This is a genomic window from Geobacillus sp. Manikaran-105 (genome assembly GCF_002809955.1).
Lineage (GTDB): Bacteria > Bacillota > Bacilli > Bacillales > Anoxybacillaceae > Geobacillus > Geobacillus thermophilus.
Genome location: NZ_PIJG01000003.1, coordinates 1 through 57671, shown reverse-complemented (window position 1 = coordinate 57671; position 57671 = coordinate 1). Strand labels below are relative to the sequence as shown.

General features: G+C 50.9%; 54 protein-coding genes and 2 pseudogenes (1 of these 56 running past the window's edge). 10 read left to right on the top strand and 46 right to left on the bottom strand.

Translation table 11 applies throughout. The annotated features are described in order from the left end of the window. The 30 genes from CV945_RS01735 to CV945_RS01595 form a co-directional block, all read right to left on the bottom strand. On the bottom strand, nt 1-650 hold the start of the coding sequence (locus tag CV945_RS01735; protein ID WP_100659015.1) for a CoA-acylating methylmalonate-semialdehyde dehydrogenase. 814 nt of this gene lie to the left of the window's left edge; only the first 650 of its 1464 coding nucleotides appear in the window; its start codon is at nt 648-650; its stop codon lies off the left edge, out of view. 201 nt (nt 651-851) lie between these two features. Further along, nucleotides 852-2039, bottom strand: coding sequence for an iron-containing alcohol dehydrogenase (locus CV945_RS01730; protein ID WP_100659014.1), 1188 nt, complete (start codon nt 2037-2039; stop codon nt 852-854). A 279-nt stretch (nt 2040-2318) separates the two neighbouring features. After that, the gene (locus CV945_RS01725; RefSeq protein WP_369806432.1) at nt 2319-4031 is read right to left on the bottom strand and encodes a sigma 54-interacting transcriptional regulator; all 1713 of its coding nucleotides are present in this window, start codon (nt 4029-4031) and stop codon (nt 2319-2321) included. A gap of 298 nt (nt 4032-4329) precedes the next feature. Continuing rightward, nucleotides 4330-4452 (bottom strand): hypothetical protein, encoded by a 123-nt coding sequence (locus tag CV945_RS17740; protein ID WP_255407699.1) that lies wholly within the window; start codon nt 4450-4452, stop codon nt 4330-4332. Nucleotides 4453-4523: 71 nt separating this feature from the next. Next, nucleotides 4524-5525 (bottom strand): C-terminal binding protein, encoded by a 1002-nt coding sequence (locus CV945_RS01720; RefSeq protein WP_100659012.1) that lies wholly within the window; start codon nt 5523-5525, stop codon nt 4524-4526. A gap of 61 nt (nt 5526-5586) precedes the next feature. After that, a complete protein-coding gene (gene dgoD, locus CV945_RS01715; protein ID WP_100659011.1) occupies nt 5587-6735 on the bottom strand; it encodes a galactonate dehydratase in 1149 nt (382 codons plus the stop codon). A gap of 4 nt (nt 6736-6739) precedes the next feature. Beyond that, a complete protein-coding gene (locus CV945_RS01710) occupies nt 6740-7396 on the bottom strand; it encodes a bifunctional 4-hydroxy-2-oxoglutarate aldolase/2-dehydro-3-deoxy-phosphogluconate aldolase (RefSeq protein WP_100659010.1) in 657 nt (218 codons plus the stop codon). An 11-nt stretch (nt 7397-7407) separates the two neighbouring features. Next, nucleotides 7408-8364, bottom strand: coding sequence for a sugar kinase (locus CV945_RS01705; protein WP_100659009.1), 957 nt, complete (start codon nt 8362-8364; stop codon nt 7408-7410). Between the two features lie 50 nt (nt 8365-8414). Further along, complete coding sequence (locus CV945_RS01700; protein WP_100659008.1) at nt 8415-9581, bottom strand: UxaA family hydrolase; 1167 nt, start codon at nt 9579-9581, stop codon at nt 8415-8417. Next, on the bottom strand, nt 9553-9873 hold the full coding sequence (locus CV945_RS01695) for a UxaA family hydrolase (protein ID WP_063192768.1): 321 nt from the start codon (nt 9871-9873) through the stop codon (nt 9553-9555). The genes CV945_RS01700 and CV945_RS01695 overlap by 29 nt, the downstream gene beginning before the upstream one ends. A gap of 48 nt (nt 9874-9921) precedes the next feature. Beyond that, on the bottom strand, nt 9922-10878 hold the full coding sequence (locus tag CV945_RS01690) for a U32 family peptidase (protein WP_013145105.1): 957 nt from the start codon (nt 10876-10878) through the stop codon (nt 9922-9924). 49 nt (nt 10879-10927) lie between these two features. Further along, on the bottom strand, nt 10928-11842 hold the full coding sequence (locus CV945_RS01685) for a dihydrodipicolinate synthase family protein (protein ID WP_100659007.1): 915 nt from the start codon (nt 11840-11842) through the stop codon (nt 10928-10930). 14 nt (nt 11843-11856) lie between these two features. Then, nucleotides 11857-12477, bottom strand: a complete 621-nt coding sequence (locus CV945_RS01680) for an urease accessory protein (RefSeq protein ID WP_100659006.1) — start codon at nt 12475-12477, stop codon at nt 11857-11859. Between the two features lie 3 nt (nt 12478-12480). Next, nucleotides 12481-13716, bottom strand: a complete 1236-nt coding sequence (gene larC, locus CV945_RS01675) for a nickel pincer cofactor biosynthesis protein LarC (RefSeq protein ID WP_100659005.1) — start codon at nt 13714-13716, stop codon at nt 12481-12483. Next, nucleotides 13713-14522: a nickel pincer cofactor biosynthesis protein LarB gene (larB, locus tag CV945_RS01670; RefSeq protein ID WP_100659004.1), complete on the bottom strand. Its 810-nt coding sequence runs from the start codon at nt 14520-14522 to the stop codon at nt 13713-13715. Before larB ends, larC begins: the two co-directional genes overlap by 4 nt. Beyond that, nucleotides 14519-15343, bottom strand: coding sequence for an ATP-dependent sacrificial sulfur transferase LarE (larE, locus tag CV945_RS01665; RefSeq protein ID WP_011231451.1), 825 nt, complete (start codon nt 15341-15343; stop codon nt 14519-14521). Before larE ends, larB begins: the two co-directional genes overlap by 4 nt. Before the next feature lie 106 nt (nt 15344-15449). Beyond that, nucleotides 15450-16916 (bottom strand): alpha-ketoglutaric semialdehyde dehydrogenase GucD, encoded by a 1467-nt coding sequence (gene gucD / locus CV945_RS01660; protein ID WP_100659003.1) that lies wholly within the window; start codon nt 16914-16916, stop codon nt 15450-15452. Nucleotides 16917-16936: 20 nt separating this feature from the next. Next, nucleotides 16937-17833 carry a fumarylacetoacetate hydrolase family protein gene (locus CV945_RS01655; protein WP_100659002.1) on the bottom strand — a complete coding sequence of 299 codons (897 nt, stop codon included), beginning with the start codon at nt 17831-17833 and terminating at the stop codon, nt 16937-16939. Nucleotides 17834-17903: 70 nt separating this feature from the next. Beyond that, the gene (locus tag CV945_RS01650) at nt 17904-18680 is read right to left on the bottom strand and encodes an IclR family transcriptional regulator (RefSeq protein ID WP_100659001.1); all 777 of its coding nucleotides are present in this window, start codon (nt 18678-18680) and stop codon (nt 17904-17906) included. A 110-nt stretch (nt 18681-18790) separates the two neighbouring features. After that, nucleotides 18791-20992, bottom strand: a complete 2202-nt coding sequence (locus CV945_RS01645) for a dihydroxy-acid dehydratase domain-containing protein (protein ID WP_100659000.1) — start codon at nt 20990-20992, stop codon at nt 18791-18793. Nucleotides 20993-21004: 12 nt separating this feature from the next. After that, a complete protein-coding gene (locus tag CV945_RS01640; protein ID WP_100658999.1) occupies nt 21005-22270 on the bottom strand; it encodes a nickel pincer cofactor-dependent isomerase, group 22 in 1266 nt (421 codons plus the stop codon). Nucleotides 22271-22515: 245 nt separating this feature from the next. Next, nucleotides 22516-23580 carry a TRAP transporter substrate-binding protein gene (locus CV945_RS01635; RefSeq protein WP_100658998.1) on the bottom strand — a complete coding sequence of 355 codons (1065 nt, stop codon included), beginning with the start codon at nt 23578-23580 and terminating at the stop codon, nt 22516-22518. 39 nt (nt 23581-23619) lie between these two features. Next, nucleotides 23620-24903 carry a TRAP transporter large permease subunit gene (locus tag CV945_RS01630; RefSeq protein ID WP_100658997.1) on the bottom strand — a complete coding sequence of 428 codons (1284 nt, stop codon included), beginning with the start codon at nt 24901-24903 and terminating at the stop codon, nt 23620-23622. Next, on the bottom strand, nt 24904-25449 hold the full coding sequence (locus CV945_RS01625) for a TRAP transporter small permease (RefSeq protein WP_100659031.1): 546 nt from the start codon (nt 25447-25449) through the stop codon (nt 24904-24906). A gap of 80 nt (nt 25450-25529) precedes the next feature. Then, nucleotides 25530-26558, bottom strand: a complete 1029-nt coding sequence (locus CV945_RS01620; RefSeq protein WP_100658996.1) for a TRAP transporter substrate-binding protein — start codon at nt 26556-26558, stop codon at nt 25530-25532. A 470-nt stretch (nt 26559-27028) separates the two neighbouring features. Continuing rightward, complete coding sequence (locus CV945_RS01615; RefSeq protein ID WP_100658995.1) at nt 27029-27976, bottom strand: aldo/keto reductase family protein; 948 nt, start codon at nt 27974-27976, stop codon at nt 27029-27031. Nucleotides 27977-28301: 325 nt separating this feature from the next. Next, nucleotides 28302-29369 carry a MupG family TIM beta-alpha barrel fold protein gene (locus CV945_RS01610; RefSeq protein WP_063329668.1) on the bottom strand — a complete coding sequence of 356 codons (1068 nt, stop codon included), beginning with the start codon at nt 29367-29369 and terminating at the stop codon, nt 28302-28304. Between the two features lie 12 nt (nt 29370-29381). After that, entirely contained in the window at nt 29382-30746 is a 1365-nt protein-coding gene (locus CV945_RS01605; protein ID WP_050367369.1) for a PTS transporter subunit EIIC, read from the bottom strand. Nucleotides 30747-30769: 23 nt separating this feature from the next. Then, nucleotides 30770-31657, bottom strand: coding sequence for an N-acetylmuramic acid 6-phosphate etherase (murQ, locus tag CV945_RS01600; RefSeq protein ID WP_033009755.1), 888 nt, complete (start codon nt 31655-31657; stop codon nt 30770-30772). Between the two features lie 137 nt (nt 31658-31794). Beyond that, the gene (locus CV945_RS01595; RefSeq protein WP_100658994.1) at nt 31795-32652 is read right to left on the bottom strand and encodes a MurR/RpiR family transcriptional regulator; all 858 of its coding nucleotides are present in this window, start codon (nt 32650-32652) and stop codon (nt 31795-31797) included. A 157-nt stretch (nt 32653-32809) separates the two neighbouring features. On the opposite strand from CV945_RS01595, the gene CV945_RS01590 reads away from it, so the two are divergent. After that, a complete protein-coding gene (locus CV945_RS01590) occupies nt 32810-33337 on the top strand; it encodes a YceI family protein (RefSeq protein ID WP_015375055.1) in 528 nt (175 codons plus the stop codon). A gap of 97 nt (nt 33338-33434) precedes the next feature. Here CV945_RS01590 and CV945_RS01585 read toward each other — a convergent pair whose 3' ends face one another. The 5 genes from CV945_RS01585 to shc all read right to left on the bottom strand — a co-directional run bounded on the left by CV945_RS01585 (nt 33435) and on the right by shc (nt 38567). Further along, nucleotides 33435-34211 (bottom strand): 3-hydroxybutyrate dehydrogenase, encoded by a 777-nt coding sequence (locus tag CV945_RS01585; RefSeq protein ID WP_100658993.1) that lies wholly within the window; start codon nt 34209-34211, stop codon nt 33435-33437. Continuing rightward, nucleotides 34208-34513 carry a 4a-hydroxytetrahydrobiopterin dehydratase gene (locus CV945_RS01580; RefSeq protein ID WP_014196047.1) on the bottom strand — a complete coding sequence of 102 codons (306 nt, stop codon included), beginning with the start codon at nt 34511-34513 and terminating at the stop codon, nt 34208-34210. The genes CV945_RS01585 and CV945_RS01580 overlap by 4 nt, the downstream gene beginning before the upstream one ends. 2 nt (nt 34514-34515) lie before the next feature. After that, nucleotides 34516-35103, bottom strand: coding sequence for a Uma2 family endonuclease (locus tag CV945_RS01575; RefSeq protein WP_100658992.1), 588 nt, complete (start codon nt 35101-35103; stop codon nt 34516-34518). A 126-nt stretch (nt 35104-35229) separates the two neighbouring features. Continuing rightward, nucleotides 35230-36480 (bottom strand): esterase/lipase family protein, encoded by a 1251-nt coding sequence (locus CV945_RS01570; RefSeq protein ID WP_100658991.1) that lies wholly within the window; start codon nt 36478-36480, stop codon nt 35230-35232. A gap of 230 nt (nt 36481-36710) precedes the next feature. After that, a complete protein-coding gene (gene shc, locus CV945_RS01565) occupies nt 36711-38567 on the bottom strand; it encodes a squalene--hopene cyclase (RefSeq protein ID WP_060788778.1) in 1857 nt (618 codons plus the stop codon). An 85-nt stretch (nt 38568-38652) separates the two neighbouring features. On the opposite strand from shc, the gene CV945_RS01560 reads away from it, so the two are divergent. From CV945_RS01560 to CV945_RS01550, 3 genes are all read left to right on the top strand, one after another. Then, nucleotides 38653-39804, top strand: a complete 1152-nt coding sequence (locus CV945_RS01560) for a DUF2515 domain-containing protein (RefSeq protein ID WP_060788779.1) — start codon at nt 38653-38655, stop codon at nt 39802-39804. After that, nucleotides 39794-40186, top strand: coding sequence for a CBO0543 family protein (locus CV945_RS01555; protein ID WP_015375075.1), 393 nt, complete (start codon nt 39794-39796; stop codon nt 40184-40186). Before CV945_RS01560 ends, CV945_RS01555 begins: the two co-directional genes overlap by 11 nt. A 90-nt stretch (nt 40187-40276) precedes the next feature. After that, entirely contained in the window at nt 40277-41098 is an 822-nt protein-coding gene (locus tag CV945_RS01550) for a rhamnogalacturonan acetylesterase (RefSeq protein ID WP_082825793.1), read from the top strand. Nucleotides 41099-41237: 139 nt separating this feature from the next. Here the strand turns inward: CV945_RS01550 and CV945_RS01545 are convergent, their stop codons facing one another. The 3 genes from CV945_RS01545 to CV945_RS01530 form a co-directional block, all read right to left on the bottom strand. Further along, the gene (locus CV945_RS01545; protein WP_095859484.1) at nt 41238-42215 is read right to left on the bottom strand and encodes a bile acid:sodium symporter family protein; all 978 of its coding nucleotides are present in this window, start codon (nt 42213-42215) and stop codon (nt 41238-41240) included. 309 nt (nt 42216-42524) lie between these two features. Further along, nucleotides 42525-43499, bottom strand: coding sequence for an MBL fold metallo-hydrolase (locus CV945_RS01535; protein ID WP_100658990.1), 975 nt, complete (start codon nt 43497-43499; stop codon nt 42525-42527). Between the two features lie 222 nt (nt 43500-43721). Beyond that, a complete protein-coding gene (locus tag CV945_RS01530) occupies nt 43722-44024 on the bottom strand; it encodes a hypothetical protein (protein ID WP_100658989.1) in 303 nt (100 codons plus the stop codon). A gap of 198 nt (nt 44025-44222) precedes the next feature. Here CV945_RS01530 and CV945_RS01525 point away from each other — a divergent pair, with 198 nt between their 5' ends. Together CV945_RS01525 and CV945_RS01520 are read left to right on the top strand one after the other, a co-directional pair. Continuing rightward, nucleotides 44223-45536 carry a processed acidic surface protein gene (locus tag CV945_RS01525; RefSeq protein WP_100658988.1) on the top strand — a complete coding sequence of 438 codons (1314 nt, stop codon included), beginning with the start codon at nt 44223-44225 and terminating at the stop codon, nt 45534-45536. Then, a complete protein-coding gene (locus CV945_RS01520; protein WP_033009519.1) occupies nt 45537-46130 on the top strand; it encodes a class D sortase in 594 nt (197 codons plus the stop codon). A gap of 45 nt (nt 46131-46175) precedes the next feature. Here CV945_RS01520 and CV945_RS01515 read toward each other — a convergent pair whose 3' ends face one another. Then, nucleotides 46176-47333 (bottom strand): CapA family protein, encoded by a 1158-nt coding sequence (locus CV945_RS01515; protein WP_100658987.1) that lies wholly within the window; start codon nt 47331-47333, stop codon nt 46176-46178. A gap of 235 nt (nt 47334-47568) precedes the next feature. Between CV945_RS01515 and CV945_RS01510 the strand changes: the two genes are divergently transcribed. After that, on the top strand, nt 47569-48021 hold the full coding sequence (locus CV945_RS01510; RefSeq protein WP_100658986.1) for a hypothetical protein: 453 nt from the start codon (nt 47569-47571) through the stop codon (nt 48019-48021). Between the two features lie 619 nt (nt 48022-48640). Here CV945_RS01510 and CV945_RS01500 read toward each other — a convergent pair. The 5 genes from CV945_RS01500 to CV945_RS01480 form a co-directional block, all read right to left on the bottom strand. Then, complete coding sequence (locus CV945_RS01500; protein WP_100658985.1) at nt 48641-49960, bottom strand: ABC transporter substrate-binding protein; 1320 nt, start codon at nt 49958-49960, stop codon at nt 48641-48643. Nucleotides 49961-49977: 17 nt separating this feature from the next. After that, on the bottom strand, nt 49978-50790 hold the full coding sequence (locus CV945_RS01495) for a carbohydrate ABC transporter permease (RefSeq protein ID WP_020756023.1): 813 nt from the start codon (nt 50788-50790) through the stop codon (nt 49978-49980). Further along, the gene (locus tag CV945_RS01490; protein WP_100658984.1) at nt 50787-51731 is read right to left on the bottom strand and encodes a carbohydrate ABC transporter permease; all 945 of its coding nucleotides are present in this window, start codon (nt 51729-51731) and stop codon (nt 50787-50789) included. The genes CV945_RS01495 and CV945_RS01490 overlap by 4 nt, the downstream gene beginning before the upstream one ends. Then, nucleotides 51728-52831 (bottom strand): ABC transporter ATP-binding protein, encoded by a 1104-nt coding sequence (locus CV945_RS01485; RefSeq protein WP_100658983.1) that lies wholly within the window; start codon nt 52829-52831, stop codon nt 51728-51730. The genes CV945_RS01490 and CV945_RS01485 overlap by 4 nt, the downstream gene beginning before the upstream one ends. A gap of 195 nt (nt 52832-53026) precedes the next feature. Beyond that, nucleotides 53027-54517 (bottom strand): peptide MFS transporter, encoded by a 1491-nt coding sequence (locus tag CV945_RS01480; RefSeq protein ID WP_021322411.1) that lies wholly within the window; start codon nt 54515-54517, stop codon nt 53027-53029. 417 nt (nt 54518-54934) lie between these two features. Here CV945_RS01480 and CV945_RS01470 point away from each other — a divergent pair, with 417 nt between their 5' ends. The 3 genes from CV945_RS01470 (at nt 54935) to CV945_RS17425 (ending at nt 56444) form a co-directional block, all read left to right on the top strand. Further along, nucleotides 54935-55456, top strand: a complete 522-nt coding sequence (locus CV945_RS01470; protein WP_100658981.1) for a gamma carbonic anhydrase family protein — start codon at nt 54935-54937, stop codon at nt 55454-55456. A gap of 219 nt (nt 55457-55675) precedes the next feature. After that, on the top strand, nt 55676-56077 hold the full coding sequence (locus CV945_RS17430) for a hypothetical protein (RefSeq protein WP_232721954.1): 402 nt from the start codon (nt 55676-55678) through the stop codon (nt 56075-56077). Continuing rightward, entirely contained in the window at nt 56025-56444 is a 420-nt protein-coding gene (locus tag CV945_RS17425) for a transposase (protein ID WP_227412594.1), read from the top strand. The genes CV945_RS17430 and CV945_RS17425 overlap by 53 nt, the downstream gene beginning before the upstream one ends. Nucleotides 56445-56642: 198 nt before the next feature. Here the strand turns inward: CV945_RS17425 and CV945_RS01460 are convergent. Continuing rightward, nucleotides 56643-57269: pseudogene (locus CV945_RS01460) on the bottom strand (Glu/Leu/Phe/Val dehydrogenase dimerization domain-containing protein); the annotation flags it as partial. A gap of 186 nt (nt 57270-57455) precedes the next feature. Then, nucleotides 57456-57578 (bottom strand): annotated as a pseudogene (locus CV945_RS17420) (NAD(P)H-dependent flavin oxidoreductase); the annotation flags it as partial. Between the last annotated feature and the right edge of the window lie 93 nt (nt 57579-57671).

Below are 57671 nucleotides of genomic sequence, written 5' to 3'. Positions count from 1 at the left end.
CCGTTGACCACCTCGTGCGCTCCGTGGACGATATTGAGCACCCCTGCCGGCAGGCCGGCTTCGGTGAACAGCTCTGCCAAACGGTTGGCGAGCATCGGCGTCCGCTCGGACGGCTTCAGCACGAACGTATTGCCGCAGGCGATGGCAAGCGGAAACATCCAGCACGGCACCATCATCGGGAAGTTAAACGGCGTAATGCCGGCAACAACGCCAAGCGGGTAGCGGTACATGCCCGATTCGATGCCGGTCGCGATATCCGGCAGCTGTTGGCCCATCATAAGCGTCGGAATTCCCGCCGCAAATTCGACGCACTCAATACCGCGCTGCACTTCGCCGTATGCGTCTTCGTACACTTTGCCGTTTTCCAATGTCACAAGGCGGGCAAGCTCCTCCCAATGCTCGACAAGAAGCTGCTGATAGCGGAACAAAATGCGGGCGCGGCGCGGAACGGGCACTTTGCGCCATTCGCGGAACGCTTCTTTCGCAGCCGCCACCGCCGCATCAAGCTCCTCGCGCGAAGAGAGCGGCACTTTCGCCAGCACTTCTCCTGTCGCCGGGTTCGGCACGATTTCTTCTTTTCCGGATGTTGATGCGACCCATTGGCCGCCGATAAAATTTTTCAATGTTTTCGTTTCGGTCACGGAACTCATGGATGAAACCACCTTTCTAGTCGATCTTTCAAAAGATTGGTTCATGAACGCACACAAGGGCTATGGATGATCGACGAGCGCTTCCTTTCGCGGAAACGGCCGGCGGGCTGAACGCTTCCAAAAAGCGGCATTCTTTGCTGTCCGTTTGCTGCTGGTCGCTGTCATGCGTCCTGCAATCGCCATCCCAGCCGTCGGACTCATTTACGAACTTACGGTTTTGGTGTCGTACTGATAGTCATAACAATAATGGTACAAGGCGACGATTTCCTCATGGGTCGGCACTTTCGGATTGTTGCTTGGACTGCCGCTCGCGAGCGCATCGGCCGCCATTTTATCAACCGCTTTGTCAAACGCCGCTTTGTCGATGCCCCACGTTTTCATATTCGGAATGCGCAAATCGCGGCAAAGCTGTTTCACTTCTTCAACAAGCGCCTCAGCTGCTTCCGTATCGGAAACGTCTTTGAGCGGCGGCTTGATGATTCGGGCGATCACCGCCAATCGTTCGATAGCGCTGTCTTTTGTAAACTCCAGCACCCCCGGCAGCAACATCGCGTTCGATACGCCGTGCGGCACGTGGAAAAGCGCGCCGATCGGCCGCGACATGCCGTGCACAAGCGTCACCGAGGCGTTGGAAAACGCCATGCCGGCTTTCATGGCGGCGATCGCCATTTTTTCCCGCGCTTCGATGTCTTGACCGTTTTCATACGCCCGGCGCAAATGACCGACGATCGCTTCGATGGCAGAGAGCGCCAGCGCATCGGTCACCGGGTGGGCGCGTCGGGAAATGTACGCCTCGATCGCATGGCAGAGGGCGTCGACGCCCGTGGCCGCGGTGACGGACGGCGGGCACGAAACCGTGAGCAACGGGTCGACGATCGCCACGGCTGGAAGCAACGCCGGTTGAGAAATCATCATTTTGACATCCGTCTTCGTATTGATAATGACCGTTACTTTCGTCACTTCCGAACCCGTTCCGGCCGTCGTCGGAATGGCAATGAGCGGAAGCGGCTTTTTGACAAACCGTTTCTGATTGCCGACATAATCGCCAATCTCCCCTTCATTTGTCATCATGACGGCGACCGCCTTGGCGGCGTCAATGCTGCTGCCGCCGCCGATGGCGATGACGACATCGCACCGCTCGCTCCGGCAGACGTCAAGCGCCTCTTTCACATGCACATCCGTCGGCTCGCTGTCGACTCCTGTATACTTCACAAACGGCAGCCCTGCTTCTTGCAAATATTGCGCGCAGCGGGCAACCACCCCGATGTTTTCCATCACCGGGTCGCTGACGATGAGCGCTTTTGTCCCAAATGCCTTCGCCTGTTGGCCCACCTCCCCCAACGTTCCGCGTCCATACACCACCCGGCTTGGCATGAGCAACTCGTACACCTTTTCTCCCCCTTTTTGGCAGCGGTTTCACGATCATCTATAAGCAAGTTTCGTGCCAACGAAAAAAAGCACAAACAGCAGGAAAAACCGTTGTCTATTCCCGAGCGTTAACAGACACTTTCCCGACATCCACCGCACATTCCAGACATTTCCCAGACACTTTTATCCTCACCCGCCTGGAGCTCCCAACGTGTCGGTGCAATCCAAAAGGTCCGCCGCATTCTCCCGCTCCTTGGCAGCCAACAATGAAAAAAGAACCAACAGCACCACCGCCGTTGGCTACAATCCGTACTTTTTCAGCTTCTCGTATAACGTCGACCGGTGGATGCCGAGCCTTCTCGCTGCTTCTGCCTTATTGCCGCCTGCGGCGACGAGCGCCGCCGCGATGCGCTCCCGCTCCGATTGATAGACCATTTCCTTCCATTGGTCAGCGATGTTCACACCGCCCGGCAAAGAAACAGCCGCTGTCCGAATGGTTGACAGATAAGGCGGCAAGTGGCCGCGTTCCACGTTCTCCCCTTCGACCATGCTGATGAGCCACTCGACCACATTGACGAGCTCACGGATGTTTCCCGGCCACGAATAGCTGACCAGCACCTCCATCGCCTCTTTCGCAAACGACTTCGGCGCGACGCCAAACTGCCGGCACATCCGTTCCATATGGTAAGCCAACAGCGCCGGAATATCCGTTTTCCGCTCGCGCAGCGGTGGGAGATGAATGCGAATGATGTTCAAGCGGTAAAACAAATCTTCCCGGAACGTTCCATTCCGCACCATCTCCTCGAGCGGCTTGTTCGTCGCGGCAATAATGCGCACGTCCACCACGGTTTCGTATAGCCCGCCGACTTTTTCCACCTTTTTCTCTTCCAAGACGCGCAAAATTTTCGCCTGCATGGCAAGCGGCATATCGCCGATTTCATCCAAAAACAGCGTCCCCCGATGGGCGAGTTGAAACTTGCCGGGCTTGCCCCCTTTTTTCGCACCGGTGAACGCCCCGTCCTCATAGCCGAACAGTTCCGCTTCCAACAACGACTCAGGGATGGCGGCGCAATTCACGCTGACAAACGGTCCGTCCGCATGCGGCCCAGCTTCATGGATCGCCCGCGCCACCACCTCTTTCCCCGTTCCGCTTTCACCGGTAATGAGCACCGTCGACGGCACGCGCGCCGCCCGACGAATCATCTGCTTCACGGCTGCGATCGCTGGGTGGCGGCCAATGATGCGCTCGATTCCTTTCAGGGCAGAAGCGGCCGTCTCCTGTGGTTTCGCTTCCGTCCCTTGCTTCTCCTTCCGGCTCGCCTCACGTGACAGCTCCTGCAGGCGGCGGAAAATTTCGTATACTTCCGATACCCCTTGGAAAATAAGCATCCCGATCGCCCCGATCACCTTGCCGTCGCGCCAAATCGGAATGCGGTGCACCACCATCGGCTGGCCGTAAATCTTTTGGATGTATCCGCGTTCAGGAATGCCGGATTGAACGCAAATGTGCAAACGGGTGTTTTCGATCACGTCCGTCACGTGCTTCCCGACCGCTTCTTCGCGGCGGATGCCGAGAAACTGGCAATACGCCCGGTTGATTTCACGAACCACGCCGTCCTCATCGACGACAACCACCCCTTCGTACGCCGCATCCAGCACCGTTTTCATCGTCTCGGCCAGACGGTGCGTTTCCTCCAGTTCATGCCGCAATCGTTCCAACTCGGCAGCCGAGGTGGAGTCGACTTCCATGTTCATTGTCTCTGCGCCGCTGTCTTCGTGTTCTGCTTCTTCCAAAAACGCTGCTAGGACATCCCTAATCAGGGTCGTGCGGTCTATCTCGCGCGCTGCTGCCCATAGCAGCATCCACTGTGTGCACCGCCCGATCGTTCGGCCGTGCTCATCGATGACATCAACAGCGTCCATCGTATGCGCCACGAGCAGCTCCATCGCTTCCCGCAATGTTTGATGGCAGTAAAGTACTATCGTTGTACCTTGACCGACCGTCATCGCCATTCCCCTTCCGCTATTCTCTCTTCACGTACCGTTCGCCGTTTGTCCCCAAAATCCTTCTTTTCTTTTTCTTGAAAATCATGGAGGACAAACGGTCTTATCAAAAATGAGCTGGCCTAAAGGGGAGCTTCTCCAGAATATAGTGATGTTCCCTTGCAGCACAAAATACACAATAATAAGTTCATTCCGAATAAGAAGAAAAGGGTGTCCCGCTGCTTCTGAGACACCCTCCTCTTGTTTCAATTTTTTAAGTGACATCCGCCATCTCTGCGTCTTCTCCGTCCCGCTTCGAACGACCTGTTCAATCGAGGCCGCCGGCGACGCTCAGCTCATAACGCCGGGAAGCAGGCGCTTGCCGCAACAAGACCGTGCAAAGTTCAGCAGTCGCTGTTTTCGGTTTTCGGCTGTTCGGCCGCGGTTCCAACCTCCCTCATTCAGCACGCCCTTGAATCGAAGTACCGGTTTTCAGATCGACTGTCCTAAGGAATGATGTCCTTATACGAATTGCTTTTCTTTCAACTGGACTTTTTCTTTTACACGAGGGTTGACGAAATAGTTCGGATAATGCCCGGACAGTACATCGGCGACGTTTTGGGCGGTTTTCCGTTTCAACTCCCGTTCGGATTCTTCGGAATACCAAGCGACGTGCGGCGTAATCACAACATTCTCCATCCGAAGCAGAGGGTTGTCCGGCTGAATCGGCTCGCATTCGGTCACATCAAGCCCGGCGCCGGCAATTTTTCCGTCTTGCAAAGCCCGAATGAGAGCCGATTCATCGATGACCGGACCGCGGGCCGTATTGACGATGATCAATTCCTTTTTCGCCAGGTTGAACTGTTCGTCGCTGATCATGCCTTTTGTTTCTTTCGTTAACGGCGCATGGACGGAAATATAGTCCGATTGCCGGAACAAGTCGTTTAGCCCTACAAGCTGAACATTCAGCTCGTTTGCCACTTCTGCCGGAACGTACGGGTCATAGGCAATGACATGCAAGCCGAAAGATTGGGCCTTTTTCGCCAACGCTTGCGGAATTCTTCCCAATCCCACAAGACCGAGCGTTCTCCCCCGCAGCCGGTAAATCGGCTTGCCGACATTAAAATTCCATACCCCGTTTTTCACTTCGTGGTTTAACTTTACAATTTTGCGGGCTAACGAAAGCAAGAGCGCCAACGCATGGTCCGACACCTCGTCCACCGAATAATCTGTTACATTGGCTACAATAATCCCTTTTTCGGTGGCGGCATCCACGTCAACGGTATTGACGCCGACCCCATACCGGGAAATGACTTTGCATTTCTCCAGCTGAGCGATCACGTTTGCCGATATTGGCGCATATTGGTTAATGATGGCATCAGCATCCTTGCAGGCGGCAATGACTTCTTCCTCGGTGCGGCACTGGGCGGCGACAAACTCCACGTTAAGAGGAGAAAGCACCTCTTGCTCGGGCGCTAATGTTTGGAATTCATAGTCTGTCACCACAACTTTGAATTTTTTCATATTGTTCCTCCCCCGCTCTTTTAAAAAATGTAAAAGCCATCTGCTTGCCATTGCGCTGTTCCTACCATTCGGCCACCGAACCATCGGCATGACGCCAAATAGGATTTTTCCAGTTGTGTCCTATAGCTGCCATTTCTCTCACATACTCTTCATTAATCTCAATTCCTAGTCCGGGCCCTTGCGGAATTTTGACATACCCGTTTTGATACTCAAATACAGAAGGATCGACTAAATAATCAAGGAGATCGTTCCCTTGATTGTAGTGGATGCCAAGGCTTTGTTCCTGGATAAAAGCGTTATACGACACCGCATCCACTTGCAAAGAGGCGGCCAACGCAATCGGGCCTAACGGGCAATGCGGCGCCAATGCGACATCATACGCCTCAGCCATTGTTGCAATTTTCCTTACTTCTGTAATCCCGCCGGCGTGGGAAAGGTCCGGCTGAATAATATCGACATACCCTTCTGATAAAACGGTTTTGAAATCCCATCGCGAAAACATTCGTTCTCCGGTCGCGATCGGGATATTTGAGTGCCTAGCGATTTCCCTCAATGCTTCATTATGTTCCGGCAGTACCGGTTCTTCGATAAACATCGGGTGGTAGGGTTCAAGCTCTTTGGCCAACATTTTTGCCATCGGCTTGTGAACACGGCCGTGGAAATCGATGCCGATTCCGAACTCCTTGCCCGCCGCTTGGCGCACGGCAGCCACCCGTTCGACTGCTTCCTCAATCTTTTTGTACGAATCGATATATTGCAGCTCCTCTGTAGCATTCATTTTTACTGCTGTAAACCCCGCTTCTTTTGCTTTTTTAGCCGCTTCGGCAACGTCGCTTGGTCGGTCGCCGCCGATCCAACTGTAAACCCGAATACGATCGCGAACCGGACCGCCAAGCAGTTGATGAACGGGGACATTGAAGTATTTTCCTTTAATATCCCAAAGCGCCTGATCAATTCCGGAAATGGCGCTCATCAAAATAGGCCCCCCGCGGTAAAACCCTCCCCGATAAAGAACGGTCCAATGCTCCTCAATCGCCAGCGGATCCTTTCCAATTAAATAGTCGCTCAGCTCTTCCACCGCCGCGCGCACAGTGTTCGCCCTTCCCTCGACAATCGGTTCACCCCATCCGGCAATTCCTTCATCTGTACTGATTTTTAAAAACAGCCAGCGCGGCGGGACAAGAAACGTCTCGAATTTCGTAATCTTCATTCCCTTATTTCTCCTCTCTTTCCGCTGCGTTTCTCACCGTCTCTACAAATTTCTTTGCTGTTTCCCTGAGAAGATCAAACCGCCCCTCCTCAATAACCTGTTTATTTAATAGAGCACTGCCGACCCCTACAGCCGTGGCACCGTTTCGGATAAACGCCCCCGCATTTTCCAACGTAACGCCGCCGGTTGGCATGAGCGGAATATGACCTAACGGCCCGCTCAGCTCTTTAAAGTATTGAGGTCCTAAGGAGCCAGCCGGAAATACTTTTAACAAATCAGCCCCCATTTGATAAGCCTTGACGATTTCCGTCGGCGTCATCACGCCTGGGATGGAAATTTTCCCGTACCGGTTTGTCACCGAGATCGTCTCCTCATCAAAAATAGGGGAAAAAATAAAGTCCGCACCAGCCTCAATCGCCCGCTTAGCCGTTTCGGCATCCAATACAGTCCCGGCTCCGACAATCGCTTTTGCGCCGAACGTCTCCTTCAGTTCGGCAATCATTTCGAAACCGCCGGGAGTGTCGACCGTCACCTCGAGCACCTCAACCCCCCCGGCGACAAGCGCCTCGGCGATTTGAAAAATTTGCGACCTTTTCGGCTTTCGAATCACCGCCACTAATTTTGAATTTTTCAACCGGCTAAGATGATCAATCTTATCCATCTCTTTCCCCCCTACCGCCTTACATCCGCATGACGAACACCTTGCAAAAATTCTTCCAACTCTTCCTTGTTCGGCAGCCCTTCCACATCCCCGTTCGTTCCAACGACAATGGCTCCGACGGCATTCCCGCGCCTCACCGCCTCGGGAATCGGCTCATTCCGCAACAGTCCGCTGATCACTCCGGCCGCGAACCCGTCGCCCGCCCCGACCGGATCCACAACCTGCGGCACGGCAAAACCTTTGACATATCCGTGTTCGTTTCCGAACCGATAATACGCCCCTTGCTCCCCTAGCTTGATAATGACGAGCTTTTCATTTCCGAAGAAGCTGGCGATTTCTTCAGGCGTGTTCCGTCCCGACAGCCATTTTCCTTCGTCAAGCCCCGGCAAAATGACATCCGCCTCAACGGCCATCTGAAGCAGCACAGGCCTTGCCTCCTCCACCGTCCAAAGTTTCAGCCGGATGTTCGGGTCAAAAACGATTTTCACCTTATGCCGTTTGGCGATATCGATCGCCTTAAAAACCGCTTCCCGGCATGACGGACTCAGAGCTGGGGTAATCCCTGTCACATGAAGGAATTTGGCACGAGCGATATACTCCTCATCAAGATCGCCTGGGGACAGTAAACTCGCCGCCGAGTGTTGGCGGTAATAGTAGACTTTTATATTGGTTGGCGAGCGGTTTTCCTTAAAGAAAATCCCGGTCGGAGCTTCATCCGTATAAATGCATCGGGACGTGTCGACCCCTTCGCCCCTGATCAATTTGTGGATGTATCTTCCAAACGGGTCATTCCCAAGTTTGCTGAACCACCCGACAGAATGGCCGAGCCTTTGCAATCCGATGGCAACATTCGATTCTGCTCCCCCAATTTGCTTCGAAAAATTGTTGCTATACTCAATTGGGGTCATGGCTTCAGATGTAAATAAAACCATCGTTTCTCCAAACGTGACGACATCAAGCGTCTTCATGATGAGTCCCTCCACATATTCACTTTCATCACAACAGTCCGGAACATAGGTTAAAAGGTCGGCCCAATTCTCCAAATGCCGAAATCATGCTGTTTTAAGATTTCGGATTTAGTCAGCTTCCCTGAGGCCGTCAGAAGCAATTCGTCGAAAATTCTCTGCCCCACCGATTCGAGCGATTCTTTCCCCTCAATGATCGTACCGGCGTTGACATCCATATTTTCTCTCATTCGCTCAAACATCGGGGTGTTCGTCGCGATTTTGATCACCGGCGCAATCGGCGAACCGGTCGGCGTGCCGCGTCCGCTTGTAAACAAAACGACTTGCGCCCCGCCTGCGACCATCCCAGTCAGTTGTTCAATATCGTGTCCTGGAGTGTCCATCCAGACAAGTCCTTTTTTCGTCGGCCGCTCGGCATAGTTGATCAGTTCTTGCAACGGCCGGGTTCCGGCTTTTGCCGCGGCGCCGAGCGATTTTTCTTCCAGCGTCGTCAATCCGCCTTTTCGGTTTCCAGGGCTCGGATTCCCGGTGCGGATGTCGACCCCCATCATCATGGCCCGTTTCTCCATGGCCTCAATTACCTCGTATACTCTTTTCGCCACCCGGTCATCGACCGCCCGGTTGGCCAAAAGATGTTCTGCCCCGATCAGCTCGGTCGTTTCTGCCAGGATGACGGTCCCTCCTCGGTCAACAACCATATCGCTGACATACCCAACGGCCGGATTAGCTGAAAGCCCGGAACACGCATCCGACCCTCCGCACTCTGTTCCGACGATCAGCTCGCTGATATCAAACGGCTCACGCACTAAAGCCGAAGCATCTTGCACCATTTTGGCAGCGATTCTCGCCGCCTCGGCGATGGCGCCCAATGTTCCGCCATGGTCTTGAATGGATACAAGCTCAACCGGTTTGCCGCTTTTCGCAATTTCTTGGGCCACGCTTCTCCCTTGATGGGTTTCACAGCCAAGCCCCATCACCACGACGCCGTATACATTTGGGTTCGCTCCCATGCCGACATACGTGCGAAACGTCTGTTCATAATCCACGCCGACTTGGGCGCATCCGTGCTGATGGATGAAAGACACCGTGCCGTGGATCAGCTCCGTCACTTGTCTTGCCGCCTGAGTAGCACACACAATGGTCGGTAAAATGAGCACATGGTTTCGAACTCCCACCCGTCCATCAGGACGTCTATACCCCCAAAATTGAGCGTTTTCCATGCTTTCGATCTCCCCTTCCCCTTTTTCCTTCCACGTTATGGACGTGAACGTGCTCTCCTTCGGCAATATCATTCGAAGCAACCCCGATTACTTCCCCATACTTTAAAACATCTTCTCCTTGTTTGATTGGCACAATGGCAAACTTGTGTCCAAACTCAATAGGTTGCTTTATGGTGATGTCCTGTTCCCGGTTTTGATAGGTAATTTTTACGACGCTTCCAGCTGGAATAAAATCCAAGGCAGTGGCGACGTTGTCTTTTGGGTTTAAGATTACGAAACGATAGGGCGACATTGTATCCCTCCCTCTAGAAATGTTGATCTATCAAGGCTCCTTTCCTACTTAGACCTTGGCATTTTGCACGCCTGTCACTGGAACGCCTAACCCTTCAGCGCCTAATTTTGACGTAACCGCTTCCGGATAATATTGTTCAACGATCCGCATTCCTAGCGCCGCCCGACGCACTCGTTCCCGACATAATTCAATGTTCACCGATTCCAAGTGTTTCCCGGATGGATAGACGTCTGGATGGTTGCGCAAACCGAACTTAATATAAACAGGCGCCAAAATACGGATGATCTCAGGGATCTCATAATGTCTAATGAATCCACCGAATCCGTCGGGTACTTCTACGTACACATCAAGAGGAAGGTTAACCGTCTGGCGGATCGCTGCCAGCTTCGGCAAAGTTAAGGCAGTCGGAACGTTATATGTGTCAGCCCCCAACTGCTCCATCAGCTTAATTGATACCGGATTTGAGGCCATCATTTGTACCGACACCTTGATGACAAAGTTTTGCGGCAATATCCCTCGATGTTTCATTTCTTTTGTTAAAAGCAACAACCCTTCATCTGCCACTAAAGCCCCTCTTACTCCTAACTGGGCTGCTCGTTTCAGGTCCTCAATAGCATAAACTAGCTGATCCATTCCTTCATGGCGAAGCCCAGCCGCTTTTCCAGAGGAAGTGAACGGCAACGCACTGATGTCCCAAGTGCCCCTCGGGCCGACGAACAGGCTGAGTTCAATCCCCCGGCTCGCGCACATTTGACACATATCGCTGATCTCCTCATCTGTCAAGAGCATGATTCCACTTCCCTGCGATACTCGGTGAATCGTGACCCCTAGACGATCCGCTTCCTCAAGCACCGCCTCAAGCGCCCGCGGCCCTTCAACGCTCGGAATCTCCACGCGATATTGTGCCCCATCGGGGAAGCGTTTGGCGGAAGTAGGAAGATCGTAACAGTCACCACCTGGATAACCTAGCGATTCAAGAAACTCTCGTGTTTCCTTCATAAACATGTTGACCACCCCTTCATTTTCTATGTAGCCATTCTGAAAACGCTCTTTTCTATTTTCTCACTTTGTTTATATGAAGATTATGTTTATTCAGAAACATATGGACACGTTCTTTCAAATCCGCGCACTCTTTTAAAGGCAGCCTCAGTGCTGTCTGCCGACCTAAAATCAACTGATGAACGGCCTCTTTAATCGCAAGAAACAGCGGTTGAGAAAGCTCGTAAATCTCCATAAGCTGCAAAATCGATGCGTTTACCCTGAACGTCTCTTCATATTGTTGGGCTTGAAAGCTCTCAAACAGCCTGACGGACAGCTCGGGACAAAACACAGCCGTACCGTTGATAGCGCCGGCAGCCCCCATTTGCAAGGATGGAAAAAGAAGATCGTCAAAAGCGGCAAACACGACGAAATCCTTTCTCTGTTCCTTAATGCGGATCAACTGGCGAATATGTCCTAGTTTCTCTGTCGTGTCTTTAATTCCAGCAATATTTTCCTGATCCAATGCGAGCCTCAACACAAGATCCGAAGACAAATCCTGCCCAGTCAGCAATGGGATATTGTAAATCAACAAAGGGATACGAATGCTTTGAGCCACGCTTATATAGTAGTCATATAGCTGGCGCTCCGTATATTTCCAATAAAACGGGTTAACAACGAGTACACCGCTCGCTCCGATCGATTCAGCATGTTGTGATAAAGAAATTGTCTCCTTTAGCGATGTCGACCCTGTGCCAATGAGAACTGGAACACGTCCATCTATGTATCGTATCATCCGCTCCGCAAAATTTTTCCTCTCTTCGGTCATCAAAGTGGAAAACTCCCCTGTGCTTCCCATATAGAGCAATCCGTGAACGCCTCGCTCAATCAAGTAGTCGGCGAGAAGATAATTTGCTTCCCAATCAAACTCGCCTTTCTCATTGAATAAGGTGACAACTGGAGGAATAATACCTTTCAAGTCATAAGACATTTTTGTTTCCCCTTTCATATATGGCAGTATAAATAATATCCTCCAAAACAAAGGCTGGCCAATGCTGTTGTAAACTCCAGCGCTTTCCCTATATTGAGACGCGCCCTGCCCAGCACAATAGGAAGCGCTAAAGCAGTAGTAAAACAAGCCATTCCAATAATGGTTCCTGCACCAAAAACCAAAATGTATAAAGCCGCGACAGCAACATTATCTACTGTTGACAAAACGAAAATGGTTAAAGCTACACTTCCTGCTAGGCCATGTATTCCGCCAATCGCGATCGATTTAGCGTAGATCATGTTATTTACTTTATCCAAAGAAAGATAACCACTTCGTCTATTCATGGCAAACAACGAGCTTCCCCCTAAATAAACAAGCATCATCCCAACCGCGATTTCAAAACCTGATTCAATTTTCGGAGGAATTTGAAATTTGAGCACAATAACCAACAAACCAACCATAATCAAAACGAAACTATGACCTAATCCCCAACATACACCCGCTAATAAAGAACGAAACAAACTTTTGCTTTTGCTTGCAATAGTTGAAACGGCTATCACGTGATCCGGCTCGAAAGAATGCTTTATCCCCAACAACAGACCAGCTATTAACGTTGAAACGACCCCTGCCTCCATTCGTCATTCCCCTTTTATCCTTCTTCTAGCCTGTTCCGCAGCTTCTGCATAAACGTCTAAAAATGCTACCTGATGAGTGAGGGCTGCTTCCTTCACATCCTCATACTCCGGCATCTGCCTGATCACCTTTCCCTTGTGTATAGCCTGTTTAACGCGAATATTTCCGTACAATGTAGCAACGGTCACAACGTCTCTTTCTAAAACCTCTCGCACCCAGATATCTTTTCGAATGCCAAGAGTCGTTGTCTCTTTCAGCATAAATTGCTCGCACTGCTCTACATGAGTTGCTGAAGTCAAAACCGTCAAAAGAACACCGGGACGGTTTTTCTTCATAAAAACAGGAGTATAAAATACATCAAGCGCTCCTTTTTGAAAGAGCCCATCCATCACATATCCAAGCACTTCTCCTGGCATATCGTCCAGCTGACACTCAAGAATATAAACCGTCTCTTCTTTCGAATGGGATAACGGCAGACTATCCAATCTTGTATGAATCCTCTCCCCGATTACTACCCGCAACACGTTTGGTTGATCGGGCAAGTCACGTGTTCCAGCACCGTATCCAACTGCTGATATTTTCATTGATGGAATTGGTCCGTATGAATTCACTTGACTTTTGATAATCCCAGCCCCAGTCGGAGTCGTCAATTCAAACGGCAAATGGTTAGAAATGACTGGCACGCCCTGAAGAATTTCTAACGTTGCCGGGGCTGGAATGGGATATATGCCATGTGCACAACGAATGGATCCGTATCCTAACGGGACAGGTGCAGAAACAATATAGTCGACATGAAGTTCCGTGAGTGCAATCGCTGTAGCGACAATGTCAACAATAGAGTCAACAGCTCCAACCTCGTGAAAATGAACTTTTTCAATGGGAATGCCATGGATTTTTGCCTCTGCAACAGCAATACAATGAAAAATTTGTTCGCTTCGTTTTTTGACTTCCACGTTTAATTCCGAACGCTCAATCATATCGACAATATCTGAATAATGCCTATGAGCATGATGTCTTTCATGATCATGACTATCCTCGATGTTCTCTAGCATAATGACATCGAATTTCGTAGCAGAAATCCCTTTTTTCATCACCTTGCCCCATTGCAATTGATAACCTGACAGAGGTAATTTTTTCAGTTCCACCTCAATTTTCTCCGGTGGCACGCCCGCATCCACGAGAGCGCCCACCATCATATCGCCGCTGATTCCGGAAAAACAGTCCAAGTACAAAATCTTCATTTTTCTTCTCTCCCTAACGTTTTGGCCTCAGCAACAGCCTGCTCAATAACGGCCATGACTGTAGCAGCATAATACCCCGCACCAAACCCGTTATCAATATTCACGACGGAAACACCGCTTGCACATGAATTCAACATAGTAAGCAAAGCTGAGAGCCCTCGAAAGTTTGCACCATATCCAACACTTGTAGGAACAGCGATAACCGGTTTGGAAACAAGTCCACCGACCACACTCGCGAGTGCTCCTTCCATCCCAGCAACTACAATGACGACACGGGAACGTTCAATCATCTCGATTTTGTCGAGTAATCGGTGAATACCCGCAACGCCTACATCATATATTCGCTTTACTTCGCACCCTAATAACTCAGCCGTTACCGCCGCCTCTTCAGCAACAGAAAAATCTGATGTCCCCGCGCTAACAACCGCTATATAACCTGGTTTTTTTATTTCGACATAATCATGAGAAATCCAATAAAAAATATTGCAATCATTCCGATACTCAAAATGTTCCGTTGGATAACGTTCCTTGAGGTTGGCCGTCAGGTAAGAAGCTTTCTCTTGATCAACGCGTGTAGCAACCACCTTTTTATGAAATCTCATTAATCGTTCAAAAATACCAAGTAAATGCTCCCTTGATTTCCCTTCTCCAAAAATGATCTCCGGAAATCCTTTTCTTCGCTCCCGCTGAATATCTAATGTGGCATATCCGAGATGATCATAGGAGGCTAGGGTTCGATATGCTTCCTCTACCGAAATGCTCCCTTCTTTTAACCTGTTCAGCGTTTCTTTTATAACCTCGCTCATTTCACCATTCCCTTTTCTAACATCTCATTCATACTTCCAGATTTATATCCTCTAAGATCAAGGGTCACATATAAAAAACCTAACTCTTTCAACTTGTTATAAATCGTTTGACGATGCCTGATCACCATTTCCATCTCTTCAGGCAACACTTCGATTCTCGCTATTTCTCCATGGTGACGAACACGAATCTGACGGAAGCCGAGATTGAAAAGGAATTCTTCAGACTGGTCCAGTTGCTCGATTTTCTCTTTTGTAATTTTTTGTCCATAAGGAATACGAGAAGATAAACAAGCGAACGACGGTTTATCCCATGTTTCCAGGCCCATTTCTTTCGATAAAATTCGAATCTCTTTCTTGTATAGCTCCGCTTCTTGAAGAGGACTCCGAACCCCGAGCTGCCTAGCTGCCTGAAGCCCTGGACGATATTCCCCTAGATCATCCATGTTGGAGCCATCAACAACAGTGTAAGTCTCACTATATTTTCTAGCTAATTCTCCTAAATGGGTGTATAAATTGTTTTTGCAGTGGAAACAGCGATAAAGATCATTTTTGACAAAGTCCTCATTCTTGAGTTCATTAATTTGAATTTTTATATGTTTAACCCCTATTTGCTCCGCCAGTTTAGTTGCATGTTGCACTTCACGAGTTGGAAATGTTTCCGAAACAGCAGTCACGGCAAGCACCTGATCGCCCAGTACCTCTTTTGCCATTGCCAATAAAAACGTGCTATCTACCCCGCCGGAAAAAGCAACTAATACATTTCCCATTCCCTTAAGAATATGGATGAGCTGCTCTCTCTTCTGCAATAAATGTTTCTCCAACCCACTCTCCCCCTTTCCGTTGTCATTGTCCATAAAACTATTCGGTGAGAAGGTGTCCCCTAGTAATGGGACACCTATGTGCTATTCTGTAAAACCTATTGCTTAATTAGGCTTTCACAAATACAGTTTTGATTGTTGTGAAAAACTCAATGGCCGCCTGTCCTTGTTCCCGAGAATGTGAGCTTGATTGCTTCATTCCGCCAAACGGTGCTTGGTACTCAACCCCCGCTGTTTCTGCGTTGACTTTGACCATTCCCGCCTCAATATCCTTAATGAAGTCAAGAATATTCCCAATGTTTTTCGTATAGATCGAGGCGCTCAGCCCATATTCTGTATCGTTGGCCAATTCAATCGCCTCCTCAATGCTGTCGACTGGAATCAACACCAATACTGGGCCAAAGATTTCTTCGCGGGCAATCGTCATTTGAAGGTCGACCTCTTCAAAAATCGTCGGCTCGACGTAAAAACCATTGGCCAGTTCGCCTTCTGTACATCTATTGCCTCCATAAATCAATTTGGCGCCTTCAGCTTTTCCCTTTTCAATATAGGATAAAACCGTATTAAGCTGCGATTCACTGGCACATGGCCCCATCCACGTTTCAGCATCCATGCCATTCCCGATTTTCAGCTGTTTCACCCGTTCAAGAAGTTTTTCTTTAAACGGTTCGTACACTTCCCGCTCAATAAAAACGCGGCTTGTGGCTGTACATTTTTGCCCCGTTGAGCGCAAACCACCGCTGATCGTCCCCTCAACAGCGAGATCCAAATCGGCGTCTTTGGCCACAATAACCGGGTTTTTCCCCCCCATCTCGAGCTGGTATTTGGCCCCGCGCTCAAATGCCGCTCTTCCGACTTGTTTTCCAACCGTGTTGGAGCCGGTAAAGGTGACGCCATCAACATCTGGATGGTTCGCGATCCCTTGACCAATGACGGATCCAGAACCGCACACCATATTGACGACCCCTTTCGGGAAGCCCGCTTCATGGAAGCATTCAATCACTTTCGCCGCTGTCACAGCTGTTTCGCTTGCCGGTTTGAGCACGACCGTATTTCCGTACACAAGCGCCGGCGCCATTTTCCAGATGGGAATGGCGACAGGGAAATTCCATGGCGAAATGACCCCGACAACCCCAAGCGGAACACGGGTCGTAAACATCAACCCCTCACTGTCGCTCGATGGGATCACATCGCCCACTTTCCGCGCTCCTTCACCCGCATAGTAACGCAATATATGAACGCCCCTCATCGTCTCCGCTTTTGCCTCGGCCAAAGTTTTTCCCATTTCTCTTGTCATCGTTTCGGCAATATCGTCAAGGCGCTGCTCTAAAAGAAGCGCCGCTTTATACAAGTACTCTCCTCTCTCGATCCCAGATCGCTTCCACCACGATTTCTGCGCCTGTTTGGCCGCAGCTACAGCCGCGTTTAAATCTTCCAGTGTCGAGCGCGGAACATACCCGACAATGTCATTTCGATTTGCTGGATTGATGCTCGGTTCGACGTTCTTGCTCACCGAACCGACCCAACTACCATCAATGTAGTTTAAATACGTTTTGATTTCTGTTTGCACAGCCATCTTTTCCCCACTCCCTCTTCTTATTTAGTAACAGTTTGTTTTACCAGCGATTTTACTGGATTAGATAACACCCCGATCCCGGGAACCTCAATTTCAATTCGATCCCCATCTTCAAGGGTAAACTGATTCGGCGGAACAATACTTGTTCCCGTCAATAATACCGTACCATCAAACACCTCATTGTCGCGAAGCAAAAAAGATACTAGCTCATCGTATCTTCTTCTCAACTGTCTTGTATTGGCGCTTTCCTCAACAACAAGTTGGTCGTTGCGGTAAATGCGGCAAGTCAGTTGCAGGTTATACGGGTCTTCCACTGTCTCCGCGAGACGGATCGCCGGCCCAATGGCGCACGAATGTTTCCATATTTTTGCCTGCGGCAAGTACAATGGATTTTCCCCCTCGATATCCCGGCAGCTCATGTCGTTTCCAATCGTATACCCAACGATTTCCCCTTCTCGGGTGATCACCAGTCCAAGTTCCGGCTCAGGAATTTGCCAGTTGGAATCACTGCGCAAATACACGGGGGCATTCGGGCCAATCGTACGCGCCGCAGTTGATTTCAAAAAGAGTTCCGGCCTTTCCGCGTTGTATACCCGGTCATAGCACGTTTCCTGGCCCGCTGCCTTCTCGACCGTTTCATAGTTTCTCGCCTCACGGCTTTTCTCGTAGGTGACGCCCGACGCCCATACCTCAGGGGCGACAATCGGCGCAAGCAAATTCAATTCCCCTATCTCTTTGTGGATCCCTTGTTTTCCGCTAATCAGCGTTTGAATATAGCTGACAGTCGATATTTGGCGGTGTTTTGCTTCGCGAACCACCTCCATCAAATCGCGGAACGGGAGCGGATACACGATATGATCATCGGTAACCGCGGCGACTATCTCCTGTGAATCTTCTAAGTAGCGAATAATTCTCATAACCCTCTCCCCTTACTGTTTTATATTAAAAAACTCTGTTTTATCATCTTGTCAGAAAGAAGCCGCTTCATTACACAGATAAACGGCTAGGGCTCATATACCCCATTTCTTTTGAGATCTGTTCAGCCGCATTTTGCAGCAGCTGGATTTCTTCCTCGAGCACGGTGTCCGTTATTTTCGCCGAAGGCTGAGAGATGCTGATCGCCGCAATCACATTCCCAGAATGGTCGCGAATCGGAACAGCCACACAAGTGATCCCTGGTTCGTTTTCTTCTTTGTCGAGCGCATAGCCGTTATTCCTTACGTTCTCGAGCTCTTTCAAAAACTCCTCTTCGTTCGTGATCGTGTTTTCTGTGTGGCGCTTATAAACGTAGCCGCGCAGTAGTTCTTTCAGTTCCTGATTGCTTTTGAAGGCGACAAGCACCTTCCCTACTGCGCTGCTGTGAATCGGAACTCTTCTCCCGATTCTGGAGTACAGCACCGTCCCAGATGTTCCTTCGACTTTGTCGATATAAATGCCTTCTTTTCCATCCAAAATCACCAAATGAACCGTGCTCCCCGTTTTAATGGAAAGATCAATTAAATGCTTTTTGGAAATAGAGCGGATGTCAAGATGACGAATGACGAGGTTTCCCCGCTCAAACAGCTTCATTCCTAATCGATATTTCCCATTCTCTGGGTTCTGCTCAATATAATGATGGTGCTGCAGCGTTTTCAACAGTGAATGCACCGTGCTTTTGTGAAGCTGCATCCGCTCGCTGATATCAGTGATTTTTAACTCTGTTTCGTATTCATCAAATAAGTCTAGAATACGGAGAGCACGATCAACTGCCTGAATTAATGGCAATGCTTTCACCCTCTTTGCTAGAATTCTTATGACCTGGACAACTGAGAAATTCGTCTTAACTTTATTATAATACAGGAGGGTGAAAGGCATAAATCACTTCAATCCTCCCGTTATGATCGTTTGACTGTAGGAAGGACCACATCCTTTTTGTAGTCATACACGGCCTCTTCGGCAATCGGCAGCGGAACAACTCCATGGGCGGCATCGGTATGCCCAATCAATCGGTTGCTCGCCGCAATCCGCCGTTGGCGCTTGCGCATCGCCGCCACGCGTTGGTTGGCGATTTCCGTTCTTTCCTGCTTGATCGATTCAAACTCGAACCGTAGAGTTCCATTTCGGAACGCCAATTCATTGATAAATTCGATTCTCCGCTCACGAAGGCCAATGTAGAGAAGATCCCCCGTTTTTAAATACAAAATGCCTCCGCCGCGAATGGCTTCCGGCGTCATATGTCCGATGGCCGCTCCATACGTGACGCCTGAATAGCGCCCATCGCTGATCAGCGTCGCGATCCGTTTTAGCTGTCTGTTCGCGTTAATATGCTGCATCGGGGTGAACATTTCCGGCATGCCAAATGCCTCTGGCCCCTGGCCGGCAATCACAACCGCGATTTTCAGCGCCCCTTCCCTTGCCATCGCATCAAACAGGTCGTCATATTCATGATCTTTCAATGGCTCAAACAAATGCGGCGCGTTATGTTTCAAGACAGCGAGCAAGCTTTGATGGTGAAAACAACGGTTTTGTTTGATTTTTTCCAATAAATGAACATCAAGCAGCCCCTCGTTGGCATCGTCTTCGTTCTCGTAATACAGGACAAAGGCGACTTTCTTGTCAAACTCGTCAATTTGCCTTGTCGCCATGCCGCTGATTTTCACCACCGCACTTTCAAAGAAGTTGCCTGACAACACGTCGACTCCGCTAAACGGCCGTCTCGGTTTGGATAAGATGACCGGATTGTGCTCGACGTTTTGCGCCGACAGCTGCGCTTGGTTGACAGACAGTCTTTCCCGCCATGTCGTTCCGGTTACCGTCGGAGCATCCACATCCATCGGCACCCCATTGTTCATCAGTTCATGGAATACTGTTTCCATTCCCCGGATCTTCCCGCTGCAGCACTGAACAGCCAGTGCGAAAATGTCTCTTCCTTCCGTTAAACTATAGTCAAATAAATCCGGCACTGGCACTTCATGATGGATGCGATCATACTCCCACAGGTCGAACTGATAGCCCCCATAAAGCATAGCCGCCACAATATGCATCATAATGTTCGTCGATCCGCCGGTGGCGCTGTGGATGCGAATCGCGTTTTTGATGTTGGCCGCCATAATATTGGCCACTCCATACACCGGATCATTCATTAAATGGGCGAGGCTGTCCAACGCCATATTGATTTGTTCCTGCGTCGGCGGGGCGGCGAGCAATTCCAAGGCGGGATGAATCAATCCCAATCCGGCGATCAAATGCCGGGAGCTGTTGCCGGTTCCGTTAAAGGCGCACACTCCGCCTTGGCTGTCACAGGTCGCTACCGCCAACCGTTTTTCATAGTCTTCGTGCTGCTCTTTCGTGATGAGCCCTTTTCCTCTCGCTCGTTCGAGCACCCCTTGAAACGCCGTGTTGGAAGAGCACTGCAAAATATACGCAAGCGCATCCCGCAAGTCATAGGCAATGTCTTCTTCCCCGGCAAGTTCCGCCCGTCGGGCGACTTCTTCCAGCTCGGCATACAACTTAGGCGGAATCGTCCCGCCTTTTAATACATGGGCTGGCGCAAATGTCGCGAAGAAAGGCGGCTCCCCCCGCTCGCGGCGGACGCGGTCAAGATGGGCCAACGCGCTGACTACGCCAAGCGGCTGCTTGTCACACCCTTGAATGACAAACGCCCCGTGGTAGCTGTGCGCTTCCAGTTGGTTTACAATCATTTGCGCCACGGCGTTGCGGCTTTGCAGCGAATAGCTCATGCCTTGATTGCTTTGCGCCGTCCCGTCGCACATCACCGGTGTCGAAAATTGAAACGGCACACCGCCATTTTGCCAAATGCGAATCGCCGCCCGGGCGATCGTTTGAAAATCCATAATGTGGGCCGGATGGTCAGGCGACCCGCCAATAATCGCAATTCTCGGAGCATTATGATGCAGCCGGTCATAAATTTCCTCCAGCGTCCAGTCTGGTTGCACTCCTTTTAGTTCAGGGCCTAAAATTTGTTTCGCCCGGTCGAGCAGCCCGGCGACGCATATCGGCTCGTTGGCCTTTCCTTGGACGTTGTCACGGTATGGATTGACTCGGCTCTCAATGCGCGGGTAAGTAACCGCTGGCATTACACATCCCCCTTAATGTTCTATTGTTATGGAAAAGTCCATTTCCATCGGCGTTGACAAAATTTCAATTTCTTCCATTTGACGCGCCTCATCCAAAAGGCTTTCAGAAACCCAAATCTCCCGAAGCGCCAGCGTGTTTTTGATCCTCACCATTCTCACCTTGCTTAGATCAAAGGCGTTGCATGTTTTAATCGCTGCTTTTACCGCCAACTCTTCCGTTTCGAAAAACATCGGCAGTTTAACTACTGAAACGACCGTGCTCGTCAAAGCATTTGCAAATCCTTTTTCCCAAATGATCTGGTCTTTCACTTTTTTAGTTGTGATATCGGCTAATCCAATGCCATTGGCGTTGCCGTCGGTCTTTTCCGACAAACCTAGGACGACGATTCGCGCAATGTCTGGACCACCGCTTGCATAAGGAGTCGCATACCTGCCGGTAATGTTCGGATCCATGCCGTCGCCGGAAATATCCTTCCCGATTTCATCAACAACAAGCACATCGAGCGGAGTGAACATAATCTTCGGCATAAGCGACTTCGCCTCAATCAACAACTCAGGCTCCACCGTTTCAAACTGCTCGGCCGGAATCGCCACGATTTTGGCTGGGCGATCATACGCATTCTCCAGCACAGCCACGCCAAACACAATGGGTGCCCGTTGAATGGCGATTTTTGCCATCTCAACTACATGCCGCGCCATATACTTAAAGCTATATTGGTGGGCAGCTTCCGCCCCCTTTTGCTTGCCGAGGCCGATCGTAATCATTTTCATTAATCCGCTCTCCACCGGTCCACGAAAAGCCGTATGGGGCTTTACTCGGTTAACGACAACGATTTTATCCGCCTCGTAGGCCAGTTTGTCTATATAAACAGGCAGCCCATTGTCCAACTTCCCGATTTCCACAACATCCATGTTTGAGCGGATCGGAACCCCGACAAATTCCTCTGTCACCCCTAAATGGGCAAGCACTTCTTTCTGTCCTTCCGCCGTCGCCCCTCCATGGCTTCCCATTGCCGGTACGATAAACGGGACGCCGCCTGCTTGCTTTACCGCGTTTGCCACTTCCCGGACAATGATCGGGATATCGGCAATGCCGCGGCTTCCAACAGCGATTGCCACTTGGTCGCCAGGGGAAATGCGTTGGAGAACGTTCGCTTGGCGAATGCTTTGATGCACCGCCTTGGGAACATCCCGAATTTCCGGGGCATAAAAGTTTTGACGAACTTTTGCCATTTTAGGAATGGGCACATCTTTAAGCATTTGCTCAAGAATCTTCATTTTTTCTTCCCTCATTTTCTATATAAGTTGCAATTTTGTTTTACATGGCATTGTTCGCTCTTCTTGCCACCGTGCCAGCTTGTTAGGTGATAAAGTAAAGACGGACATGGAGGTCGGAATTTCTTTATTACAACCTATATAGTTTGGCAAGCCGATCATCACAACAAGCCAGTCTTCTTTCTCCCTCGCTTTACAACAAGAGGCAAGGAAAGAGAGCAACCAGCCATTGCCCTCTTCCAACAACATCATTTTTGATTGCGGATCTTGTCCAGCTCGCCATACATTTCGTTCACTAAATCTTCGCCGAACTCTTTCGCGTATTTCTCAACAACTGGCTTAATGATTTCAGCCATTTTTTCACGTTCTTGATCGCTGACTTCGTTGATGTTTATCCCTGTCTTTTTCAACTCTTCCAATGCTTTTTGATCCTCTTCGCGGCTCAGTTGCCGTTGATATTTTCCAGCTTCAATTGCAGCCTCTTGTAAAATCTTTTGTTCCTCAGGCGATAACTGATCCCAAAACTTCTTGCTGACGAGGAATACAAATGGAGTGTAAACGTGCTTGGTTAAGCTCAAATATTTTTGCACTTCGTAAAATTTATTTGACTTAATCGTTGCCAATGGATTTTCTTGACCATCAATAGTGTTGCTTTCCAGTGCTGTGAACACTTCTGAAAAAGGCATCGGTGTCGGATTGGCGCCAAGCGCTTTAAACGCATCAATATGCACTTCGTTTTGCATCGTCCGCAACTTCAATCCTTTAAAATCGCCGGCTGTCTTGATGGCGTGTTTGCTGTTTGTTACGTTCCGAAATCCATTTTCCCAGTAACCAAGCCCAATCAACCCGTGCTCCGGCAGTTTCTCCAACAATTTTTGGCCTATCGGCCCGTCCAAAATAGCGTCAGCCTCTTCAGGTGTGTTAAAGAGGAACGGAAAATCGAAAATGCCGAACTCTTTGATCATCCCAACAAGCGGTGAAGTCGATGGGATTGTAACTTCTTGTGTTCCAGCCTGAAGTGCTTCTGTCATTTTTAAGTCATCGCCTAAAGTAGCACTGAAGTATGTTTGAACTTTCATTTTGCCGCTGCTTTTTTCCTCAACAATCTCTTTGAACTTGAGCAATCCTTGGCCTTGTGGATGGTCTTCGTTCAAGCCAATTCCCGCTTTAATCACTCGCGGTTGAATTCCTTCCGATTCGGTCTTGGCGGTATTCCCCCCTTGAGTCGTTCCTGAACTGCACGCGGTCAGGAAAAGCAAGCCCATAGCTATGCAGCCGGTCATTATCTTTCGGATCACATTTCTTTTTTTCATAGTCCTCGCAACCCCCTTACTATTTAATAGGAATATTCATCAACTGCCCGTAAACCACCCAAGCGGCACCGTGACGAGAGACGGGAAGAAAATCAACAGAAGCAACAGAAGCGTCTCCACCAGCAAAAACGGCCAAACTCCTTTCATGATGTCCTCCATGTTGATTTTCGCCACCCCGCAGGCAACGTTCAGCACCGTGCCAACCGGCGGCGTGAGCAGCCCAATGCAGTTGTTTAAAATAAACAATACCCCGAAGTACACCGGATCGATTCCCGCTTTTTCAATAATCGGCATCAGCACCGGCGTCAAAATGAGCACTGTCGGCGTCAAGTCCATCGCCGTTCCGACCAACAGCACCAAGGCGTTAATGGCCAAAAGCAGCGCGAGCGGATGGTCGATGAGCGGCGCGAGCACATCTGTCACGATCGACGGAATGTTGGCGACTGTAATGAGCCAGGCCGACACCATGGCGGCCGCCACCAAAAACATGACGACGCTCGTCGTTTTCGCCGCGGCCACGAGCACGTGGAACAAGTCTTTCACTTTCAGCTCGCGGTAAATGCACAGACCGACAAACAACGCGTAAAACGCGGCCACGACCGCCGCCTCGGTCGGCGTAAACACCCCTCCGCGCAGCCCGCCGACAATGATCACCGGCAGCAGCAGCGCCCAAAACGCCTCGCGGGTCGCCCGCCAAATCTCTTTCGCCGACTGACGTGGAAGCACTTCCACTTGATCTCTTCGGGTCACCCACCACCAGCAGATGGCCAGTGAAATGCCAAGCAAAATCCCGGGAACAATGCCGGCCATAAACAGCTTCGTGATCGACACGCCGCTTGTGACCCCGAAAATGATCATCGGAATGCTCGGCGGGATGATCGGGGCGATGATGCCGCCGGCAGCGATAAGGCCGGCTGACCGGTTGCGGTTGTACCCAGCTTTGACCATCATCGGGATGAGAATCGCCCCAAGCGCCGCTGTATCGGCCACCGCCGACCCCGACAACCCGGCGAACAACACGCTCGCGATGATCGCCACATACCCGAGCCCGCCGCGGATATGGCCGACAAGCGCCATCGCAAAGCGGATGATCCGCTTCGAAATGCCCCCGGCGTTCATGAGCTCCCCGGCGAGCATAAAGAACGGAATCGCCATCAGCGGAAAGCTGTCTGCGCCGCTGATCAAGTTTTGCGCGATGATTTGCGTATCAAAAATGTCCAAATAAAACATCAAGGCGACGCCGCTGACCAAGAGCGCAAACGCGATCGGCATCCCGAGCGCCATGACCCCTAACAGCGACCCGATAAAAACGACCAACGCCATTTACCGCTCACCTCCAGCGGCGCCTTGCGTTCGCCCGTGCGCCCATTCTGCCGCTTCGTGCTCGACGGGAGCGGCCGTCATGATTTCTTCTTCCGATTCTTTCATTCTCGTCAGCTCCTCAATCGCCCCGGGGCGAAACAGCGCCTGATACAAATGGTACAAAATAATGAGGCCCATGCCGATGCTCACGACAAGCCCGGTCCCATAAATGAACGCCATCGGCAGGCCGGTCGCCGGAGCCCGGCTTCCGACGCTGCTGAGCGTAATTTTCCAGCTTCCGTCCAACAGTAAATAAAGCACATACAGCACGATGACATTGCTGATAACAAATACGATGCGCTTAGCACTGGTCGGCAGTTTTCTTACCAATGTGTCGACGCCTAAATGGTCATGGTCCTTCAAAGCGCCAATGGCTCCAAGAAACGACATCCAAACGAAGAGAAAGCGCGACATTTCTTCCGACCACGTGATGCCGGAGTTAAATGCGTAGCGGAGCACGACGTTGCCGAATACCAAAATGCACATGAAAGCAAGCGTCGCGGCCATCAATACATTCAGAGCGCCATCCAAAAATTTCCCTGCCTTTTTGAACAATTCTCCATCACCCTTTTGACTTTTGGCTTATCTTATTCCGCCTCTGCTTTGATTCTCTTATACAAGTCTTCGGCCCAGTCATATTTTTTGAACAGCTCGTCATAGAGCGGCTGCACAGCTTTTTCCATCTGCTTCACAAACTCATCGTTAGGAGTGGTGAATTTAATCCCATGCTCTTGCAAAAACTTCTTGTCTTCTTCGTAACTTTTTTCCATCAGCTCAAATTCATAGTTGGCTGCCTCTTTAGCTGCTTCTTGAATAATTTTCCGTTGTTCGTCCGTCAAGCTGTCCCAAAACTTTTTATTGACCACATACACATTTGGGCTAAACATATGCTTGGACTCTAATACATCTGTTTGAACTTCGTACCACCCGGAAGCCCGCAATGTCGCAATTGGGTTGTCTTGCCCATCTACCACTTTTTGCTCTAAAGCAGTGAACACTTCCGAAATCGGCAATGGTGTCACGTTAGCTCCCAACAGTTTTCCAATCGTAATATAGTTCGGGATATTAGGCATCCGCAGGCGCAATCCTTTAAAATCGTCGATTGAGTCGATCGTTCTATTTGAAGAAAACATCCGGAACCCATTTGCACTCCACGCCAGCGGAACAACACCATGTTTCGCCTCAAGCTCTGCAGTAATTTCTTTCCCGATCGGACCATTCAACACTTTTTTAACATGTTCAAAATCTTTGAATAAGAACGGCCATTCAGGAACTCCCATTTTGGGGATGTCATTTTGCATAATCAACCCCGGAATCCCCATCTCAATCGTGCCATTGCGAACACCGTTGTAAAACTCCTGCTCTGCACCTAAAGCACTATTAGGATAAATCTCGACCTTAAGACTGCCGCCAGATTTCTCTTCAACGATCTTTTTAAACTTTTCACGCAACGCAACATTTTGCGGGTGACTTTCGGCAAAATAATTGGCCACCTTGATTACCCTAGTTCCACCTGTTTTCCCTCCGGCCGTTGATTTGGATCCGGAACTCCCACAACCGGAAAGTAACAGAAGCAACAGGGATAAGATCACCGAAAAAACTGCCATTCGTCTCATGATACCATCAACTCCTTTTGCAACGCTGTTTTTATTAGAGAAAAAATATGAGGGTTAACTACTACTAAGTTGGAGATTAAGCGCTTTCAGAAAACACTTTCAAAAGACGAGTTTCTGACCTGTTTCTAAACGTCGGAAGATGCCTGTTTAAAAAACTGCCATCGTGTGGTTTGATATAGTAAAACTCAGTTTTGAAAACAATGAAAAAAATTAAAAACATCTAAATCGATTTTGTTTTATATTATAAAACATCGTTTATCAATGTAGTTCATCAGGCCTGATATTTTTATGTTAATCAAAATTTTCCGAACAGTCAATATAAAAAATAAAATTTGCCCTTATTTTTGTACAATGGCGCTGTTTATTTCAACAAAGGCAAATAAAAGTCCTCCTAAACACAATCAACAGCCATAAAAAATGCCATCCTCCCGACGCAAACCTTATCTTCGGGAGAACGGCTCGTTGGCCTGTTACGCCAAAACCCCCTCAATCTTCTCCAGCACCTCATCACTGAGCACAACATGGACCGCCTTGACGTTCTCTTCGACTTGTTCCGGGCGGCTGGCGCCGATTAAGGCGCTGGCGACGTTCGGCTGGCGCAGCACCCAAGCGAGGGCAAGCTGGGACAACGTAATGCCAAGCTCAGCCGCGATTTTTTCGAGTTGTTCCACTTTCGTTAACACTTCGTCATTGAGCAATCCTTGGATAAACGTATTCGCTCTTGGATCAGCGGCGCGGCTGTCAGCCGGCAACGCTTGACCTCGTTTGTATTTGCCGGTCAGCACCCCTTGGGCGAGCGGCGAAAAGACGATTTGACTGATGCCGTTTTGTTCGCACACCGGGATGACTTCCTTTTCAATATAACGGTGAAACATGTTGTATTGCGGCTGATTGACGACGATCCGATCGAGCAAGTAGCGGTCGGCCACGCCGAGCGCCTCTTGAATTTGCTGGGCCGTCCATTCGCTCACGCCGACATACAGCACTTTTCCTTGGCGGACGAGATCATCGATCGTACGCAACGTCTCATCGACCGGCGTTTCTTTGTCATAGCGGTGGCAGTAGTAGATATCGACATAATCCAGTTGCAGCCGCTTTAAGCTCGCATGGAGCTGCTCAAACACATGCTTGCGCGACAGGCCGCGGTCGTTCGGGCCGTCGCCCATCGGCCAAAACACTTTCGTCGCGATGACATACGATTCGCGCGGATATTTGCGCAGCGCCTCGCCGACGATTTTTTCCGCTTCCCCGCGCGCGTAGACGTTCGCCGTGTCAAACGAGTTGATGCCAAGTTCGTACGCCTTGTCAATGACGCGGATCGCGGTTTCTTTTTCTACCGAATTTCCATATGTAAGCCAGCTGCCTAAACTAATCTCACTGACTTTCAGCCCCGTGCGGCCGAGTTTTCGATACTTCATTTGCGGTTTCCTCTCCTTTCAGCATCCATCAATGCCAAATTCTTCATGTCCCATTATAATTCTCGACTGCTGATTTGCAAAGACATTTGCCTTACTTTTGATGGGTCTTTTTCTTGAGTTGAGGCGCACCTAGGGACGGGAAATCACCATCCCTTCACGACCCTCGAATGCCAAAGAAGAGCACCGATGTATTCAACGCCGTTCAACTTGAAACATGGGATGTTGAAGTTGCGTTTCCTGTTAAATTGCCTGTCTTCCGCATGATGATGGGACGGCCCTGAGGACAAGTCAACCTTTTCCTTCCTTGTGCCAACTGCACCTCCCTTCAATTACAACGAATAAGGCAAAACAGGCGGCCGCCTTGAATGCGGCGAAGCAACGGTACATCTTCCTTGATCACCCTGCCGATAACATTGACGTTGTCATCAGCAGGAAGATCCGTTAAGGTGATTTGCAGTTCCCCAGCGTAACGACCGTAGCATTCATTGTCAATCGTCACGCTCCCGATCGGCCGCGGCACCGGTTCGGTGGGATGCAACGCCTCCTGCGGCCATGCAAAGGTGCGGCGCGATTCAACTGAGCGAATCACATCACGGGCCGCGTCACGCCGATTCGTGTGCACCGTTTCGACAAGAGACAGCCAGGGGGCTGATACGATCGGCCGGTAGCGAATAGGAATGATTCCTTGCCGCACCCACGCCATTCGCTCGAGCACATCGTCTGACACCGATAAGTCCCCGACGAACACTTTTTCCACCTTATACGTTTCGCGCAGCTCGATATAGGCAGAAACCGGATCCGCTTCCCGATGATCCTCTAACGTCGGCATCCCTTTGTAAAGCGGACCGCGCTTTTGGGCGTTGCCAGGGACAAAGGCCCCGATTGATGCTATGCCGCATTGGCGCAACATTCGGTTTTGTTTCATGAGCGTGTCGCCCGAAAGCCCAGTTTCCGGGCGCGGGTAAAAGTTATGCCATGCTTCCACACCCGCCCAGTCGATTTGTCGCGATGTCAACTCCTGAATTTCGCGTTCTGTGATCGTACTGGCGTTCAATACGACTTTCATCTGCTTCGAAAGCTGCACCGTTTCATCCCACGAGAAGCCGTCGTCAAGCCGCAGTCCGACCATCCCCCACTCGCTGAGTGCCTTGGCAACGTCAGGGTCGGCTGGCAAGTACGAAAGCACGGCGGGGGTGGCGTCTGCTACCACCCCCACCCCGTAGTGGCGGGCGAGCCGGCCGATCCATTTCAGCTTCTCTTGCTCGCCTAGTTCTTTTCCGTTCAAAAGGTTCAGCGAAGTAAACAGTTCCCTCGCTCCAAAACTCGCCGCTTTCCGAAACGCTTCCTCGATTTGTTCAAACGGTTGAAAAAGATAAAAGGAAAAGGAAAGCATCGCCATCCCTCTCTATATATTTTCTGCCATTTCCTCTTTAAACCCGAACCAATAGGTAAACAGGAACCCAAACGCATAGGAAATGACCAATCCGACGAAATACGTCACATATTTCGCATCAGCAATGAGCGGAATCAATGACAGCCCAGACACGCCGATGCCGAGCGCCGCAGTCTTCATTACCGCCTGAAACGCACCGCCGACCGCCGCACCGAGGCATGCGGTGACAAACGGCCGCCCAAGCGGCAATGTCACCCCGTACAACAGCGGTTCCCCGATGCCTAAAAACCCGACTGGCAGCGCTCCTTTAATGATGTTGCGGAGTCTTTGATTTTTCGTCTTCACATAGACAGCGATCGCCGCTCCGACTTGCCCCGCTCCAGCCATCGCCAAAATAGGCAACAGCGGGGTGGAACCAAGTTTTTGAATCAATTCCATATGAATTGGTGTCAGACCGTGATGCAGTCCAACCATGACAAGCGGCAAAAATGTTCCGGCCAACACCGCGCCGGCAATCACCCCACCCACATCGAGCACTGCTTTCAAGCCAGTTGTAATCGCCATCGACAGCCACCCCGCAATCGGCTGTACAGCGATCAAGGTAAATAGGCAGACGATAAGCACCGTAATCAACGGTGTCACAATGATATCGACCGCGTTTGGGACAAATTGGCGAACACGCTTTTCGATGACCGCCATCAACCATGCTGCTAGCAAGACGGCAAACAGCCCTCCCCTCCCTGGTGTAAGCGCTTCCCCAAATAGCTTAACATCCGCCAGCGCCGGGTTGAAGACGAGAATGCCGGCAATCGCTCCTAATACGGGAGTACCGCCGAACTCTTTGGCAGTATTGTATCCGACCAGCACACCAAGGGAAGCAAAAATGCCGCCGCCAATCAAAAGCAACAGCTGCAGCCACGTCGTCTGTGGATCAACGCCGGCGTTTTTGGCAAAGTTGGCAATCCCGTTAATGATCCCTGAGGCGACCAGACCAGGGATGAGCGGGATGAAGATGCTGCCGATTTTGCGCAACAACCGCTTTAGCGGCGTTTGTTGGCGAGCTTTGACCTTCGCTTTTGTCCGCTCCGCGATGTCCTCAAGCCCATCCTCGATCACTTCCCCAAGCTCCAGACCAGTCAGCTCGCATAACGCGGCCGCCACTTTGTTGACAATGCCGGGACCGACGACGATTTGCAGCGTTTCGTCTTCAATCACCCCCATGACTCCCTCAACCCGTTTCAGGGCGGCAATATCCGCTTGATCCGGATCACGCAACGACACGCGCACCCGCGTCATGCAGTGAGCGATGCGGGCAATGTTCTCTTTCCCCCCTAAATGCGAAAGCATCGTTGCCGCCATTTGTTGTTCTCGGTTCATCGTTCCTCTCCCCCTTATCCGCGTTATTTAAGCGCGTTGCGCACAAAACCGCCGGCTTTTTGCAGCCGCTCTTTCGCCTCTTCATAACGACACCCACGTAAAATCATCACAATCGCTGTCTTCACCTCCCCATTTGCTTGTTCATAATAACGGGACGCTTCGTCGGCGCTCACTCCCGTCGCTTCCATCAAAATCCGCTTTGCTCGCTCTTTTAGCTTTTCGTTTGTCGCTTGCACATCGACCATCCAGTTTCCGTATACTTTTCCAATACCAACCATAGAAGCGGTCGAAATCATATTGAGCACCATTTTTTGCGCTGTTCCAGCCTTGAGGCGAGTCGAACCCGCCAGCACTTCCGGACCAGTTTCAATCTCCACTGCCGCATCGGCGTATTGGCTCATTTCCGCCCCATGATTGCAGGCGATGCTTCCTGTTGCTGCTCCTCTTTTCTTAGCGTAGCGAAGCGCACTCACCACATACGGCGTCCGTCCGCTTGCCGCAATGCCAACGACTACATCGTTTGCCGTCAAACCCACTGCCTCGAGATCGCGGACGGCCGCTTCTTCATCATCTTCTGCTCCTTCAACTGCATTGGCCACCGCTTCTCGCCCCCCGGCGATCACCGCTTGCACCATCTTGGGATCAACGCCGAACGTCGGCGGACATTCAACGGCATCAAGCAAACCAAGCCGGCCGCTCGTTCCTGCTCCAACATAAATAAGTCTTCCTCCTCTCTGAAACGCGGCAATGACAATATGTACGAGCTTCTCAATGGAATCCAGTTGTTTGGCCACCGCGGCCGCCACTGTCTGATCTTCTTCATTCATCGCTTGTAAAATTTCTCTCGTCGTCATTTCATCCAAATGTTTCGTTTTTTCATTGCCTTGTTCCGTAGTTAGACGTTCGAACAATCTCGTCACCTCTTTACCGAAATTAGAAATTATATTTCATATTTATATTATAAATTTATGAAATAAAATATCAATCTATTCTTTTTTTATTTGAAACATTCCCACAAAAAGCAAAGCAGGCTCGTCTCAAGCCCGCTTTATCTTCGCAACCGCACTACTTCTTCTCTTGTCTCGTGAAACCGTTCGATCACCCGGCTTCCCACACGATGGAACGTAATTAAATACAAGGCATCAATCACATTAAGCTGCACCATTCTCGATGCCATGCTGCCGATGCGGTGGTCTTGCTCAACATCCGGCAGCGCCAATTTAATATCCGCTTCTTTATACAGCGGGGACGTTGAATCCAGCTTCGTGATGGCGATGACAGTGGCCTTCTGCTTTTTCGCGAATCGGGCGATCTCCAATACGTCCTTTGTCCTTCCCGACGTCGATACCGCTACCAACACATCTCCTTCGTTCAAATGGGCAACCAATGGAAGCATTACATGGAAATCGGGCGACATCACCGCCATATAGCCAAGTTTCGTGAACTTATAACTGGCATCCATCGCGGCGGCCGCAGAGCCGCCAACCCCATAAAACAACAGCTTGCCGGCGTTGGCAATCGCCGCGGCCGCCTTCTCCAGCTCCCGCTTATCAAGCGTCGTGGTCGCTGCTTCAATCGCGGCCTTATTGACATACGTCACTTTCGTAAACAATTCATACGGGGAAACCGGTTTGTCAAGAATTGAAAAATCGTTAATGCTCATATCGGCCATTGTTAACTCGCGGACAAGCGCCAGTTTCAATCCAGGAAAACTGCCGATGCCGACTGCCTTGCAAAAACGAATGACGCTCGCTTCGCTTGTGTCAGCCGCCTGGGCCAAATCCTTCGTCGTCATATTCGGCACGAGTTCGGCATGGTCGAGAATGTAGGCGGCTACCTTTTTTTCCGCCGGTGAAAACCGTTCCATTTGCTGTTTGATTTTCGCTAAAAGGCCGATTTCATTCATCTTATTCTCCCTTTCCGCACATCATTTTTCTTTCATCTTATCATGGAAAGCCCCCTGTGCTCCATACTAATAATCTTTAATAAAAAATATTTGATTTCGAGATATACATTTGTTATGATAGTGGTGCGAATATGAATCATAAAGAGGAGGAAAAGCGATGACAACATTCCAACTCGACAAAGCGCACAGCTCTGTCGCCTTCCAAGTAAGACATATGATGATCTCCAAAGCGAAAGGGGAATTCACCAACTTTGACGTTGAGGTCGAAGGCGACATCAACGAACTCGAGTCGCTGAAAGTGAAAGCGACGATTGACGCCGCCTCGATCGATACGAAAAACGCCGACCGCGACAATCATCTCCGCTCGGCCGACTTTTTCGATGTCGAGAACTATCCAACCATTACGTTTGTCAGTGAATCCGTGCGCAAGCTGTCCGACACGGAATATGAAGTGACCGGGAAGCTGACGATCCGCGGCGTGACGAGAACAGAAACGTTCAAAGTCGAATACAACGGCCAAGTGAAAAACCCGCTCACCGGCGGCATCTCGGTCGGTTTTGACGTCGAAGGAACGATCAACCGCGAAGACTACGGGTTGGTATGGAACGTCGCGCTCGAAACCGGCGGATTCCTCGTCGGGAAAGAAGTCAAAATCCTAGCCAGCTTCGAATTTGCCTTGAGCTGAGCGACTCGAATCGAAACGCCCGCGGCATATGCCGGGGGCGTTTGATCATCATCCCGAAAGGAAGGCTCTCGCTTCAAGCAAGGCGAAGAGAGGGAGTTTACTGCGCCGTATACCCGCCATCGATCACGACCGCCTGGCCGGTGATTCCTTTCGCTTGTTCGCCTGCCAAAAAGAGAACATAATGGGCGACTTCTTCAACGGACAAGAGCCGCCGCTGCGGCACGAGCGGGTAAATCACTTCCTCGAGCACCTTCTCAAGCGGCACCTTTCTCGTCGCCGCCAAATCAGCGAGCTGATTGCGGACGAGTTCTGTGTCGACATACCCCGGACAAAGTGCGTTCACCGTAATGCCGTACGGTGCCCCTTCTAGCGCCGCCACTTTCGTTAAGCCGATCACCCCGTGTTTTGCGCTGTTGTAGGCGGCTTTTCCGGCAAACCCGATCAATCCGTTAATCGACGCCATGTTGATAATGCGGCCGTAGCGCTGCTCCTTCATCAGCGGAAACGCATGCTTAATGGCCAAAAACGGGCCGACGAGCATGACGCGGATCAACTGCTCGAACTTCTCGGTCGGAAAGTCTTCAATATTGGCGACATATTGCAAACCGGCGTTGTTCACGACAATATCGAGACGCTCCCACCGTTTGACCGCTTCATGGATCGTTTGTTTCACCTCTTCTTCCGCCGTCACATCACACTTGACGCCGACGGCCTCGCAGCCTAGCTGCCGCAACGACTCTGCCGCCTGTTCCACCTCTTCCTGCTTCAAGTCGGCAAGCACGACGTTCACGCCGTTGGTTGCCAACGTTTTCGCCACTTCATAAACGATCCCCCGCGCCGCTCCGGTGACGAGGGCTGTGCGATGCGCCATCATTCCCCTTCCCCCTGCTTCATCTGGTTATACACCTCATCATACTGCTTCGCCAAGTCAAAATCGAGCTTCGTCAGCCCTTTCGCCCGCCATGAGGACAGTTTCACTGTAATGAGCTTGTAGTCGATCGAAATGAACGGGTGGTGGTTTGTGTTTTCCGAAATCGCGGCGATTCGCCGAACGAACTCGATTCCTTGCAAGTAGTCTTGAAAACGGTATTTTTTCACAATCCACCGCTCATCGACCAGCTTCCAGCCGTCCGCTTTTTCAAGCAGTGCTTGCACTTCCTCTTCCGTTAACCGCACCGTTATCCCTCACCCTCTATATTTTGAAATATGCCAGCCAGCGAAACCGTCAAATCAGCGAACAAAAACGAGACGAGCACATCGCCTTCGCCAAAGACGCTCCGCTTCTCATACCCTTTTTCGCCGCGGCCGTACACTTCCACCGTTCGATGCAGCGGATCCACGATCCAATATTCCTTGACGCCAAACTGTTCGTACAACATATACTTTTCGTTTCGATCTTTCAACGCTGTACTTGGCGAAAGCACTTCCACTACCAAGTCAGGCGGACCATCGCAGCCTCGGCTGCCGATTTTGCTTTGATCGCAAATGACCGAGATGTCTGGCTGCACGACATGCTTGGCTTGTTCATAGTCGGCCTGTTCATCGAACCGCACATCAAACGGCGCCATGACAACCGCACATCCTTTTTCGCGAAAAAACGCTCGCAAAGCGACATACCATTCACCGACGATCGACTGGTGGACAAATGAAGGGGCCGGTGCCATGTTGTAAGGTACGCCGTTGATCAGCTCCCACCGTCCGTCCCACTTGACATAATCTTGATACGTATACCGTTCCTTTTGCCGCTCAGGCGGCTTCACGTCCATTCCCCCATCCGCTTGCTTTGCCCTTATTATACCATCGGACATCCGCGGCCGTCATACAACTCAAGAGCTTGCTCCTCAAAAAAAAGAGCCATCCGATCGAGATGGCTTTTTCGCAAAATACTCGTTTTAAGGCCGCAAACTCGCCAGTTGCTCGGCAAGCCGCAAATAAAAGGCGCGAATATTAAATGACGGATTCGGGTCAACGCCGATGACTTCCAAATGGTCGACGTTGTACGTCCCCATATCATTCCAAACTCCTTTTTTCAACGTCCCGTCATACGGCACGATTCGATCGTTTGATCCACGCTTCGGACCGTTCATCGAAATGGTATTGACAATGCCGTCGTTCCCAAGCCAATGGCTGTCAATGCCAAGCGCCGCATTGCGGTACGAGCCGAGAAACGGGGCGCAGACAATCGCGCTGAATGCGTTCATTCCAAGTTCGGGATAATAGTTGCCTGTCAGAGCTCCTCGATACGTCCGTTCGGTAGAAAAGCTCAAATAATACGTATTCGGGCTGGCTTTCACCCATCGATTCAACGTCTCAGCCCCGGGAACGGATAAATCGTAGCGGGCGGTATCGGTCGATGTCCAGACAGGGGAGCGCTTGAGCCGTTCAAAATAATGGTCGAACGATTCGCCTGGCTCGCGGCGCAGCCCCCATTGGTCGAGCTTAAAATCGTATATTTCGCTTGTGTACGGCGCGTTGCTGGCGACAGCCGCCGCTTCCAGCACCGCTTTTTGCAAGTCAAAAAAGCGATCGGTGAAATCAACCATGTTGACAAGCGTCGTTCCGTCATGAGGGGTGGCGATGGTCGTCACGCTCAACACAAAACGATGTCCGCCTTCAAACAACGGCGACAACGACACGTTGTGCTCCTTGGCGTACTCCCGCTCTTCTTGGCTTCCGTTCTCTAGGAGCGAGACAAGCATGCGGGCCGTCTGCCCCCCTTGGCTGTGGGCGATGATATGGATGCGGCCACCCCTTTTCAATTCCGGCAACAGGCCGGGATAAGTGCGGCCAAACCGCGCATGGCCGTGCTTTGCCGCATGGGCTGCCCCATAATCGACCGTCCCGCCGACAAGCTGAGCATACGCTTCACACGCCCGGTCCCAGTTGCTCGAGAGCGGTCCGACCGCCAGCGTATAAGTTCGATAACCGTTGTCGTTCAGCCATTGTTCGATATCGCCGCGCACGCCGCCCCAATACTTGAATCCAAGCATTTCCTCTCGCCCCCATCCGGTAAACCCATGGAGAAGCACGATGGGTGCATCATTGGCGCGTGGAGATGCCGCTTCCGTCCGCCCTCCCGGGACCGATAGGCCGAACACAAACCATAATCCGAGCAACACAAACATAATCCGACAGCATTTCATCACGCTCTCCTTCTCCTCCCCTCGAATCGACTGAACCCCTTTATTCCGAATTACCTGAATATTCTATACTAAATAATCAGGCTATTCAATCCCGGCAATTGTCGGGTTTTCTGATGAGGGAAAGAGAAAAATGCACTTTTGTGCCGTCATATTTCGTTTCTCGCCGACAGCGAGAGGGTGATGCACTATGTCATGGCAGCGTTCCATCACGCCCTCGTACGGATAGTTGGCTAATCCACAAACGGCCCGAACTTTTGCTCGTAATGGGCGAGCGCCAACAACGGAAAAATGTAGCGGTAGCTATGGTAATGGATGTAAAAGGCGCCCGCCATTCCTTGCCCAGCGGGATACGAAGCCGTCCAGTCCGGATGGCGGAGAAGGCGAATAAGGGCGCGAACGCCGGCTTTCATTTCCGCGGTCGGACGCTCGGCGGCGGCGATGAGGGCATCAAGCGCCCAGGCGGTATGGACCGGCGTGCTGGCGCCAAGCGGCACATACATCTTGGCTCCGTCGCTTTTGCATGATTCCCCCCAGCCGCCATCAGCATTTTGGATGCTTAAAAGCCAATGAACAGCTTTTTGCATCGCCGGGTGATCGATTGGAACGCCGACAGCCGAAAGCCCCGTCACCGCCGCCCATGTGCCATACACATAGCAAATCCCCCAGCGCCCATACCACGAACCGTCGGCTTCCTGATGGTCAAGCAGCCAGTCGACGGCGCGGGCGACGGCGGGGTGGTCTTTTGTTAATCCAGCGAACGTTCCGAAATATTCAAGCGTCCGTCCGGTCAAATCGGCTGTTGATGGGTCCATCAACAAAAACTCCGCCCCTTCGATCGGCAAATACCGCCAAAACCGTTTGCCGACATTCTTTTCAAACGCCGCAAACCCGCCGTCATCGTTTTGCATCGAAAACAGCCATCGGTTCGCCCGATCCCATGCATGGCGAAACGCCGTCTCTTTCGCTGCCGCCCGGCGGATGGCGCGCAGCGCAGCGGTCGTATCGTCAACGTCCGGGTTCATCGTATTCACATCAGAAAATCCCCAGCCGCCCGGTATACCGTACGGGTTGTGCACCGCCCAGTCGCCATAGCGGATATGCTGGCGCGACAACAAATAGCGGTTCGCTTTTTCAATCGTCCGGTCCGTCAAGGGCACGCCCGCTTCTTGCAGCGCGTAGCTCGCCAACGCCGTGTTCCAAACGGAAGCGGTCGTATATTGCATATGCGTATGCCCATCGATTTCGGTCCGCAGTGAGCGCAAACCGCGGATAGCCCGCTGAATATACGGATCATCTTTCGGATAGCCGAGCGCGAGCAGCGCAAAAATCAACAAAAACGTCGAGCTGAAATAGCTGTACAACGTTCCGTCTGGCTCGATATGATCCAACATATAACGGACGGCGCGCTGTTCGGCGGCATGATGCAGCTGGTCCGGAAGTCCGATGAGAGATCGCTTGATGTACGACCATAGCGATCGGCTTTCAGGCAGCCGCCAGTCGTTGCGGGAAACAACCAAATCGGACAAGTCTGGGCTTTTTGCCGTCCTCCGGCTGTACCGTCGCTCCGCGGCGACGAGAAGCGGAATCATGTTCGCTCTTCCGTACACGGAAAGGTCATACATATTGAGCGGAAACGACGGGGGGAGAAGGAAAAAGGCAAGCGGCAGCGGAAACCGTCTTGGCCACGGGTGCTGTCCGGTCAATGCGAGCATCACTTTCGTAAACAAGTGGACACGCTCTAGGCCGCCCATTTCCAAAATGCGCGCTTTCGCCTTTTGCATATGCGGGTCGTTTTTTTTCCGATAGCCGGAGTAAAGCAGGGCGTAATACGCCTCGGTTGTCGCCGTCACGTTGCCGTCGCCTTCATCGGCAAACAGCTTCCACGCCCCATTCGGGTCCTGGCGGCTTTCAATACGTTCGACAAGCGCTTGAATCAACGGTTCATCATGTATTCCGAGCGTCCGCAATAAAATGATCATATAGGCATCGGTGGAAATACCGGTTTCAAACGGAAACCGCCACGATCCATCAGCCGCTTGCGATTGCTTGAGCGCATCGATGAGCACGCGCCGTTCATCGTCCACTATTCATCGCCTTCCTTTTTCGAAAATCTGCTTCTTTCCATATTTATTCGATTCGCAAACCCGCGATGCGCCAAGAGGGGGATTCATCATGCGCTGCCGAAAATCAAAAACCTCGTCTCTTCCCCTTTCTCTCGTCGATCTTTATCGGGAGCTGAAGAAAAAGAGAAAGAAAGAAGCAACAACGATATCAGAACGCGATCTGACGGCCAAAGAGCAGCAGCTCATCAGCCGCATCCAGGCGATGACGGCGGAACAAAACGAAAACAATGTCACCCGGACAACGGCCTATCTCGATTTTTACTTGCGCCATCGCGAAATTCATTGGGCATTTTTAGGGCATATGGTGTCGCGCAACGGCGGCTGGAATATGACCGACTTAAAAGGGGAACTGCTCATGAGGCTGCTCTCGGAAGACGACCGGCAGTCGTTTTTCGCCTTTTTGGAGCGCGGCAATTGGCTCATTTTTCAAGACATTTATCCACAGTTTTTGTTGTATGAGGAAAGCAAAAAGCGGGGAGAGCCGTTATTTTATTTATTGCCATGGCTTGGCGTCTCAACGTTTATGGAAACGATATGGCGCCATTTTTGGCGCCACGGCGACCCGTACACGCTCGCCATCGCCTTAGTCGTGAACGAACAAAGCTATTTGGAATCCCGCGTCATTCAACATCCTGCTTTTCGGCAAACGGTTTTTCAGACGCTGGAGTTTAAACTGCAGGAACTACTCTGCTTCAACCATATTTTGTTTCCGCATGACGACGGCCGGGGCGGCACCGCCTTGATCGGCCAAACACTCCACGAGTTTGAGTCGCTCCATGAACGCATTTTGCTCGGCAAACGGCTGTACTCGATTTTGTTTGACGATGAAGAAACATTGGAAAACGCTGTGCGCTGGGCGGTGCGCCATCCGCACACCGGCTCGCGCAAAGACTATTGGCCGCAGCTGTTTAACGACGTATGCGAATCGTTTCCACGGGAGCCGTACCGCCGCCGCATCCGCGATTGCCGAATCGTTCCCGGCGCCCCGCGCCTATACAGCCCGCAGCTTCGTCACGCGTGGAAAAACGTCGTCCATGAAGCAGCCGAACCCGGCGATTGGTTTACCGACCCGCACGTTGTCGGCTACCTTGTCAAACCGGAACGACCGACGAATGGAGAGATTGTGGATGCCTATTGTGAAACGCTCGAAAAAATGGAGCTGGCGATCATCGCCAAACACGCCTTCTTTCATGCGCGCTAGCCGCCGCGCCTACGTGGCTTCAGCGCTGCTTGCGTCTTGGACGGGGACGTATTTGGATTTGTATTTCGTGGGAAAAGGGCTGTATGCGTTCCCGAAACGGCCCTTTCCTTCTGTCTTTTCGATCGATATTTTCTTTACGGCCGTCGTTCTTCCGCTCGGCACCGTCTTCTTTCTTGCCCTCATGGAGCGGCTTAGCCGCCTTGGGCGCATGGGGCTCATCGCTGCATTGTCGGCATTGGCGGCCGCATTGGAGGCCAAAGCCGAGACGTACGGTTTGTTCACCCACACGGCCGAATGGAGCCATTGGTATTCAGTTGCCGGTTACGGTCTTTTTCTTTCAATAATATGGGAATTTTACCGCCGATTCCAAACGGTGGACTAGCACGAATGGCGCATAAAGGCAATGGCAGCGAGCAACGATAACGGGGAACAAACCGAAAAGACGAGCAGCTGCCGGATAGGAGGAATCCGATTGAGAAGAAAAAAAGCCGCATTCCTTTGCTTGGCTGTCATCGCCGCCAGCGTTGCCCTCATCGCCCAACCGGACACGGATGGAAAAGCATCCAAAACGGGCGGACGGGCCGTCATAACGATCTACTTGGCAGGCGATTCGACCGTCGCCGCCGCCCCCCGCTCCCGCGCTCCCCGGGCCGGATGGGGTGAAATGCTCGATGATTGGTTTGATGACAACGTCATGGTGAAAAATATGGCCGCTTCCGGCCGCAGCGCGAAAAGTTTTGTCGAGGAGGGGCGGTTGGCTCGCCTGTTGCATGAGATGAAAAAAGGGGATTACTTGTTCATCCAATTTGGCCATAACGATGAAAAGGTGAACGACCCGGCGCGCCACACCGAGCCGTTCACCACCTATCAGGCATATTTGAAACAGTATATTGACGGCGCCCGCGCCAAAGGGGCGACTCCTGTCCTCATCACCCCGGTCGAGCGGCGGCGCTTTTCCGCCGACGGACGAGCGCTCGATTCCCACGGGCCTTATCCTGCCGCCATGAAAGCGCTGGCGAAACAAGAGCACGTGCCGTTTATCGATTTGACGGCGAAAAGCAAACAGCGGTTTGAACAGCTCGGTCCGGAGCGGACGAAACGGTGGTTTTTATGGCTCGCACCGGGCGAACATCCCAATTACCTGAACGGCATCAGCGACAACACCCACTTTCACCAGCGAGGGGCGAAGGAAATCGCCCGGCTCGTCGTGGAAGGAATTGTCGAACTCAACCTTCCTCTTCGCCGCCACCTCATTCGTTCGCCATACGAGACCGTTCAGCCAGGCGGTCACTAGACCGCCTCAGCGACGAAACACCGTGACACCGGCAGCGCCTCGCCTGCTTTTTCCCGCCCCCGTCCCACCTAGGGCGGGTGTGTGCTCCCTTTTTACTCCCGCTAGGCGCTGTCCGACAGCCGGCATACCGCCTGCCTCTCTACCGGGCGCTTCCGACGTATGGCGCTCTGCCGCTCGTTGGTGAATGGTACGTTTTGTTCAACAAGCGGTGGTATATGGACGCGAGCACTTGTTGAAACAGCATGCCGAGAACGACCGGCACGCTGACTGCCGGCGGAAAATACGTCATCGCGAGCACCGCGCCGGCGCTGATGTTGCGCATCCCCCCGGTAAACGTCAACGCGATGATGTCCGCCGGGGCAAATCTGAGCCAACGGGCGGTCATCCAAGAAAGAAAATAGCCAGAGCTTGCGATCGCCAAGACAAGCAGCGCCATGAAAAACAGCCGGGCGTCAACACGGCCAAAATACGGGGCGACGACTGCGCTGTTGATCATGACGACAAGCGCCAGCGCCAGCTTGGAAAACGGGGACAGCACCACCGCCAGCTGCTCGTTCGCTTGAGCAGACAGCCGTTCGCCCACGAACATGCCGGCTAGTGACGGCAAAATAATCATAAAAAACAAGCCGAGCATCATCTGGCCCACGTCGAGCTCGACCACGCTTCCGGCCAATACAAGCAACGTCAGCGGCACAACGATGGGCGATAAAAACGTATCAATCAAAATGACAGAAAGGGCAAGCGCCAAGTTTCCGCGGCCGAGCGACACCCAGATAAAGCTTGTCACCCCGGTCGGAATAGCGGCCGCCAACACAAACCCGATCACCGTCCAACGGTCGCTGCCAAAAAACAGATGTCCAAGCCCAAACGCCCACAGCGGGATGATGAAATGGAGCAGACATAGCGCCGCAGCGATCGGGCCAGGGTGAATGAGCGCCTCTTTCAAATTGGCCAAACGCAAGCGCAAACTGCCGCTAAACGTCATCAACGCAAACAGCCACGGCACAAGCGCGGCATAGCCGTGCAGTTCGTCCGCCAGCCAGATGCCGGCCGCCACGCTCGCCGGCGTAAGAAACGGCAGCGCCTTCTCAAGCCGACGGTTGATCGATTGCCACATCGGTTTCATCTCCCTGTCTCGCCATTCAAGGGCTCTTTTGCTATGCCTACACCTCCCCCATTATACACCGTAATCGCCCCATTGGAGCGACAAATTTTCATGAAACCGATGGACAACGGTTGACCAGCCAGCTCCTTAGGCTATTTCGCTGCTTTTCCCCCTCACCATTCAGCAACAAAACGACATCGCCTCGCTTCACATCATACAGCCCAGTCATTGCTTTTTCCATCCGTTCAAGCCTTTCTTTGTTCGTCCATGCGCCACACAATAATACAAAAAGATTCCAACTCTCTAGCAGCTGGACATCGGTCATTGCCGATAAACGATTGCATGCCGATGCTCCTCTTTTTGCAATTCACCGACAGACACCAAATATTCCAAATGCGCCAATGTCTCAGCCACTGCAAACCGCCATTGGTGCACGGTCAGCGGCTTATGGCCGAACACAAGATGGGCCACTTCATAGGCGGTGCGCCCCGATGTTGCTAGCGTTTTCATTTTTTGCAACCGTTGTTCGTGGTGGCGGAAAATGTCGCTGATCCGCTCGCGAAATTGGCGAATGACCGCGCCATGGGCAGGAAGAGCCACATCCACCTCCAGTTCCTCCACTTTGCGAAGCGAGGCAAAATATTGCTCGAGCGGATTTGGATAAGCGCCGGGCCATACACTAATGTTCGGAGTAATGCGATCAAGCACATGATCTGATGCAAGCAACTGGCGCGATTCCGGCTGATAAAAGCTGATCAATCCATCGCTGTGCCCCGGGACCGGGATGACCGCCCATCGCCGCTGCCCCAGCACAATTTCCGAACGATCCAAAACGGTTAGCACCGGAAACGGGCTAACGCGCAACGACAGCTTCCACATGCTCTCCTCAATGTCCGTTACCAACTCATCCGGCACACCATGGCGGCGAAACATGGCACCCACTTCGCTCGCCTGAACGCTCTCTTCCCCCCACACTCGTTCCGCCATCGCATAATCCGGCTCGCTGATCCAGACAGGCGCCTCCGTCTGCTGTTGCATCCACCCAGCCAAGCCAAAATGATCCGGATGAAAGTGAGTGATGTAAATGGCCTGAACATGCCGCGGTTTGATTCCAAGCTGCCGAAACACTGCTTCCCAAGCGCGAATCGCCTCTGGATAGCGAAAGCCGACGTCAACAATGCTCCATCCATCCGCTTCCCGACCTACGTAACAATAGACATACTTCATCGGAAATGGAACTGGGATTGGAACGCGGTACATTTCATCTCCTATCCACTCCATTTCGATCTGCGTCATCCATTCTCCCCCCTTTTTTGCATCAAATCTTTTTTCATGTACCAAGAACGCTTCACTTTTATTTTATATTTCTGAATATTTAGTTAATAAAAATATTATGCTACAATCTTCTATCTTTTTCAACCTTCAAAATCATTAGGACAAAACAAAAGGGTGCCCATCCATCATTTTGGAACACCCTTTTCCATGATCCCATCGGTCATCCAATACTATCACAAGCGGCTACATCTCATTACTTTTGGATGATTTTGCAGGAAAATCCATTGCAGCAGGCTGCATCGTTCCCATCCGCCGGCTCATCCAGCGGTTGAGGCCGCGAATCACGTTTCGCATCGGTCCTTGCGTCATCGGCGCCATGCGTCTCCCTTGTCTCGCCCCCAACATCGCGGCTGCCACCGCTCCTAAGCTTACGCTGACGAGCGTCCAAATGGCGTTATTGTTTCTTCGCCGTCTAACAACCCCCAACCATGGATTCCACAACCCGCGGCCGCGCTGAACGCGGAACAGACGGAATAAGCGATCCATTGTACCTCCACCTCCTTTTGCTCGACAGCTCCCGTTCAACGGTTAGCATACGTTGCCTCTAAAAAGTCATACGTGGAAAACATTAGATGTAAACAGGGAGGGTGTTCTATATAAAAATTTCCATATATTTCACTATTTTCGTCCCTTTCATGTTCCTATATACTGAATTCGTATATACAAACAAACGGAGGTCACGACATGAAAAACATCGTTCCTTTTGCTTTGGCCGCATCCATAGCCACTGTATGGCCAGCTTCAGCGTTCGCCATTGAACGCAACGATCCAGCTTTAGAGCAGTATTTAAATGAAGCAGGGATCACAGTCGAAGAGCTGGAAAATTATTTGGACTATGAAGGCTATTCGCTCGATGAGTTTGACAGCGTGGACGAAATGCGCCGTGAGTTCGGCGAGCCGCTCACGGAAGAAAATTTAGCTCAGTTGCTCGCCAAACACGGATTGACCGAACAACAGCTTCGACAAATGCTCATCGACAATGGAGAAATGGAAGAGTCACAGGCCATTACTGATGTGTTTTTATTTTACAATGATCTGGAAGAATATATCGAACTGTTTAAAGATTACTCCGTTCCAATCACGGATGAAACGCTGGCCGCCTTTCTAAACGAACGCGGAATGACAAAGGAAGAGCTCATCGCCCTTCTTGATCGGCACGGCGAATCGTTGGCCGATTACCACTCGATCGGCGAGCTGAAAGATATCGTCGATTATTATCGAAATTTGACGCCGTTGACCGAAGAAACATTAAACAAATTTTTACAAGAAATTGGCATGACGAAAACGCAATTGGAAAAACTGCTGTCTAAAAACGGCGATTCGCTTGACAATTATGCGACGGTCGAGGAACTGTCGGAGACAGTCATCGACTACTTGCTTCCGGATTTAGACGAGCTTGGTTTGACGGACGCAGAGTTGGAAAAGCTCTATAACCATTTTGAATCGCTTAATATGGAAGATCCGCAATTCGCCGAGAAAATGGAAGAAATCGGCCAACGGCTTGAGGCGATCGGTGCGTACGATTTTACGAGCGTGACGGAGCTATCGCCAACGCAAATCGCTGAGATCGCCAATGTATGGACCGACCTGCTTTCCACATTTCAGCTGGAAGCGAAGTTTTATTTGACAAAAGGTGGCGAGAAAAAGCCGCTCAGCCTGTCGACGCTGCTGACAATGGAATCAGCGAGCGGCTACGATTTGCTTGTTGAAATTTACAGCACTGACGGCGAGCTGCTGGCTGATTTTGTCGTGACCGAAGAGATGTTTGCCTCCGACCTATTCGATGAAATCGGCGAAGACTTGCAACAGAGCGGCCAGGCAGCGAAAATCGAAAAAGTGGTGAAACCGGCGCCGCCGAAACCGCTGAAGCGGACCGAAGCCGGAGCGAAACTGCCGAAGACGGCATCCCCGTATGCCGCTTATATGCTTTTTGGTTTGACCTTAATCGGTGCCGGCGCATTCCTTGTCCGCTTCCGCCAAGGAGCCGAGGCGAAATAAATGAACCGGAAACGGCTCGTGCGCTTTTTTGGAGCAAGCTTGATCGCAGCAGGAATCGCCGTAGCCGCCGTTAGCGGCTTGAAGTGGAAAAACGGCTTGGAGGCGGTCAAACCGCTGTCTGTTGAAATAGAGAGACAAACAGGCGCTGCGCCGATGCAAATCCAAAGTTCACTCTACCCAAAACAGCCCAAAATCGGTGAACAAATCGGCGAACTCATCATCCCGAAGCTCAACATGAGCCTAGCGATTTACCACGGTACAGATGAAAACGAGTTGGAAAAAGGGGTCGGCCATTACGCCGGCAGTGTCCTGCCAGGAGAGGCGGACAACTGCGTGCTTTCTGGCCATCGTGACACGGTCTTCCGCCGTCTTGGCGAAGTCGGCCAAGGCGATCTCTTGATCGTCCGTACGTCCGCCGGCACATTCACCTATAAAGTGCGCAAAGTGCGCATCGTCGACGCCGACGACCGGACGGTCATCGTTCCAAAGCCGAAAGCGACACTCACCGTTTCCACGTGCTATCCGTTCCGCTACGTCGGCCCTGCTCCGCAGCGGTACGTGCTCGTCGCCAACTTAATCAATGATCGCTCTTAACCTTGCAAAAAGCGAAAGGATGGCCGAAACAAGGGCCATCCTTTTTTACTTCACTTCGTACGCGGTCCAAGTCGGCTTTTTGATTTTCGCCGACAGCGAGACAATTTTCCGTTTCACTCGGGCTGCTTCCCCTCCCGCTAACGGCATCGGCTGGTAGTTGTTCCTTGTCGTCACCGATGAAATGCGAAATGGGATGACGCGGATTTCTTTTTTGGCCGTCCGCTTGCCGTTTTGAAAAGAGAACACTTGCTGAAAGACAAACGTATCTTTGTCGCTCGGATTTTTGTTTCCGCCGAACATAAAATTGCCGAGGCTGTAGACGATGAACTTCCCTTTATACTCCTCAATCCCTTGAATGACATGCGGATGATGGCCGACGACCAAATCGGCGCCGCTGTCAATCGCAAAGCGGCCGAGCGCCTTTTGCGTGCTGTTTGGCACATAGCTTCGTTCCACTCCCCAATGGAAATGGACGAAAACGATGTCGGCTCCTTGTTTCCGAAGCGTGCGAATATCGTTGGCGATTTGCTTGCGCAACGTGCTGGTATTGCTCCAACCTTCATAGCCGAGCGCCCCGACTTGAATGCCTTTGACCGTTTTCATGAGCCGAAGCGTACGGCCGAAATAACCGATGTTTTCCTTTTTTAAACTGGCAATCGTGTCATTGTATCCTCGTTGCAAGTAATCGTATGTATGATTATTGGCCAGATTCACCGCCTCAATGCCGCCATAAGTTAAGATTTTCGCATAACTCGGGTGGCCGCGGAAACGAAATTTCTTGCTTGCCTTCCGCGTCGAGGTCGTCAGCGGCGTTTCCAAATTGACGGTCGTAAAATCATCTTTCTTGAAGATCGGCTCAATGTATTTCGTAAAATAGCGCAATCCGTGCTTTTTCACTTCTTCATCAAACGAATACGCATAACCGTAGTTTTCATCACGCCCAAGCGTCACATCGCCCGCCGCGCTGATGGTGATGCGCACTTCGTTCGGGTTCGGCGCCGCTTGTTTGGCAGAGGCTGACGCTATCGCCATCTTATCGATCGGACTCGGCAGCGGTGGATGCTCGATTGTTTGCCCCGCCAGTTCGTTTGGCGCTGCCAGCACTTCCTCGACGCCGCGATCAGCCGCATTGCTGCAGGAAAATAAAAAGACGGACGCCATACACATAAGCGCCGCATTTCTTCCCTTGATCCATGCGTTCATATTCCCTCTCCTATCAATCTATTTTCTTCAAACTACCACAACTTCTGCTAATGACGTATTCAACACACCCCCTATTTATCCCTTTTCTTTTCCTCAATTTAGGAGTGATGACCTAGCCAAGCCATGATATAATGAGCTTGTAGGCGTTTCCTCTCCTATTTCCACATCTTGGACTCCTCACGTTTCATGGTTGAAACGCCCCGAGTGAATCCCATCTCGATAAGGAGGTTTCTTCATGGAAGAGCTGTTGCGGCAGTTAACCACACTTGTTCAAGGACTTGTCGATGACATGTCCGTCCTGAAGCAAGACATGCAAACGGTGAAGCAAAAATTGGGTCAACTTGAACAACGGGTGGACAAACTTGAGCAACGGATGGACAAACAGGAAGAAGAGCTGCGCTGGCTGAAGGAGCAGATGAAAGAAAACACGGACATGATCAAAGCGATCCGCGACAATCAACTCGAACAGCGCAGCATTCAAGACGGCATGCGCCATGAAATCGCCAGCCTCCGCGGAGAAATGGCCGGCATTCGCGAGCAGATGGCAACAAAAGACCAGCTCTCCCGACTTCGCGAGCAAATGGCGACAAAAGAAGACATCTCCCTCATTCATCAGCGGCTTGATTATCAACTTGGCCGCATCGCGAGAGTGGAGGAGGAGATGCATTTGCTGAAGAAAGCGGATTGACACTCCACACGCTTAAAGGCATTTAGAGGGACTATTAGAAGTTCTTGTCAAGTCCTTACTCTACTCTATAATATGTGTACTTCCGCTAGTTATTTTGTTCGGTATACCAATCTCCTTATTGATAGACTACGTATTACAAAGAATAAATCAAATGAATCCTCCTATATCATTTCTCCTGCATGCTATAGCCTATTTTATTGCCGTAATAATATATTGGGTGATCAATTTTGGAGTAGATAAAATAATATATATAGGGGAGCCTGAAATAGCCTATAATGTATTTTTATTTGTGTATACCCCTTGTGTTTTTTGGATTATAACATACTCAATAAAAAAGCAATATTTAAGAAAATAAAATCGATACAACTTACATTTCGCACCCTACAGTTTGGAAAAAATTATTTATTTGATTTTTTAGAATAACTTTCCGATCAACACGATTAGCGATGGCAATCTTTTTTGCCATCGCTAATCGTTCTGTATGACATTACACGTAAATGCCCTTGTCCATGCCTGGTCCTTGCAGAACCCTTCACTGATTAAGGAGATCGGTTTCCCGAACGAGCATTGGATTTGCCTATCCGGCAGCTCCACCTGGACGCTTGTCCGGTTGGTCAGGTCAGTTTCCGGCCTCCTGCAACAACCGATTTGTCTCTTCCGCCGCCTGATCGAGCGCGTTTTGCGGATCGATTCCTTCGTACAACCGTTCCATCGCTTTCACGACATGTTGCCGAGATTCAGGGAAGACGGTGATGAGCGCCCCTTGGGTAGCAGGGGTTGATTTTGTTTCATGCAGCTGATCCACCGTCACTTTTAATTGTGGGTATTTCGCCCACTCCTCTTTGACGAGCGGCTCATCGTACGCAGCCGGGTTAATGGCAAAATACCCTGTGCGCACATGCCACTCAGCTTGGACAGGAGCGGTTGTCAAGTATTTCATGAACTCCCACGCCGCTTTTTGCTCCTTTTCGCTGCTTCCTTTCATCATCCAGAGCGAAGCGCCGCCAATTACGACGCCTTGACGTTCCACGCCATCCGGGACAGGCAAATACGAAACGCCAACGTCAAATGGCGAGTTATCGATCAACGTTTTTACACCAGCGGACGAATCCAAATACATGGCGATTTTTCCTGCTTGGAAGGCGGCGCGCATGTCGTCCCAGTTTTGACCGGCGTTGTAAAACGTGCCGTCTCGGTACATGTCGCTGATCAGCTCAAATACGCACTTCCCCTCATCTCCATTGAATACTGCTTTTGTCGCATCACTGCTCCGTCCATTGTTGTTGTTCACATACAGTCCGCCTTGTACGGCCACCATTTCTTCAAAAAACCAGCCGTAGTTCAAAATCGAGAATCCGTACCGTTCGGTTTCTTTTCCTTTTTTCTTTGTCAGCTTTTTCGCCGCTTCCTTCAACTCGCTATAGGTGAGAGGCGGTTTTTCCGGATCAAGCCCGGCTTCGCGGAACGCATCTTTGTTATAAATGAGTACAGGGGTGGATGAGTTAAATGGCATCGAGTAAATCCGCCCGTTCACGGTATAATAATTGACAATGTTTTTCTCCCATTGTGAGACATCATACTTGTCTTTATCGATCCACGTTTGCACTGGAACAATCTTTCCACTGTCGATCATATGCTTTGTTCCGACTTCAAACGTCTGCATGATCGTCGGGGCGTCTTTTGTCCCTGCTGCCGCATTCCATTTCGTCAGCGCCTCCTCATAGGTGCCTTGAAATACTGGCTTCACCTCAATCTCTGGATGGGTTTGGTTAAAATCAGCGACAATGTCATTTAAGACCGGCTCCAAATCCCCGCTCATCGAATGCCAAAACACCACTTCTGTTTTGCCTCCCGCCGCTTCGCCCGCATCTTCGCTTGAGCATCCCGCGGCAAATCCAATAAACATTAAAGCTAAGAAACTGGCTAAAACCTTTCTCATCTTGTTTCTCCTCCTCGCTATTGAATCGCTCCTTGCATAAGCCCTTTTCGCAATTGCTTCTGTCCAGCAAACAACAGCAACAAAGTTGGAAGCATCGCGATAACCGCCGCTGCCATAACGACGCCCCAGCTGCTGGCGATCTCTTGCGTCTGCAGCTGCTTGAGCCCGATCTGCACGGTGCGGACACGGTCATCGTTTGTAACGAGCAGCGGCCATAAATACATATTCCAAGCGTCCAAAAAACTGTAAACAGCCAGCGTCACCAAACTCGTTTTTGAAAGCGGCAGCACGACGCGGCAAAAAAAGCGGAAATTCCCCACCCCAGACAACTGCGCCGCCTCATACAGCTCGTGCGGAATTTGCTTAAACTGTTGCCGCAATAAAAAGATGCCAAATGCCATCGCCCAAAACGGCACGATGAGTCCTGCGTAATGGTTTGTCCAGCCAAGCGCTTGGATGGTCAAAAAATTTGGGATCACAGTCGCTTCCCACGGAACGAGCATCGTGGCAATGCACACGTAAAACCACCGATCCCGACCGGGAAAGCGGAGAAACACAAAAGCGAAAGCGGCGAGACTTGACACGATGAGGCGCCCCACTGTAATCATGAAAGCCACAAAAAAGCTGTTCCATAAATATCTCCCAAGCGGAGCCTGTTGAAACGCGGCCTCATAATTGACCAATGTCCCCTTCTCAGGCCATAGGCGTCCTGACAAAATAGCGGCTCCATCCATCAAACTCATCAGAAGAGCATAAGCCACTGGAAACAAGATGACAACCGAGCATAGGCATAACAACACATAGTGAGCCGTTGCCCGCGCTATTTTCATTGGTAGTGCACCTTCCTCTCAGCAAACCGAAACTGCAAAAACGTGACGATGGCGATGATGAGAAAAAGGACAAGGGCTTGCGCGCTCGCGGAACCAAACTGATAGTTGACGAACGCTTCCCGGTAAATCGCGTAAACGAACACATTCGTAGCCTCCACCGGCCCGCCTTTCGTTAAAAAGTCAATTTGTCCAAACGTTTGCAGCGCTTGAATAAGCGAGACCGTCGTGACAAAAAACAACGTCGGCGACAACAGCGGCACAGTCACTGTCCACAACTGTCGCCAATAGCTCATTCCAGCGATGCGGGCGCTTTCGTACAAGGATGGATCGATGTTTTGCAGACCGGCCAGCAACAATAAAAAGGTCAGTCCGATATTCATCCAAATCGTCGCCGCCGCCACCGCATACAATGCCGTGTCCTGGTCAAGAAGCCATGAAACAGGAGTCCCGCCGATCGCGGACACCAAACGATTGATGATCCCGATCGCCGGATTGTACATAAACATCCAAATCACCGAAGCGACTCCCACGCTCATCCCCATCGTAGAGGCAAAAATCGTCCGAAAGATCCCGATTCCTTTCCGCGTTTCATGAGCGAGCAACGCTAAACCGAACGAAACGGCGACCGTCGTCGGGACAGTGAGCACCGCAAATAGAACCGTCGCCTTCAAACTATGCCAAAACGATGCATCTTGAAGAAGAGCAACAAAATGCGCCAAACCGACAAATTCCGTCGGGTGCCCTTGATAATCGGTGTGAAACATGCTTAAATACATCGTTCTCCCCAACGGGTAAAAGAGAAACACGCCAAACAGTAGAAGCGAAGGACAAAGATACACCATCCCTTCCAACCACGATTTTATTGCGGCCTGCCGCGCCTCCCGCTTCGTCCGGACCGACCATGGCGCTGGGGAGGGAACCGTTGAAACACGCTCATTCATTGGTGAACCCGCACCTCCTCCCGCTTGATGGGCGGGGCTCCAATTCGCTTTCCAGACGCATCGAAAAACAGGAAATCCTGCTCATCAAACGTCAATGGCACCACTTCTCCCAAACGGATGCGCCATTGTCCATTCCATCGTGCTGTCCAATAAAGATTTTTTGCCAACTCAAACGTCACTAACGTTTCATTGCCGAGCCACTCGACATGGCTGACTTTGACGGCCATAGATTCTTCTCCTGATTCCGCCGGCTCAATATGTTCCGGCCGCAGTCCGACGATCACCCGTTCAGCCTTCGGCAAAGAACGACGCAGAAGACGGATGGGCCGCTCGTTTTGCAATAAGAGCGAATGTTCCAGCACATGCGCTTCCGCCAAATTCATCGGCGGTGTTCCAATAAATGAAGCGACAAACGTGTTATCTGGGCTATTGTATACATCAAGCGGACTGCCGATTTGTTGCGGACGGCCGTCATGCAAAATCATCATCCGATCAGCCATGGTCATCGCTTCCGTTTGATCGTGAGTGACATAAATAACGGTCATGCCGAGCTGACGCTGCAAGCGTCGAAGCTCGCTCCTCATTTTCGCACGCAGCTTGGCATCTAAATTGGAGAGCGGTTCATCCATCAAACAAAGCGGAGTCTGCGCGACAATCGCTCGCCCTAAGGCAACGCGTTGACGCTGCCCCCCTGACAATTCCCGCGGCTTCCTATGCAGCACATCGGTCAATCCAAGCAATTCCGCCGCTTCCATGCAACGTTTCACTTGTTCTTCTTTCGGCACCTTTTGCGCCTGCAAGACAATCCGCATATTTTGCTCCACCGTCAAATGGGGATATAGCGCATAATTTTGAAAGACCATCGATAACCGGCGGGCGTGAGGGGGCCAATCATTCGCCACTTGTCCATCGATCAATACATATCCTGATGTCAGCGGCTCAAGGCCAGCGATCAGCCGCAAAATCGTGCTTTTGCCGCATCCCGATGGGCCGACAAGAACAAAAAACTCCCCTGATTCAATCGCGACATTCACATTCTCGACCGCGCTCTTTTTGCCTCCATACGATTTCGTCACCTCAACCAGCTCAAGAAACGCCATCCGCTTTTCTCCCCTTTCCTCTTTTTCTATTCCATCGTAATCCATTTTTGTAAACACCATCTGAACTTATTTTTTGATTTATGTAAATATTTTTTGAATAAAAAAAGAAGCTCTGCCAACGCAGAGCATCCTGTCACAGATTTGTAATCTTTTGGATCATCTGTTTTCCCTGTTGATACAAACATCAGCGTGATATTAACGAACGCCCTTCATGAGCCGCTGAATGCTCGGGGCGAGCAAAAACAAGATGACGCTTAACACAACCGCCGCCCCGCCGATCGTGCCGAAATAGGCCGTTTCGTTTTCGGGCGTATAGAAGCGCACAAGCTGAGCGTTGATCGCTTGCGCGGCGGCGTTCGATAGAAACCAAAGGCTCATCGTTTGCGCTGAGAAAGCGGCAGGGGCAAGTTTCGTCGTCGCCGACAGGCCGACCGGGGACAGGCAAAGCTCCCCGAGCACGACGATGAAGTAGCTTAACACGAGCCAAATCGGATGGACAAGCCCTCCGCCGCTCAAATGCCCCGGCACGAGGATAACGATGAACGACAGGCCGGCGAACAACAAGCCGAGCGCGAATTTTTGCGGGATCGTCGGCTGCCGTTTGCCAAGCTTCACCCACATCCACGCGAACACCGGCGCTAAGAGGATGATAAACAACGGGTTCAGCGATTGGAACCAAGCCGGTGAAAGGTGAATGCCGGCGACATCCAGCTGTGTCCGCTTGTCCGCATAGTTCGCCAAAATGGTCGATCCTTGTTCTTGAATGGCCCAAAACATCGCTGAAGCGATGAACAACGGAATGTACGCGATCACGCGCGACCGCTCTTCAGCCGTCGTTTTCGGGCTGCGGTACATGACGACAAAATAGATGATCGGGATGATGATGCCTAAGATGCCGACAAGAGAAATAAACGTTTCCACAGTGAACCAGCCGTTTGGAATCAAGATGGCTAGCAGCACGGCAATCACAACCGCCCCTACGGCCATGATGGAAGCCGCTTTTTTCTTTTCCGCTGGCGTCAATGGATTCGGCACATACGTCCCGGCCAACCCGAGGTTTTTCTTTCTTGTCGCGATGAAGACAATCAATCCGAGAAACATCCCGACGGCCGCAAGTCCGAAGCCGAGGTGGAAGTTATACTTCATCCCCGCGGTACCGACAACAAGCGGAGCCAAAAAGGCGCCAAGGTTAATCCCCATGTAAAAAATGCTGAATCCGGCGTCGCGGCGGTCATCGCCAGGCTTGTACATATCGCCGACAATGCTCGAAACGTTCGGTTTTAACAACCCAGTTCCCAAGACAATGAGCGCCATGGACACAAACAGCGCCGCCACCCCGCCTGGAATCGCCAAGGCGATATGACCGGCCATAATGAGAAGGCCGCCGTAAAAGACCGCGCGCGACGTGCCAAACACCCGGTCAGCAAGCCAACCGCCAATGATTCCGGACATGTACACCAGCGCCCCATAAATCGACATAATCGCGAGCGCCAGATGCTCATCAAGCCCGAGCCCGCCTTTCGATACTTCGTAATACATGTAGTACACTAAAATGGCGCGCATGCCGTAGTACGAAAAGCGCTCCCAAAATTCGGTGAAAAAGAGCGTAAACAGCCCTTTCGGATGGCCGAAAAAGCCGCGCTGGGGAACGCTGGCAGCGATTTGTTGCTTGTCAATGGATGACATAACCACTACTTACCTCCTTTAAATTCTTTTAATATAATAATTCATTATGTTTATATTGTCAAAAAATTTTTGTATGATTTATAGTAAGGTAAATAAAACAATAATATTAAGAAAAATAATATTATTTAAATAAAAATTCCAAAAAATATTTCTCCCTTTCCGTTTTCTTCGTTATAGGAAAAACCTTTTTCCTCTTTTCGTTGATCATGTATAATCAATGGAAGGGAATCGTCGTTTCCCCAACAGCACCATTTCCTCTTTTCCATCTCATCTGCATCTTTGTGTTCACCGCAATTGGTACATGAATCGACGCTTCTTTTAAGGGAAAAGATATCGTGCATTCCGCTCCTTTCCGTCCCCGTGCAAAATGTGTTATACTGATCATGACACAGTTCACCAAATGAAGGGGATGTGGGGATGCTATACCCGTATAACGGAAAACGTCCGAATGTTCATGAAACCGCATTCATTGCCCCGGGAGCCTATTTGATCGGAGACGTCACCGTCGGTCCGGAATCGACCATTTGGTTCAACGCGGTCCTGCGCGGAGATGAAGGGCCGATTACAATCGGCGCCCGAACGAGCATTCAAGACAATACGACCTGCCATTTGTACGAAGGGTCGCCGCTCATTGTTGAAGATGAAGTGACGGTCGGGCATAATGTGATCCTTCACGGCTGCACGATCCGCAAACGGTCGATCATCGGCATGGGGTCGACGATTTTGGATGGGGCCGAAATCGGTGAAGAATGCATCATCGGCGCCAACACGTTGATTCCGTCCGGCAAAAAGATTCCGCCCCGCTCACTCGTCATTGGCTCGCCTGGAAAAGTGGTGCGTGAACTGACGGACAAAGACCTTGAGCTCATCCAGCTGTCGATTGATACATACGTGCAAAAAGGAAAAGAGTATCGCGAACAGCTGGCCGATCATCGGTAATAACGCCTTGAACGCTCTCCCACCTACGCTAAACGCTTAAAGGTGGGAGATTCTTGAGAACACCCGCCTCACAGCAAGCTGTTAACCAAGCCATCCCCGCCCACTTCAAGTGGGGGGGCTTCTCGCATAGCCATCAAGTTAAGAATTTGATCTTTTTTCAGCGCCAAAAACATGGTATCCTTTCTAACGAAAATCATCGTTGGAAAGGATTGTTTTTTGATGGCAAAAAAGATGAAGGCATGGATAACAACGATTCGTCAACTCTTCTCCTCTGAAGAACTGACCCGTCTGGCACGGAAAGTCGGATTCATTCAGCGGCAGCGTTCATTAACAGCGGAAGCCTTTCTGACGCTATGTGCTTGGGGAGACGGATCGCTCGCCTGTCAGTCGCTTCAGCGGTTGTGTGCCGATTTGGCGCTCTGGCATGATTGCTCTCTCTCGAATGAAGGACTGAATCAGCGGTTTACGCCTCGTGCCGTGGCGTTTTTAAAAGAGGTCTTGCCTGTATGTTCCGCGTCTGATTTTTCGCCGTCTCACGGCGGAAGAATGGGAAAAACGGCTGGCGTATGTGCGGAAAAAGGAAAAAAAGAAAGGGAAGGCGCTGTCACGCCAAACCCTTGAACAAAAGAAATATCACATCTTACTGACCAATTTACCACAAGAATCGTTTGATGCGCAACAAGTTTATGAGCTGTATTCGCTGCGCTGGCAAGTGGAGCTGTTATTTAAGGGCTGGAAATCCTTATTTGACCTTGACCGTGTCAAAAAGATGAAGAAGGAACGATTCGAATGCCACTTATATGGGACATTGATTGCCATTTTAGTCACGCAGACTCTTCTGTTCCAAGCCCGAAGGTATTGGCATCAACGGGAGGGAATCGAGATCAGTGAATGGAAGCGCTTAATATCCTCCAATCGTATTGGCATCGGTTTCTTTTGCATCCCCAAGCGATGGAAACCGCCCTTCCATCTCTCCTGTCTCTGTTAAGGAAACACGCGAGGAAAGACCGAAGGAAAGGAGAGGAAACGGTATCGGATCTTTTAAAGAAATTGGGGATATGGTAGTGTAGGTTATGGATATAAATGCCTGGCATGCCCAGCATTTGGTTTTCTCTTCATCCTTTGATTGATTTTTCGAACATGCGTATCATCCTAAAAAATTTTATACCGCTAACTTGACGGGTATGAGGTCCGCCCCTTCTTCAAGCAAACGAAGCGCCACTTTTTTTCCGACTTTTCCGAGCCCTTGGATGGCATACGTTTTGCCATGCAAATGCTTGCTGCCAAACACAACATCGTTCGTCGCCTGAATGCCGTAAACAACGCCCTCGGCCGTCGGCACGGATGAGTCGCCGCTTCCGCCATACGCTTCCGGAGCACCGACGATGCAATTCGTCTCTTTCATGGCGTGCACGAAATCGTCCGGCGTCGTCCCCATATCGGTGCCTGTGTAAAACCGGCCGCCTAATGACTCGACAAACTGGCCGAACGCACGAAACAATTCCGGCGATTTGTCTTTGCGCGGGTCGCCGATGATCACCGCTTTGCCGCCGCCAAAATCGACATCGGCAGCCAAGCATTTATACGTCATCCCTTTCGACAGCCGCAGCGCATCGGCGAGCGCCTCTTCCGTCGTGGCATACGGATGCATCCGACAGCCGCCGAGCGCCGGCCCAAGCGCGGTGCTGTGAATGGCAATGATCGCCCTTAGGCCAGTCGCTTCATCGTGGCAAAACACGACCTGTTCGTGTTCGCGCATATGGAAAAACAAATCGAAGCTTTGCGACATGTTTGGCGATAACATGACCTTCATCGCGTCCCCTCTCCTTTGCTTCACCGCTTGAAAGCGTTTTCAAGTTAATATAACAAAAAATATTATTACGTTATAATAACGTCATACTATTTTTATAGTAACGATGTTGGTTACCCGTGTCAACCCTCTGCCAACCCATTTTTCATCGCCAAAAAAAGACGCCGTTTGACAGGCGTCTTTCGTACATCAGCGAAACAGTTCGGACAACGATTGCCACTGCGTTTTCGCTTCCGTCATCATTTGTTCAAACAGCTCGGCCACCGTCGGCACGTCATCGATGAGGCCGGCGATTTGCCCCGCGTTGGTGAACTACCCCCACTTAATTTTCTAGCGAAAATTTGAAGTGGGGGCTTCCAAAGAAGTTTGACTGCTTCAAGCAATCCTTATTCTTTGAGGCGTGTC

Excerpts from the sequence above, each read along its gene's own strand:
- CV945_RS01495 (WP_020756023.1), bottom strand. The coding sequence starts at position 50,790 with ATGAAAATAGCGCGGGCAACGGCTCACTATGTGTTGTTATGCCTATGC.
- CV945_RS01620 (WP_100658996.1), bottom strand. The coding sequence starts at position 26,558 with ATGAGACGAATGGCAGTTTTTTCGGTGATCTTATCCCTGTTGCTTCTG.
- CV945_RS01680 (WP_100659006.1), bottom strand. The coding sequence starts at position 12,477 with ATGGAGGCAGGGGTCGTTTCAACGTTAATAGCTGGTCTGTTGTTGGGG.
- CV945_RS01635 (WP_100658998.1), bottom strand. The coding sequence starts at position 23,580 with ATGAAAAAAAGAAATGTGATCCGAAAGATAATGACCGGCTGCATAGCT.
- CV945_RS01605 (WP_050367369.1), bottom strand. The coding sequence starts at position 30,746 with ATGAACCGAGAACAACAAATGGCGGCAACGATGCTTTCGCATTTAGGG.
- CV945_RS01570 (WP_100658991.1), bottom strand. The coding sequence starts at position 36,480 with ATGAAATGCTGTCGGATTATGTTTGTGTTGCTCGGATTATGGTTTGTG.
- CV945_RS01725 (WP_369806432.1), bottom strand. The coding sequence starts at position 4,031 with ATGGCGATGACGGTCGGTCAAGGTACAACGATAGTACTTTACTGCCAT.
- CV945_RS01720 (WP_100659012.1), bottom strand. The coding sequence starts at position 5,525 with ATGAAAAAATTCAAAGTTGTGGTGACAGACTATGAATTCCAAACATTA.
- CV945_RS01530 (WP_100658989.1), bottom strand. The coding sequence starts at position 44,024 with ATGGATCGCTTATTCCGTCTGTTCCGCGTTCAGCGCGGCCGCGGGTTG.
- CV945_RS01545 (WP_095859484.1), bottom strand. The coding sequence starts at position 42,215 with ATGTGGCAATCGATCAACCGTCGGCTTGAGAAGGCGCTGCCGTTTCTT.
- CV945_RS01480 (WP_021322411.1), bottom strand. The coding sequence starts at position 54,517 with ATGTCATCCATTGACAAGCAACAAATCGCTGCCAGCGTTCCCCAGCGC.
- CV945_RS01520 (WP_033009519.1), top strand. The coding sequence starts at position 45,537 with ATGAACCGGAAACGGCTCGTGCGCTTTTTTGGAGCAAGCTTGATCGCA.
- CV945_RS01555 (WP_015375075.1), top strand. The coding sequence starts at position 39,794 with ATGCGCGCTAGCCGCCGCGCCTACGTGGCTTCAGCGCTGCTTGCGTCT.
- CV945_RS01710 (WP_100659010.1), bottom strand. The coding sequence starts at position 7,396 with ATGGATAAGATTGATCATCTTAGCCGGTTGAAAAATTCAAAATTAGTG.
- CV945_RS01695 (WP_063192768.1), bottom strand. The coding sequence starts at position 9,873 with ATGTCGCCCTATCGTTTCGTAATCTTAAACCCAAAAGACAACGTCGCC.
- CV945_RS01630 (WP_100658997.1), bottom strand. The coding sequence starts at position 24,903 with ATGGCGTTGGTCGTTTTTATCGGGTCGCTGTTAGGGGTCATGGCGCTC.
- CV945_RS01560 (WP_060788779.1), top strand. The coding sequence starts at position 38,653 with ATGCGCTGCCGAAAATCAAAAACCTCGTCTCTTCCCCTTTCTCTCGTC.
- CV945_RS17430 (WP_232721954.1), top strand. The coding sequence starts at position 55,676 with ATGGCAAAAAAGATGAAGGCATGGATAACAACGATTCGTCAACTCTTC.
- larC (WP_100659005.1), bottom strand. The coding sequence starts at position 13,716 with ATGAAGATTTTGTACTTGGACTGTTTTTCCGGAATCAGCGGCGATATG.
- CV945_RS01685 (WP_100659007.1), bottom strand. The coding sequence starts at position 11,842 with ATGTCTTATGACTTGAAAGGTATTATTCCTCCAGTTGTCACCTTATTC.
- CV945_RS01615 (WP_100658995.1), bottom strand. The coding sequence starts at position 27,976 with ATGAAGTATCGAAAACTCGGCCGCACGGGGCTGAAAGTCAGTGAGATT.
- CV945_RS01640 (WP_100658999.1), bottom strand. The coding sequence starts at position 22,270 with ATGAAGATTCTTGAGCAAATGCTTAAAGATGTGCCCATTCCTAAAATG.
- gucD (WP_100659003.1), bottom strand. The coding sequence starts at position 16,916 with ATGGCTGTGCAAACAGAAATCAAAACGTATTTAAACTACATTGATGGT.
- CV945_RS01535 (WP_100658990.1), bottom strand. The coding sequence starts at position 43,499 with ATGACGCAGATCGAAATGGAGTGGATAGGAGATGAAATGTACCGCGTT.
- CV945_RS01500 (WP_100658985.1), bottom strand. The coding sequence starts at position 49,960 with ATGAGAAAGGTTTTAGCCAGTTTCTTAGCTTTAATGTTTATTGGATTT.
- CV945_RS01470 (WP_100658981.1), top strand. The coding sequence starts at position 54,935 with ATGCTATACCCGTATAACGGAAAACGTCCGAATGTTCATGAAACCGCA.
- CV945_RS01515 (WP_100658987.1), bottom strand. The coding sequence starts at position 47,333 with ATGAACGCATGGATCAAGGGAAGAAATGCGGCGCTTATGTGTATGGCG.
- CV945_RS01575 (WP_100658992.1), bottom strand. The coding sequence starts at position 35,103 with ATGGACGTGAAGCCGCCTGAGCGGCAAAAGGAACGGTATACGTATCAA.
- CV945_RS01690 (WP_013145105.1), bottom strand. The coding sequence starts at position 10,878 with ATGTTTATGAAGGAAACACGAGAGTTTCTTGAATCGCTAGGTTATCCA.
- CV945_RS01645 (WP_100659000.1), bottom strand. The coding sequence starts at position 20,992 with ATGCCAGCGGTTACTTACCCGCGCATTGAGAGCCGAGTCAATCCATAC.
- CV945_RS01490 (WP_100658984.1), bottom strand. The coding sequence starts at position 51,731 with ATGAATGAGCGTGTTTCAACGGTTCCCTCCCCAGCGCCATGGTCGGTC.
- CV945_RS01590 (WP_015375055.1), top strand. The coding sequence starts at position 32,810 with ATGACAACATTCCAACTCGACAAAGCGCACAGCTCTGTCGCCTTCCAA.
- larB (WP_100659004.1), bottom strand. The coding sequence starts at position 14,522 with ATGAGCGAGGTTATAAAAGAAACGCTGAACAGGTTAAAAGAAGGGAGC.
- CV945_RS01595 (WP_100658994.1), bottom strand. The coding sequence starts at position 32,652 with ATGAATGAAATCGGCCTTTTAGCGAAAATCAAACAGCAAATGGAACGG.
- CV945_RS01585 (WP_100658993.1), bottom strand. The coding sequence starts at position 34,211 with ATGATGGCGCATCGCACAGCCCTCGTCACCGGAGCGGCGCGGGGGATC.
- CV945_RS01525 (WP_100658988.1), top strand. The coding sequence starts at position 44,223 with ATGAAAAACATCGTTCCTTTTGCTTTGGCCGCATCCATAGCCACTGTA.
- CV945_RS01610 (WP_063329668.1), bottom strand. The coding sequence starts at position 29,369 with ATGCTTTCCTTTTCCTTTTATCTTTTTCAACCGTTTGAACAAATCGAG.
- CV945_RS01510 (WP_100658986.1), top strand. The coding sequence starts at position 47,569 with ATGGAAGAGCTGTTGCGGCAGTTAACCACACTTGTTCAAGGACTTGTC.
- dgoD (WP_100659011.1), bottom strand. The coding sequence starts at position 6,735 with ATGAAGATTACGAAATTCGAGACGTTTCTTGTCCCGCCGCGCTGGCTG.
- CV945_RS01485 (WP_100658983.1), bottom strand. The coding sequence starts at position 52,831 with ATGGCGTTTCTTGAGCTGGTTGAGGTGACGAAATCGTATGGAGGCAAA.
- CV945_RS01700 (WP_100659008.1), bottom strand. The coding sequence starts at position 9,581 with ATGGAAAACGCTCAATTTTGGGGGTATAGACGTCCTGATGGACGGGTG.
- CV945_RS01705 (WP_100659009.1), bottom strand. The coding sequence starts at position 8,364 with ATGAAGACGCTTGATGTCGTCACGTTTGGAGAAACGATGGTTTTATTT.
- CV945_RS01655 (WP_100659002.1), bottom strand. The coding sequence starts at position 17,833 with ATGAGAATTATTCGCTACTTAGAAGATTCACAGGAGATAGTCGCCGCG.
- CV945_RS01625 (WP_100659031.1), bottom strand. The coding sequence starts at position 25,449 with ATGGCCGCGACGCTTGCTTTCATGTGCATTTTGGTATTCGGCAACGTC.